The 57671-nt window shown below is 63.9% G+C and carries 51 protein-coding genes, 2 tRNA genes and 1 pseudogene (2 of these 54 running past the window's edge); 23 read left to right on the forward strand and 31 right to left on the reverse strand.

What is annotated here, in order from left to right:
- The 6 genes from MU856_RS06515 to hflX all read left to right on the forward strand — a co-directional run.
- Positions 1-686: the 3' portion of a two-component system sensor histidine kinase NtrB gene (locus MU856_RS06515; protein ID WP_003051703.1), read on the forward strand. 418 nt of this gene lie to the left of the window's left edge; only the last 686 of its 1104 coding nucleotides appear in the window; the start codon falls outside the window, past its left edge; its stop codon occupies positions 684-686.
- On the forward strand, positions 683-2104 hold the full coding sequence (gene ntrC, locus MU856_RS06520) for a nitrogen regulation protein NR(I) (protein WP_263588622.1): 1422 nt from the start codon (positions 683-685) through the stop codon (positions 2102-2104). Before MU856_RS06515 ends, ntrC begins: the two co-directional genes overlap by 4 nt.
- Before the next feature lie 105 nt (positions 2105-2209).
- A complete protein-coding gene (locus MU856_RS06525; RefSeq protein ID WP_082819953.1) occupies positions 2210-4501 on the forward strand; it encodes an ATP-binding protein in 2292 nt (763 codons plus the stop codon).
- A complete protein-coding gene (locus tag MU856_RS06530; RefSeq protein ID WP_003051693.1) occupies positions 4491-5870 on the forward strand; it encodes a sigma-54-dependent transcriptional regulator in 1380 nt (459 codons plus the stop codon). Before MU856_RS06525 ends, MU856_RS06530 begins: the two co-directional genes overlap by 11 nt.
- A gap of 117 nt (positions 5871-5987) precedes the next feature.
- Positions 5988-6482, forward strand: coding sequence for an RNA chaperone Hfq (gene hfq / locus MU856_RS06535; protein ID WP_003051691.1), 495 nt, complete (start codon positions 5988-5990; stop codon positions 6480-6482).
- Positions 6483-6490: 8 nt separating this feature from the next.
- Positions 6491-7831: a GTPase HflX gene (gene hflX, locus MU856_RS06540; protein WP_062902440.1), complete on the forward strand. Its 1341-nt coding sequence runs from the start codon at positions 6491-6493 to the stop codon at positions 7829-7831.
- Here the strand turns inward: hflX and mazG are convergent.
- The 10 genes from mazG to MU856_RS06590 all read right to left on the reverse strand — a co-directional run bounded on the left by mazG (position 7809) and on the right by MU856_RS06590 (position 16812).
- Positions 7809-8582 (reverse strand): nucleoside triphosphate pyrophosphohydrolase, encoded by a 774-nt coding sequence (mazG, locus tag MU856_RS06545; RefSeq protein WP_263588623.1) that lies wholly within the window; start codon positions 8580-8582, stop codon positions 7809-7811. The genes hflX and mazG overlap by 23 nt on opposite strands.
- A 76-nt stretch (positions 8583-8658) precedes the next feature.
- Positions 8659-8835, reverse strand: coding sequence for a hypothetical protein (locus tag MU856_RS06550; RefSeq protein WP_156001432.1), 177 nt, complete (start codon positions 8833-8835; stop codon positions 8659-8661).
- On the reverse strand, positions 8832-9596 hold the full coding sequence (locus tag MU856_RS06555) for an MBL fold metallo-hydrolase (protein WP_062902442.1): 765 nt from the start codon (positions 9594-9596) through the stop codon (positions 8832-8834). Before MU856_RS06555 ends, MU856_RS06550 begins: the two co-directional genes overlap by 4 nt.
- Positions 9597-9609: 13 nt before the next feature.
- The gene (locus MU856_RS06560) at positions 9610-10386 is read right to left on the reverse strand and encodes a TatD family hydrolase (protein ID WP_062902443.1); all 777 of its coding nucleotides are present in this window, start codon (positions 10384-10386) and stop codon (positions 9610-9612) included.
- Positions 10386-11954, reverse strand: coding sequence for a methionine--tRNA ligase (metG, locus tag MU856_RS06565; protein ID WP_263588624.1), 1569 nt, complete (start codon positions 11952-11954; stop codon positions 10386-10388). Before metG ends, MU856_RS06560 begins: the two co-directional genes overlap by 1 nt.
- A gap of 38 nt (positions 11955-11992) precedes the next feature.
- A complete protein-coding gene (locus MU856_RS06570) occupies positions 11993-12985 on the reverse strand; it encodes a DNA polymerase III subunit delta' (protein WP_263588625.1) in 993 nt (330 codons plus the stop codon).
- Positions 12973-13599 carry a dTMP kinase gene (tmk, locus tag MU856_RS06575; protein WP_062902446.1) on the reverse strand — a complete coding sequence of 209 codons (627 nt, stop codon included), beginning with the start codon at positions 13597-13599 and terminating at the stop codon, positions 12973-12975. The genes MU856_RS06570 and tmk overlap by 13 nt, the downstream gene beginning before the upstream one ends.
- Positions 13596-14822, reverse strand: coding sequence for a D-alanyl-D-alanine carboxypeptidase family protein (locus MU856_RS06580; RefSeq protein WP_263588626.1), 1227 nt, complete (start codon positions 14820-14822; stop codon positions 13596-13598). Before MU856_RS06580 ends, tmk begins: the two co-directional genes overlap by 4 nt.
- A gap of 3 nt (positions 14823-14825) precedes the next feature.
- Positions 14826-15836 carry a septal ring lytic transglycosylase RlpA family protein gene (locus MU856_RS06585; protein ID WP_263588627.1) on the reverse strand — a complete coding sequence of 337 codons (1011 nt, stop codon included), beginning with the start codon at positions 15834-15836 and terminating at the stop codon, positions 14826-14828.
- On the reverse strand, positions 15820-16812 hold the full coding sequence (locus tag MU856_RS06590) for a lytic transglycosylase domain-containing protein (RefSeq protein ID WP_263588628.1): 993 nt from the start codon (positions 16810-16812) through the stop codon (positions 15820-15822). The genes MU856_RS06585 and MU856_RS06590 overlap by 17 nt, the downstream gene beginning before the upstream one ends.
- Positions 16813-17038: 226 nt before the next feature.
- Between MU856_RS06590 and MU856_RS06595 the strand changes: the two genes are divergently transcribed.
- Both MU856_RS06595 and MU856_RS06600 read left to right on the forward strand, forming a co-directional pair.
- Positions 17039-17128, forward strand: a tRNA-Ser gene (locus tag MU856_RS06595).
- Positions 17129-17542: 414 nt separating this feature from the next.
- A complete protein-coding gene (locus MU856_RS06600; protein ID WP_263588629.1) occupies positions 17543-18535 on the forward strand; it encodes a hypothetical protein in 993 nt (330 codons plus the stop codon).
- 2 nt (positions 18536-18537) lie between these two features.
- Here MU856_RS06600 and MU856_RS18740 read toward each other — a convergent pair whose 3' ends face one another.
- From MU856_RS18740 to MU856_RS06630, 7 genes are all read right to left on the reverse strand, one after another.
- Positions 18538-18735 (reverse strand): HGGxSTG domain-containing protein, encoded by a 198-nt coding sequence (locus MU856_RS18740; protein WP_412072819.1) that lies wholly within the window; start codon positions 18733-18735, stop codon positions 18538-18540.
- Entirely contained in the window at positions 18644-19558 is a 915-nt protein-coding gene (locus MU856_RS06605; protein WP_263588630.1) for a hypothetical protein, read from the reverse strand. The genes MU856_RS18740 and MU856_RS06605 overlap by 92 nt, the downstream gene beginning before the upstream one ends.
- A gap of 64 nt (positions 19559-19622) precedes the next feature.
- Positions 19623-20906: an AAA family ATPase gene (locus MU856_RS06610; protein WP_263588631.1), complete on the reverse strand. Its 1284-nt coding sequence runs from the start codon at positions 20904-20906 to the stop codon at positions 19623-19625.
- Between the two features lie 2 nt (positions 20907-20908).
- Positions 20909-21829, reverse strand: a complete 921-nt coding sequence (locus MU856_RS06615) for a toprim domain-containing protein (protein ID WP_263588632.1) — start codon at positions 21827-21829, stop codon at positions 20909-20911.
- On the reverse strand, positions 21826-22137 hold the full coding sequence (locus MU856_RS06620) for a MarR family winged helix-turn-helix transcriptional regulator (protein WP_263588633.1): 312 nt from the start codon (positions 22135-22137) through the stop codon (positions 21826-21828). The genes MU856_RS06615 and MU856_RS06620 overlap by 4 nt, the downstream gene beginning before the upstream one ends.
- Positions 22138-22321: 184 nt before the next feature.
- Positions 22322-22579 carry a helix-turn-helix domain-containing protein gene (locus tag MU856_RS06625; RefSeq protein WP_263588634.1) on the reverse strand — a complete coding sequence of 86 codons (258 nt, stop codon included), beginning with the start codon at positions 22577-22579 and terminating at the stop codon, positions 22322-22324.
- A gap of 22 nt (positions 22580-22601) precedes the next feature.
- Entirely contained in the window at positions 22602-24779 is a 2178-nt protein-coding gene (locus tag MU856_RS06630) for a hypothetical protein (protein ID WP_263588635.1), read from the reverse strand.
- 249 nt (positions 24780-25028) lie between these two features.
- On the opposite strand from MU856_RS06630, the gene MU856_RS06635 reads away from it, so the two are divergent.
- Positions 25029-25682, forward strand: a complete 654-nt coding sequence (locus MU856_RS06635; RefSeq protein ID WP_212597060.1) for a hypothetical protein — start codon at positions 25029-25031, stop codon at positions 25680-25682.
- Positions 25683-25727: 45 nt separating this feature from the next.
- Here MU856_RS06635 and MU856_RS06640 read toward each other — a convergent pair whose 3' ends face one another.
- Entirely contained in the window at positions 25728-26975 is a 1248-nt protein-coding gene (locus MU856_RS06640; RefSeq protein WP_263588636.1) for a tyrosine-type recombinase/integrase, read from the reverse strand.
- A 241-nt stretch (positions 26976-27216) separates the two neighbouring features.
- Positions 27217-27915 (reverse strand): 2OG-Fe(II) oxygenase, encoded by a 699-nt coding sequence (locus MU856_RS06645; RefSeq protein WP_062903206.1) that lies wholly within the window; start codon positions 27913-27915, stop codon positions 27217-27219.
- A gap of 183 nt (positions 27916-28098) precedes the next feature.
- Here MU856_RS06645 and MU856_RS06650 point away from each other — a divergent pair, with 183 nt between their 5' ends.
- The 4 genes from MU856_RS06650 to MU856_RS06665 all read left to right on the forward strand — a co-directional run bounded on the left by MU856_RS06650 (position 28099) and on the right by MU856_RS06665 (position 35400).
- Positions 28099-31302 (forward strand): autotransporter domain-containing protein, encoded by a 3204-nt coding sequence (locus MU856_RS06650; RefSeq protein WP_263588637.1) that lies wholly within the window; start codon positions 28099-28101, stop codon positions 31300-31302.
- Positions 31303-31398: 96 nt separating this feature from the next.
- Entirely contained in the window at positions 31399-32082 is a 684-nt protein-coding gene (locus tag MU856_RS06655) for a sigma-70 family RNA polymerase sigma factor (RefSeq protein ID WP_318153201.1), read from the forward strand.
- On the forward strand, positions 32072-33013 hold the full coding sequence (locus MU856_RS06660; RefSeq protein ID WP_062902452.1) for a FecR family protein: 942 nt from the start codon (positions 32072-32074) through the stop codon (positions 33011-33013). Before MU856_RS06655 ends, MU856_RS06660 begins: the two co-directional genes overlap by 11 nt.
- 2 nt (positions 33014-33015) lie before the next feature.
- Positions 33016-35400, forward strand: coding sequence for a TonB-dependent receptor domain-containing protein (locus MU856_RS06665; RefSeq protein ID WP_062902453.1), 2385 nt, complete (start codon positions 33016-33018; stop codon positions 35398-35400).
- 22 nt (positions 35401-35422) lie between these two features.
- Here MU856_RS06665 and MU856_RS06670 read toward each other — a convergent pair whose 3' ends face one another.
- Together MU856_RS06670 and MU856_RS06675 are read right to left on the reverse strand one after the other, a co-directional pair.
- The gene (locus tag MU856_RS06670; RefSeq protein WP_058811631.1) at positions 35423-36562 is read right to left on the reverse strand and encodes an acyl-CoA dehydrogenase family protein; all 1140 of its coding nucleotides are present in this window, start codon (positions 36560-36562) and stop codon (positions 35423-35425) included.
- Between the two features lie 111 nt (positions 36563-36673).
- Positions 36674-37867, reverse strand: coding sequence for an acyl-CoA dehydrogenase family protein (locus MU856_RS06675; RefSeq protein WP_003051642.1), 1194 nt, complete (start codon positions 37865-37867; stop codon positions 36674-36676).
- A gap of 170 nt (positions 37868-38037) precedes the next feature.
- Here MU856_RS06675 and MU856_RS06680 point away from each other — a divergent pair, with 170 nt between their 5' ends.
- The gene (locus tag MU856_RS06680) at positions 38038-39114 is read left to right on the forward strand and encodes an MBL fold metallo-hydrolase (RefSeq protein ID WP_263588638.1); all 1077 of its coding nucleotides are present in this window, start codon (positions 38038-38040) and stop codon (positions 39112-39114) included.
- A gap of 232 nt (positions 39115-39346) precedes the next feature.
- Here the strand turns inward: MU856_RS06680 and MU856_RS06685 are convergent, their stop codons facing one another.
- The 4 genes from MU856_RS06685 to MU856_RS06700 form a co-directional block, all read right to left on the reverse strand.
- Entirely contained in the window at positions 39347-40600 is a 1254-nt protein-coding gene (locus MU856_RS06685; protein WP_263588639.1) for a TadG family pilus assembly protein, read from the reverse strand.
- Positions 40601-40602: 2 nt separating this feature from the next.
- The gene (locus tag MU856_RS06690; protein ID WP_082819954.1) at positions 40603-40962 is read right to left on the reverse strand and encodes a TadE/TadG family type IV pilus assembly protein; all 360 of its coding nucleotides are present in this window, start codon (positions 40960-40962) and stop codon (positions 40603-40605) included.
- Positions 40963-41224: 262 nt separating this feature from the next.
- Positions 41225-42103 (reverse strand): glutathione-dependent disulfide-bond oxidoreductase, encoded by an 879-nt coding sequence (gene yghU / locus MU856_RS06695; protein ID WP_263588640.1) that lies wholly within the window; start codon positions 42101-42103, stop codon positions 41225-41227.
- Between the two features lie 77 nt (positions 42104-42180).
- On the reverse strand, positions 42181-43359 hold the full coding sequence (locus MU856_RS06700; RefSeq protein WP_263588641.1) for a CaiB/BaiF CoA transferase family protein: 1179 nt from the start codon (positions 43357-43359) through the stop codon (positions 42181-42183).
- 142 nt (positions 43360-43501) lie between these two features.
- Between MU856_RS06700 and MU856_RS06705 the strand changes: the two genes are divergently transcribed.
- The 3 genes from MU856_RS06705 to hspQ all read left to right on the forward strand — a co-directional run bounded on the left by MU856_RS06705 (position 43502) and on the right by hspQ (position 47392).
- Positions 43502-46738: an amidohydrolase family protein gene (locus tag MU856_RS06705; protein ID WP_263588642.1), complete on the forward strand. Its 3237-nt coding sequence runs from the start codon at positions 43502-43504 to the stop codon at positions 46736-46738.
- Between the two features lie 91 nt (positions 46739-46829).
- A tRNA-Ser gene (locus tag MU856_RS06710) sits at positions 46830-46919 on the forward strand.
- A gap of 89 nt (positions 46920-47008) precedes the next feature.
- Positions 47009-47392, forward strand: a complete 384-nt coding sequence (gene hspQ, locus MU856_RS06715; RefSeq protein WP_062902462.1) for a heat shock protein HspQ — start codon at positions 47009-47011, stop codon at positions 47390-47392.
- Positions 47393-47425: 33 nt separating this feature from the next.
- On the opposite strand, the gene MU856_RS06720 is transcribed toward hspQ, so the two are convergent.
- Positions 47426-48310, reverse strand: a complete 885-nt coding sequence (locus MU856_RS06720) for an ABC transporter permease (RefSeq protein WP_412072820.1) — start codon at positions 48308-48310, stop codon at positions 47426-47428.
- Positions 48311-48418: 108 nt separating this feature from the next.
- On the opposite strand from MU856_RS06720, the gene MU856_RS06725 reads away from it, so the two are divergent.
- Together MU856_RS06725 and MU856_RS06730 are read left to right on the forward strand one after the other, a co-directional pair.
- The gene (locus MU856_RS06725) at positions 48419-49114 is read left to right on the forward strand and encodes a GcrA family cell cycle regulator (RefSeq protein ID WP_062902463.1); all 696 of its coding nucleotides are present in this window, start codon (positions 48419-48421) and stop codon (positions 49112-49114) included.
- On the forward strand, positions 49111-49509 hold the full coding sequence (locus MU856_RS06730) for a PaaI family thioesterase (protein WP_062902464.1): 399 nt from the start codon (positions 49111-49113) through the stop codon (positions 49507-49509). The genes MU856_RS06725 and MU856_RS06730 overlap by 4 nt, the downstream gene beginning before the upstream one ends.
- Positions 49510-49566: 57 nt before the next feature.
- Here MU856_RS06730 and MU856_RS06735 read toward each other — a convergent pair whose 3' ends face one another.
- Positions 49567-50412, reverse strand: coding sequence for an outer membrane protein (locus tag MU856_RS06735; RefSeq protein ID WP_062902465.1), 846 nt, complete (start codon positions 50410-50412; stop codon positions 49567-49569).
- Positions 50413-50594: 182 nt separating this feature from the next.
- Between MU856_RS06735 and parE the strand changes: the two genes are divergently transcribed.
- From parE to MU856_RS06755, 4 genes and pseudogenes are all read left to right on the forward strand, one after another.
- The gene (parE, locus tag MU856_RS06740; protein ID WP_263588643.1) at positions 50595-52574 is read left to right on the forward strand and encodes a DNA topoisomerase IV subunit B; all 1980 of its coding nucleotides are present in this window, start codon (positions 50595-50597) and stop codon (positions 52572-52574) included.
- An 82-nt stretch (positions 52575-52656) separates the two neighbouring features.
- On the forward strand, positions 52657-53181 hold the full coding sequence (locus MU856_RS06745) for an RNA polymerase sigma factor (protein ID WP_003044063.1): 525 nt from the start codon (positions 52657-52659) through the stop codon (positions 53179-53181).
- Positions 53178-53771: a hypothetical protein gene (locus MU856_RS06750; protein ID WP_263588644.1), complete on the forward strand. Its 594-nt coding sequence runs from the start codon at positions 53178-53180 to the stop codon at positions 53769-53771. The genes MU856_RS06745 and MU856_RS06750 overlap by 4 nt, the downstream gene beginning before the upstream one ends.
- A gap of 1 nt (position 53772) precedes the next feature.
- A pseudogene (locus MU856_RS06755) lies at positions 53773-54570 on the forward strand (serine hydrolase); the annotation flags it as partial.
- Positions 54571-55099: 529 nt separating this feature from the next.
- On the opposite strand, the gene MU856_RS06760 reads toward MU856_RS06755, so the two are convergent.
- The 4 genes in view from MU856_RS06760 to leuB are tightly spaced (at most 17 nt apart) and all read right to left on the reverse strand, a layout consistent with a single transcriptional unit that may run on beyond the window.
- On the reverse strand, positions 55100-55891 hold the full coding sequence (locus MU856_RS06760) for a LysR family transcriptional regulator (RefSeq protein ID WP_062902469.1): 792 nt from the start codon (positions 55889-55891) through the stop codon (positions 55100-55102).
- Positions 55888-56289 carry a Co2+/Mg2+ efflux protein ApaG gene (gene apaG, locus MU856_RS06765; protein ID WP_040590068.1) on the reverse strand — a complete coding sequence of 134 codons (402 nt, stop codon included), beginning with the start codon at positions 56287-56289 and terminating at the stop codon, positions 55888-55890. The genes MU856_RS06760 and apaG overlap by 4 nt, the downstream gene beginning before the upstream one ends.
- Before the next feature lie 17 nt (positions 56290-56306).
- The gene (locus tag MU856_RS06770) at positions 56307-57512 is read right to left on the reverse strand and encodes a trans-sulfuration enzyme family protein (RefSeq protein ID WP_263588645.1); all 1206 of its coding nucleotides are present in this window, start codon (positions 57510-57512) and stop codon (positions 56307-56309) included.
- Positions 57513-57518: 6 nt separating this feature from the next.
- Positions 57519-57671 carry the 3' end of a 3-isopropylmalate dehydrogenase gene (gene leuB, locus MU856_RS06775; protein WP_062902471.1) on the reverse strand. The gene runs 894 nt beyond the window's last position, so the window shows 153 of its 1047 coding nt (coding positions 895-1047); its start codon lies beyond the right edge, outside the window — the gene reads right to left on this strand; it ends in the stop codon at positions 57519-57521.

Below are 57671 nucleotides of genomic sequence, written 5' to 3' on the forward strand. Positions count from 1 at the left end.
TGGCGCACGAAATCAAGAATCCGCTCGCCGGGATCAAGGGCGCCGCGCAGCTTCTCGCGCGCAAGACCGATGCAAGCGGCGAGCGCTTCACGACGCTGATCTGCGCCGAGGTCGACCGGATCACGACGCTGATCGACCAGATGGAGCATTTTTCGCGCGGGCAGCCGATCGCCTGCGCGCCGATCAACCTCTATCAGCCGATCCATCAGGCGCTGGAGGCGGTGCGGGCGCGGCAATTGCCCGGGGTGCGCTTTTCGGAGGATTTCGACCCGTCGCTGCCGATGGTGCAGGGCAACCATGACGCCATGGTCCAGATATTGCTGAACCTCGTCACCAATGCCGGCGAGGCGCTCGGCGGGCGTGACGATGGCGTCATCCGCATCGCCACCGCCTATCGCCACGGGCTGTCGATCGACAATGGTGACGGTCGCGGCCGCATCGCGCTGCCGATCGAGGTCAGCGTCAGCGATAACGGTCCCGGCGTCCCCGCCGACATCCGCGATGACCTCTTCGACCCGTTCGTCACGACAAAGCGCGAGGGCAGGGGGCTCGGTCTCGCGCTCGTCGCGAAGCTCGCGCGCGACATGGGCGGCACCGTCCAGCATGTCCGCGATGGCGAGTGGACGCGCTTTCGCGTCAATCTGCCCGCAGCGCAGCCGTCCGCGCGCAAGGAGCCGCGGCCATGACCATCGACAAGACGATCCTGCTGGTCGAGGACGATCCCGCGATCTCGCTCATCATCCGCGAGACGCTGGGCGACGAATGCGCGCTGTTCGCCGCGGTCGGCAGCATCGCCGAGCGCAACGCCTGGCTCGCCGATCATCGCCCCGACCTCATCATCACCGACGTCGTCCTGCCCGACGGCGACGGCATCGATTCGCTGCCCCGCGCGGGCGTGGCGCCCGAAACGCCGGTCATCGTCCTGTCGGCCCAGAACACGCTCGACACCGCGGTCCGCGCGCAGGGGATCGGTAGCTACGACTATCTGCCCAAGCCCTTCGATCTCGAGGAGTTGACCGCCAGCGTCCGCGCCGCCTTGGCACGGGGCCGGCAACCGCTCGCCAAGGTCGATGCGGCCGAAACCGACAGCCACGGACTGATCGGCCGCGCCCCGGCGATGCAGGCGGTATATCGCACCATCGCGCGGCTCGCCTCGAACGACCTTGCTGTCCTGATCCTCGGCGAATCGGGGACGGGCAAGGAGGTCGTCGCACGCGCGATCCATGCAACGGGCCTGCGCCGCAATGGCCCCTTCGTCGCGATCAACATGGCCGCGATTCCGCGCGAACTGATCGAGGCCGAATTGTTCGGCCACGAAAAGGGCGCCTTCACCGGCGCACACAGCCGAAGCGCCGGGCGGTTCGAACAGGCGTCGGGCGGCACCCTGTTCCTCGACGAAATCGGCGACATGCCGCTCGAGGCACAGACGCGGCTGCTGCGCGTCCTGCAAACCAACGAATATTCGACCGTCGGCGGCAGTCAGGCGCTGAAAGCCGATGTCCGCGTCGTCGCCGCGACCCACCGCGAGATGCGCAGCCTCGTCGCCGAGGGGCGCTTCCGCGAAGATCTTTTCTATCGCCTCAACGTCATTCCGGTCAGCCTGCCGCCGCTGCGCGACCGGCGCAGCGACATCGCCGCGCTCGTCCGCCATTTCGTCGATACCGGGCGCCAGTCGGGGCTGCCCGACCGCGAATTCGCGCCCGAGGCGATGCAGTTACTCGAACGCCACGACTGGCCAGGCAATGTTCGCGAACTCGGCAATGTCGTCCAGCGTCTCGCCATTCTGGCGCGCGACACCGTCGTCACCGCCCGCGATGTCGAGACGGTGCTGCGCGAAAGCGGCGGCATGGCGCCCGCCTTCACCGCGCCGGCGGACCTGATCGCGCACGCGGTCGACGATTGGGTGCGCGAACGGCTGGCGGGTACCGACGGCGACGGCGCCATCCACAGCGACCTCGAAGCCATCGTCGAAGCCGCGTTGTTCCGCCGCGTGCTGCGCGAAGTGCGCGGCAACCAGCTCGAGGCAGCCCGACGGCTCGGGATCAACCGCAACACGCTGCGCAAGCGATTGGGGCAACTCGACATCGATCCCGCGCATCCCTAGGCGCCGCATCGCACGCGCTCCCGTTGACCGGAAAAGCACACTTATCGGCGCGCCGGCGCATATTGTGTGTTTTCTATGCAACAGGATTGTCGTATCGCAGCCACAATGACGCAGCCTTTCCCCTCGGCTCTTGACGGCGAACCCGGTGATACGGACGCGCGGAGCGGCTGGTGGCGGTTCGGCGCGCCCGAATATTATACGCTCGCCCTGATCGCGAGTGTTGCGATCGGCACCTATATCTTCGTCACCGGCGACGCGCAGAGCGAGCGTTTGCTGACCCCGGCACTCGTCGCGGCGATCATGGTCGCCAATCTCGTTCCCGCGATGGCGCTGATCGTGCTGATCGGCAGCCGCGTGGCCCGTGCGCGCGCCGAACGCACGATGGACGGCGGCAACGGGCGGCTGCATGTGCGTCTCGTGGCGCTGTTTTCCTTGATCGCTGCAACGCCGACGCTGCTCGTGGTGATCTTCGCCTCGCTGCTGTTCCAGTTCGGGGTCGATTTCTGGTTCTCGGACCGCTCGCGCGGCATGTTCGAAAATGCCGCCAGTCTGGCGCAGGGATATTATCAGGAAAATCAGCGCGAAGTCAGCGCCAACACCTTCGCAATGGCTAAGGATTTGAGCGACCAACTCGGCCGCGTTGCGATCGATAGTCCCGAATTTTCCGACTATTATTTCCAGCAGGTTGTGGTGCGCAGCCTGAACGAATCCGCGATCATCGAGATCGGAACCGACGGCATTCCGCGCACGGCCGCGATGATCGACCCCGACAAACGCGCAGTCGAAAGCCGCCTGACGCCTGCGACGGTCAAACGCCTCGACGCCGGCGAACAGGTCGTCGTGAATGTTCAGCCCGACCGCATCGAAGCCGTGACAAAACTTCCGCGCCAGCCGCGGGCTTATGTCTATGCGTCGCGCGACGCCAATGTGCCGGGGTTCCAACAGTCGATGCGCGCCAGCACCGTGCTCGCCGACTATAACGATCTGTTCCAGCGATCGCAGCAGCTCCAGCTCCAGTTCAACGGCGCGCTCTATCTCGGCTCGCTTCTGTTGCTCGCGCTTGCAGTTGTCGCTGCGATCGTTGTCGCCGACCGCATCACGCGGCCGCTCGGCACATTGATCGTCGCGACGCGCACCGCGGCGAGGGGCGATCTGTCGGTGCGCGTCACGCCGCCGGCCCGCGACGACGAGATTGCCGTGCTGACGCGCGCCTTCAACCGCATGACCGAGCAGCTTGAGGGGCAGACGAGCGCGCTCGTCAACGTCAATGAGCAGCTCGAAACGCGGCGCAGCTTTATCGAGGCAGTGCTGAGCGGCGTCTCCTCGGCGGTCGTCTCGGTCGATGCGCAGCATCACATTCTTCTCGCCAATGCCGCCGCCGAAAGCCTGATCGGGCAAAGCGCCGAGACCTTGACCGGGCGACCCCTCGGCGATGTCGCGCCCGAACTGGCCGCGCTCCTGAGCGGCGGGGAGCAGGAAGGGATCGTTCAGCTGGCCCGCCGCGATGCCGAACCCGCGACGCTCGCGGCCAAGGCGGTCGCGCAAGGCGACGGCTTCGTGCTGAGCTTCGAGGACATCACTCAGCAGCTGCTCGATCAGCGCCGCGCCGCCTGGTCCGACGTCGCGCGCCGCATTGCGCATGAAATCAAGAATCCACTGACCCCGATCCAGCTCGCCGCCGAACGCTTGCAGCGCCGCTTCGGTGAAAAGGTCGAGGGCGATGCCGCAACCTTCCGCAAGCTGACCGACACCATCGTGCGGCAGGTCCACGATATGCGCCGCATGGTCGACGAATTTTCCAGCTTTGCGCGAATGCCGAAGCCCACCTTCGGGGTCGAGGATATCCGCGACATCCTGCGTCAGGCGGTGTTCCTGTTCGAGGTCGCGAAGCCCGACATCATATTCAGCGTCAAGACGCCGAACGAGATCGAGCCGCTCGTCTGCGACCGCCGCCTGCTATCGCAAGCGCTTACGAACATCGTCAAAAATGCGGTTGAGGCCATCGAGGAAAATACGAAAAAATCGGATGGCCCGGTTTCGGGCCATATCCGCGCCGAACTCGACATCGGCCCGCAGGATGCGGTGGTCATCCGCGTCACCGATGATGGCATCGGGCTGCCCGAGGCGCGCGACGCGATCGCTGAACCCTATATGACCACGCGGCAGGGCGGGACGGGGCTCGGCCTTGCGATCGTCAAGAAGATCGTCGAGCAACATTATGGCGAGCTTGAATTTTCGGATAATCCGGAAGGGCGGGGGACGCAGGTCACGCTGACGCTGCACGCCGATCGCCTGCGGCCATTGGCGGGCAAGGGCGGGGGAGTTCCAACAGGGCAGATTGAATCGGTGCCGGGGCGCATCAGAAACCGGCAGGACAGAGAAGAACATGGCGCTTGATATTTTGATCGTCGACGACGAACGCGACATTTGCGAACTGGTCGCCGGCGTCATGGAAGACGAAGGCTATGAAGCGCGCACCGCTTCCGACAGCGATGCCGCGCTCGAAGCGATCCGCCAGCGGCGCCCGTCGCTCGCGCTGGTCGACGTGTGGCTGCAGGGGTCGCGGCTCGACGGATTGGGGCTGGTCGAGGCGATCAAGGAATTCGACCCGACGCTGCCGATCATCGTCATTTCGGGCCATGGCGGTCTCGACACCGCCGTCGCGGCGATCCGCCGCGGCGCCTACGACTTCATCGAAAAGCCGTTCGAGGCCGAGCGTCTGTTGCACCTCGTCGCGCGCGCGACCGAAAGCGAACGGCTGAAGTTCGAATATGAACAGCTTCGCGAAAAGGCCGGTCCCGCCGACGAACTCACGGGCAGCAGCACCGCAATCAACAATGTCCGCGCGACGCTGAAACGCGTGGCGGGAACCGGCAGCCGGGTGCTCGTCACCGGCGCTCCCGGCGTCGGCAAGGAGGTTGCGGCGCGCGTCCTCCATGGCTGGAGCGGGCGACAGAATGCGCCGTTCCGCGTCATCTCGTCGGCCCGGATGGACCCCGAAACGGTCGAGATCGAATTGTTCGGGTCGGAAAGCGACGACGGGGCGATCCGCGTCGGTCTGCTCGAACAGGCGCATGGCGGGACGCTCTTCCTCGACGAAGTCGCCGACATGCCGCTGACGACGCAGGGCAAGATCTTGCGCGTCCTGACCGACCAGAGCTTCACGCGTGTCGGTGGGCGAACGATGATCCGCGTCGATGTGCGCATCATTTCGGGCACCGCGCGCGACTTGATGAGCGAAATCGCCGAAGGGCGCTTTCGCGAAGATCTCTATTACCGCCTCAACGTCGTGCCCGTGCATATTCCGCCGCTGCGCGAGCGGCGCGACGATATTGCGAGCCTCTGCGACCATTTCGTCGGCCGTTATGCCGCCGAACGGCGCGTGCCACCGCCCGAGATCAGTTCGGAGGCGATGGCGGCGCTCCAGGCGCATGAATGGCCCGGCAACGTGCGCGAATTGCGCAACGTGATCGAGCGGGTGATGATCCTCGCGCCGAGCGATCGGCTCGGCCGGATCGATGCCGATATGCTGCCCTCCGAACTGGTCCGCGGCGGCACCGATATTCTGCCCAACAGCGAATCGATCACCGCGATTCCGCTCAAGGAGGCGCGCGAGAATTTCGAACGCGAATATCTGCGCATCCAGATCAATCGCTTCTCGGGAAATATCTCGCGCACCGCAGCCTTTATCGGGATGGAGCGTTCGGCTCTCCATAGAAAGCTGAAGCTGTTGGGATTGACCGAGAATCAGGACGGCGAAGGGTAGTGGCTTTACCCTAGACCTGATCCGCTCTTTGCCGCATATTGCGGCTGCGAAGACGACAAGGGGCTCATCGTCGGCGCATCGAACCCGCGGCTCGGCCGCCAAAAACAGGAGGCAAATGTGTCCGATAAAAACCAGAATCTTCAGGATCTTTTTCTCAACGCTCTGCGTCGCAGCAAGACCCCGGTAACGATGTTTCTCGTCAAGGGCGTGAAGCTGCAGGGAATAATCACCTGGTTCGACAATTTCTCGCTCTTGCTCCGCCGCGACGGCCAGTCGCAGCTCGTGTACAAGCACGCGATCTCGACGATCATGCCGTCGCATGATTTCGACCTGGCCTCGCTCGGCGCCGATGTGCGCGAAGTTCCCACCGCCAAGGGCAAGGCGCTTCAGGACGTTTTCCTGAATGCGGTGCGCCGTTCCGAAGAGTCGGTGACGATGTTCCTTGTCAACGGCGTCATGCTGCAGGGCGATATCGTCGCCTTCGATCTGTTCTGCATGCTGCTCGAACGCGAACGCCAGGTGCAGCTTGTCTACAAGCACGCCATTTCGACGGTTCAGCCCAACGGCCCGATCAATCTGACCGACAATGGCGAAGCCGACGGCGACGCCTGATCGACCCGATGTCCGATAGCGCCGAAGAGGTAACGCGCGGTGCGCCCGCGCTGCTTGTCGTGCCCGAATGGCACGGCCAGCGCCTGTCGCGCGATCTCGACGCGCGTGTCGCGGAAGCAAAGGGGCTCGCGGTCGCGATCGGTCTGAAGGTGGTGGCAGCGCATCCGCTGCGCCTCCGCCAGACGCGCGCGGCGACGCTGATCGGCGTCGGTCAGATCGAGGCTATCAAGCCCGCGATTGCGGCGCACGACGTGCAACTTGTCATCGTCGATGCCGCGCTGACCGCGATCCAGCAGCGCAATCTGGAAACCGCCTTCGGAACGAAGGTGATCGATCGCACCGGCCTGATCCTCGAGATATTTGGTGAGCGCGCCGCGACCGCCGAGGGGCGGTTGCAGGTCGAACTAGCACATCTCGACTATCAGGCGGGACGGCTGGTGCGAAGCTGGACCCACCTCGAGCGCCAGCGCGGCGGCTTCGGCTTCCTCGGCGGCCCAGGCGAGACGCAGATCGAGGCCGACCGCCGGATGATCCGCAATCGTATGGCGCGCATCCGCCGCCAGCTCGACGATGCGCGGCGCACGCGCCAACTCCAACGCGCCAAGCGGCAGCGGGCACCTTGGCCCGTCGTCGCGCTCGTCGGCTATACCAACGCCGGAAAATCGACGCTTTTCAACCGCCTGACGGGAAGTGACGTCATGGCGGAAGATATGCTGTTCGCGACGCTTGATCCGACGATGCGCGAAATCCGTCTGCCGGGGATCGACAAGGCAATTCTCTCCGACACGGTCGGCTTCGTCTCCGACCTTCCGACCGAACTCGTCGCCGCCTTCCGCGCAACGCTAGAGGAAGTGACGACGGCCGATCTGATCGTCCATGTCCGCGACATCGTCCATCCCGACAGCGACGCGCAATATGACGACGTCAAGGCGATCCTCGACTCGCTCGGGGTCAATGGGCCGCAGGACGGGGAAGGGGAGGACGCCGTCGACCCGATTCCGCAGATCGAAATCTGGAACAAGATCGACACCGCGGCTCCCGATCGGCGCGCCGAGATCGTCGAGATCGCCGCACGGCGCAGCGACGTCGCGGTCATTTCGGCCTTCACGGGTGAGGGCGTCGAGGCGGCGCGGACGCTGATGGCGGCGCGGTTAACCGAAGGCCACGAAATACAGCAGATTTTTCTCGGCTTTGACGAAGGGGAGGCGCTTGCCTGGCTCCACGCCCGCGGCGAAGTGCTCGACAACAAAGCAGAGGGTGAGGGGCATGTGCTCACCGTTCGGCTCGATCCCGCCGACCAGGCCCGCTTCCATCGCCTCTGGCCGGCTAAGGTTTTTCCGAAGCCTTGACCGCCTGCCAATGCGCTTCGAGCGCATCGAGCGGCATATCCGCCATGTCGGCGCCGGCGCGTGCTTCGACGGCCATGAAGCGGCGCGCGAACTTGGCGTTGGCGTCACGGAGTGCGCTTTCGGCATCGACGCCGAGGTGCCGCGCATAGTTCACGACCGCGAAGAGCAGGTCGCCGACTTCCTCCGCACGCGCTGCGTCGTCGGGGGCCGTTTCGACTTCTTCCAGTTCTTCGGCGATCTTGGCGCGCGGTCCGCCGGCATCGGGCCAGTCGAATCCCGCCCGCGCAGCGCGGCCTTGCAGCTTTTGCGCGCGCAGCAGCGCCGGCAGTGACAACGCCACGCCGTCGAGCACGCTTTTGGCGCCGTCGACGCTGCGCTCGGCCGCCTTGATCTGTTCCCATTGCTGGCGAACGTCATGCGTCGTTGCATCGCCGAAGATATGCGGGTGGCGCCGTTCCATCTTGTCGCTGATCGCATTGGCGACGTCGTCGAACCCGAACAGGCCTTTGTCGGTAGCGATCTGGGCATGAAAAACGACCTGGAGCAGCAAATCTCCAAGCTCGTCGCAAATCGCATCGGGCGATCCGGAGGCTATGGCGTCGGCAACCTCATAGGCTTCCTCGATCGTGTAAGGTGAGATCGTTGTGAAGTCCTGCGCCAAATCCCACTCACACCCACCATCGGGATTGCGCAACTGACGCATGATCGCGAGCAGTCGATCGATGGGGGACAGCGAAGGCGTATTCGACATAAGATTATCCGATAATATATATTATGTTAAATTCAATATAACGGGGAGGCCCGTTTGCCCCCCTCTCGTTGAATTGTCAGGCAAAAAGCTGCCACGTCCGGACGACGAGAAATACGAGCGCAAAGATCGCCACCCACGCGAGCGCCATCTTCAGCCCGTCGGCCAGATTGAGCCGTCTGGCCGCGAGCGAGCTCAAGACCAGCGCAAAGGCCCCGACGAACCAGATCATCTGCACCGTGGTATCGCCGTTCACAATTCCACCTCCAGCCCGTCGTACCCAGGCTCGACGCCGTCAGGCAGCTCGCCGGCCAGATCGTCATAATCCATCGTATTGTCCATATGCGTGATAATGGCCCGCGGCTGGCCGACCTTGGCGAGCCCTTCGAGCGTCATCGCGAGATGCGGATGCGTGGGGTGCGGATAGCGGCGGAGCGCGTCGATCACGAACAAGTCGACCCCCTGGAAGAAATCGACCATTTCCTCCGTAAATCGTGAAAAATCCGTCGCATATCCGATCTTGTGCGCACCGTCGCTGAAGATCAGGCCGCTGGCCTTTATCGGGCCGTGCGGCATTTCGAGTGCCGAAACTTCGATCGGTCCGATCCACTGATGATCGGCCAGTTCGATCGGATCGACCGATGCCGGATAGCCTGCGTTGCCGGCAAAGGCATAGGTGAAGCGCCATTTCAGAATATCCAGAACATGCGCGCGGGCGTAGGCCGGCACGGCCGAACCGCGCAGATGCATGATCTGACGCAAATCGTCGAGGCCGTGCGTATGATCGGCATGTTCGTGGGTCCATATCACCCCATCGACCTCGCCGATCCCGGCGTCGAGCAGTTGCAGGCGCATGTCGGGGCTGGTATCGACGATCAGCCGGTATCCGCCGAGCGAAATCATGATCGAGGCCCGGCTGCGCAGGTTCCGCGGATTGTCGGGGTCGCATTGCCCCCAGTCGTTACCGATCCGCGGTACCCCGGAAGAGGTACCGCACCCTAGAATGCGAACCTTCATGGCGCGTGTGACGTCATGGCGCCGCCTTGTTGAAAAGCGCGTAGAAATTCGCGCTTGTCGCCGCTGCCAGCGCTTCGCGATCATCGCCGCGCAGGTCGGCCAGAAAAGCCAGCGTATCGGCCACAAAGGCCGGCTCGCCGGTCTTGCCGCGATGCGGGACGGGGGCAAGGAAGGGGGAATCGGTTTCGATCAGCAGCCTGTCCTGCGGCAGCCATTTTGCCGTGGCCTGAAGATCGGCGGCATTTTTGAACGTCACGATCCCCGAGATCGAGATGAACAGCCCAAGGTCGAGCGCCGCTTTGGCGAAGTCGTCGCTCGCGGTGAAGCAATGAATCACACCGGTGTAAGACGCCCTTTCCATCTCTTCGCCGAGCAGCGCCAGCGTGTCGGCTTCGGCATCGCGGGTGTGGACTATGATCGGCAGGCCGGTCTGCTGCGATGCGTGGATATGGCGGCGAAAACTTTCCTGTTGCCGCACGCGATCGCTCTTGTCGTAATAATAGTCGAGCCCCGTCTCGCCGATCCCGATCACGCGCGGATGCGCGGCGCGCTCGACCAGCTTGGCGGTGTCGACATCGGGATGATGATCGGCATCGTGCGGATGGATGCCGACGCTAGCCCATACATCGGTATTGGCTTCGGCAGCAGCCAGGACGTCGTCCCACTCGCTCTCGCGCGTTGCGATGTTGAGCATCGCGGTGACGCCGCGCGCCCGCGCGCGCTCCAGCACTTCACCCTGCTGCTCGGCAAGCCCCTTGTAATTGAGGTGGCAGTGCGAATCGACGAGCATCAGGCCTCCCCTTCCCCTTCGGGCAGTTCAAGGCGTGGAAAGATAGGAACCGGCTGGCCGACCGCAAAACCGCTGGCAGCAAGCTTCGCAAACCATTCGGTGTCGGCAAGCGCGGCGAAGTCGCGCGCATCGTCGGCGATTCCCATCTGGTTGAGCAGCGCGTCAGCCGCGGACGGCACCACCGGACGGATCGCAATCGCGAGTGTGCGAATAGCCCGAAAGAGAGTCATCAGCACAGCACGCATCCGTTCTGGATTGGTCTTGCGCAGCGCCCACGGGGCCTGCGTATCAACATACTGGTTGCAGGCAAAAACTGCGCGGAGCCATTCCTCAATGCCGACAGAAAATGACAGCTCTTCAAACTCACGAGGAAGCAAATTTACTGCGGCGTCGCGAACGGCGCTCCTAAGAGCCAAATCCTCCTCACTCGGAGAGTAATCGTTCGAAATCTCGCCGTCCAAATTCTTGAAAATCATCGACAAGCTGCGCTGCGCAAGATTGCCGAAGCTGTTGGCGAGGTCGGCATTCGCGGTGCGCACGATCGCTTCGGCCGAATAGCTGCCGTCCTGCCCAAAGCTGACTTCGCGGAGCAGATAATAGCGCAGCGCATCGACGCCGAACTGTTCGGCGAGCGTCATCGGATCGACAACGTTGCCGAGCGATTTCGACATCTTCTCGCCGCGGTTGAGCAGAAAGCCGTGACCGAACACCTGGCGCGGAAGCGGCAGACCGGCACTCATCAGGAAGGCCGGCCAGTAAACAGTATGAAAACGAACGATATCCTTGCCGATCATATGAATGTTCGCCGGCCAGAATCGTACAAAATCGCCGTCCATGTCAGGATAGCCAATGCCCGACAAATAGGTCGTGAGCGCGTCGACCCAGACATACATCACATGCCCGGGGCTGCCCGGCACCGGGACGCCCCAATCGAAACTCGTGCGCGATACCGACAGATCCTTTAATCCGCCCTCGACGAAGCGCAGCACCTCGTTGCGGCGGCTTTCGGGGCGGATGAAGTCGGGATTGTCTTTATAGAGCGCGAGCAAACGGTCCTGATAGGCCGACAGGCGGAAGAACCAGCTTTCCTCGACGGTCCATTCGACCGGCGTCCCCTGCGGCGACAGGCGAACGCCCCCCTCCCCGTCGGTCAGTTCACTTTCATCATAGAAAGCTTCGTCGCGAACCGAATACCAGCCTTCATAGCGGTCGAGGTAGAGGTCGCCATTGGCTTCCATCGCCCGCCAGATCGCCTGCGATGCGCGATGGTGCGCCGGGTCCGACGTGCGCATGAAATTGTCATAGCTGATATTCAGTTTTCCATACATCTCACGGAAATATCCCGACATTTCGTCGGCAAGATCGATCGTCGCACGGCCTTGGTCGCGCGCGGTCTGATACATTTTCAGCCCATGTTCGTCGGTACCGGTGATCAGGCGCACGTCGCGGCCGCGCATCCGCTGGAAGCGCGCCATCACGTCGGTCGCGATGGCCTCGTAGGCGTGACCGATATGCGGACGGCCGTTGGGATAGCTGATGGCGGTGGTGATATAAAATGGTTCGGACATGCGCGCGCCTTAGCCGCTGGCGCGGCCAAGGGAAAGCGTCAGCGTGCCGCCTGCCCGCCGCGCGGCGCGAGTTCGGCGAGGCAGTTGCCGATCTCGAACCCCACCATCGCCCCGTCATATGACCCGCGCACCGCATCGCGCACCGTCCGCTGGATGCGGTCCCATTGACCGAGCACCGGTGCGATCTCTCCCAGCGGGCGTTCGCGCGCCAGCCGTGCCAGCAGGCCCGGCACGATGTCGATCACCAATTCGAGCCGCGCCCGGTTGCTGGTGCCGCCGACTTCGCGCGCCAACGCTTCGCGTAGCCGGTTGTCGCGATCACCGCCGGTCGCGATCGCCAGCAGTTTCTTTTCCATGACCGCGACGTCGCTGTCGATGAGCGCCAGCGCCTTGCCGGGAACCCCGCCCGACGCCACGACGATCGCGCGCACCTCGGCCATGTCAAGCATCGGGCGCAGGTCGTGCAGCCACGCCGTCATGACGTCACGCTCAACGGGTTGAAAACGCAGGATTCGGCAGCGTGACCGGATCGTGGGCAGCAGGCGTCCCGGCGAGTGACTGACGAGCAGGAACAAGGTTTGCGTCGGCGGCTCTTCGAGCGTCTTGAGCAGCGCATTGGCGCCGTCGGTTTCCAGATCGTCCACCGCATCGATGACAACGACGCGCCACGCGCCGAGCGATAGCGACAGATGCAGGCGGCGGATCATGCCGCGCACTTGATCGATCGTGATGTTGCGCGCGAGATCCTTGCTCTTGTCCTTCACCTGCCGCGTCAGATGGATGATCTCGGGGTGATTCCCCGCCGAAACGAGCCTGCCCGCCTGCTCATCACCGGGATCGTCGAGCGACAGCGGCGTCCCTCCCTCGCCCGCCCGGCCGTGCGTGACCAGAAAGCGGGTGACCCGTGCGGCAAAGGCGCCCTTCCCCATCCCCTGCGGCCCGGCGAGCAGCCAAGCGTGGTGGAGGCGGCCGCTTGTCCAGGGCTCAAGAAAGGCCTTCTCGGCGTCGTGATGGCCGATCATGGCAGCCATTCGGCAAGCTCCGACAACAGGGCCGCGGTAACGGCGGTTGCTGGCGCATCGGCGTCGACAAGGCGCCAGCGTAGCGGCTCCGCCGCTGCGATCTCCGCAAAGCGCGCGGCGAGCCGGGCCTGATAATCGGCGGGCTTGCTGCCCATGCGATCGGCGCCGCCGGCATCGCGCGCCGTCAGTCGCCGGCGCGCCTCTGCCGCGGAAACGGTCAGGAGGAAGGTCCGGTCGGGCAACAGGCCAAGCGAGCCGAAGCCGTGCAGCATCATGATGTCGGCATCGGTGATCCCGCCTCCCGCCCCCTGATAGGCGCGGGTTGAATCGACAAAGCGATCGCATAGCACCCAGGCGCCACGTTCGAGCGCGGGCCGGATCGTGCGCGCGACATGATCGGCGCGCGCGGCGGCGAAGAGCAGCGCTTCGCTACGCGCGTCCCACCGATCGTCGTCCCCCTCCATCAACAGCGCGCGGATCGCCTCGGCACCAGTGCTACCGCCCGGTTCGCGCGTCGCGACGACGTCGATCCCGCGTTCGTCAAGCGCCGCGGCCAGCGCGCGGATCTGCGTCGATTTGCCAACCCCTTCGCCGCCCTCGAGCGTGATGAAACGCCCCCTCATCGCCCGGCGAGCCGATAAAATCCGCTGCGCAGACGTGTCCAGACGCCATCGACCGGCGCCACGTCCTTCGCCGCCAGCAATGGCGTGGTTTGCGGCGGCAGGCCGTCGGGCGTCACGATCAGACGCGCGATCGGAGTGCCGCGTTCGATCGGGGCGTTTTGCGGGCTGCGGCTCTGCATCGCGGCGCGATAGTCGCCGGCATAGCTCTTGGGAACCGTCATTCGGACCGCAATACCGGCTTCGGCCATCACGCTCGGCCGTGCGCCGCGTTGCACCTCGACCGCCCCGATCTTGGTGCCCGCGGGCACCAGTTCGCGGCCTTCCCAAGCGTCGAAGCCCCAGCGCATCAGCCGTTCGGCCTCGTCGCGCCGCGCCTTTTCACTCTTCATGCCCGCGACCACCATAATCAGGCGCCGGCCATCGCGCTTTGCCGAACCGAGAAAGCAATAGCCCGCTTCAGCGGTGTGGCCGGTCTTGAGGCCGTCGGCCCCGGCAAAGCGCCCCAGAATGGGGTTGCGGTTCGGCTGGACGATCGGCTTGCCTTCTGGCGACACGCCATGCTGCAAGCGCGGGATCGAAAAATAGCGTGCATAACCATCGGGATGGTCGCGGATCAGCCGGTCCGCCAGCGTGATAAGATCGGCAGCGCTTACCTTGGTCACGCCGCCATCGGGCCAGCCGTTCGGCGTTCCGAACTTGCTCGACGTCATGCCGATTTTGGCCGCCATCGCATTCATTCGCTTGACGAAATCGGCTTCGCTGCCATCGATCCCGACCGCCAGCGCCGCGGCTGCGTCGTTCCCCGACACGGTGATCAGGCCCTTGAGCAATTCATCGACCGAAATCTTCTCGCCGGCGCGCAGGAACATCGTCGACCCGCCGTTGCTGCCGTTCCATTTGCGCCAGGTCGCTTCGCTGATCGTGAAGACCTTGTCGCGCGACAACTCGCCGCGCTTGATCAGGTCGAGCACGACATAGGCGGTCATCACCTTGGCCATCGAGGCCGGCGCGAAGCGTTTGCCCGCGCCGCGGGAAAAAAGGATCGCGCCCGAATCGAGATCCTTCAACATCACGATCGGCGCTTCGGTTACGTAGAGCGGCCTGCTCACTGCGCCCGGCTTCGGCTTGTCATTCCCCGCCGAAGCCGCCGGAAAGGTGCTTGCAAGCGCCGTTACCGCCAGTCCGGCGCCTATAGCACGCGCGATTCCGTTGCGACGCTGCACGGCTTAGCGGTCGCGCAGGACGGTCGCGTCGCGGAAGCCTTTGGCTTTCGCCTTGTCCTGTGCGGCTTTTGCTTCGCCGTCACTGGCAAAGGGCCCCATGCGGACGCGCCACAATTTGCCGGCTTTGTCGACATGGCCGCCGACCGATTTCGCTGCGACATTGGCCCGCGCTTCGCTGCTAAACGCGCCGACCTGAACGACGAAGCTTCCCGCAACCGCTTTGGGTGCCGGTTCCGCTTTCTTTTCGGGTGTAGCCGGCTTGGCCGCCGGGGCCGGCTTGGAAGGTTCGGGCTCTTTGCTGCTGGTTACCGCCATCCGGTCGTCGCCAGGTTTGGCCTGAGCCGATGCCGTCGGCGGCGCCGGTTGATCGGGAACCGTGGCGGCCGCCGCTTTGGGCACGGGCACCTGCTTGATCTTGGTCCGCAGGATCGACAGCAGCGATTCGGGCGTTGCCAGCCGCTCGGGTACCGGCCTGCCAGCGCGAAGCTGCGCGCGCTCGGCGGCGGGCGGATTGGTCCGGCGCACGCGAACCGCGCTCACCGCATCGGTCAGCCCGAGCTGTGCGGCGGCGCCGCGCGAAAGGTCGATCAGCCGGTCGTTGCTCATGGGTCCGCGATCGTTGACACGAACCAATATCGTTCGCCCGGTATCGAGCGCCGTTACCTCGACATAGCTGGGCAACGGCAGCGTCTTGTGCGCCGCGCTGATACCGTCGGGGTTGTATATCTCGCCATTGGCGGTCGGCTTGCCCGCCGCTTCTTCACCATACCAGCTTGCATAGCCGACATCGTCATAATCGGCGACATCCGCGGGCGTGTAGGTCGTGCCCGCGATGGTATAGGGATCGCCGAGTTTCACCGGCACGTCCGATACGCCATTGTCGGCAGGTGCCGTCGCGGGCGCAGCGGCGACCGCCGTATTGCTCTTGCCGTCAAAGCTGCCGCATGCCGCCAGCGCCAATGCCGTTCCTGCGACCAGCGTGGCCGCGCCCCCGCCCCTAACGATCGATTTCATCCGCCAGCAACCCCACAGAAAGTGCGTAAAAGTTCGAACAATTATAGTCGAGTATCGCACGATAATTACCGGTCAGCAAATAGGCGGTCTTTCCAGGGCCGTCGGGTTCGAGCAAGGTCGCCTGAATATGGTCCGCCGGCCAGCGTCCGCTCACTGGCTGGAACCCGGCGGCGCGCCATTCAGCCATCGACCGCCAGCGGCTGTAGCGGGCGAAAACGCGCGGGCAGCGTGTCGGCTCGAGCCGGGTTTCCATTGCCGAACGGTCGAAGCCGTCGGGAACGCGTACGGCAACGCCCCATGGTTCGCCCGCATGCCAGCCTGCCCGGCGCAGGTAGGAACCGATCGACTCGACCGCGTCGGCCTCGCTCGACCAGATGCGGGCAACGCCGTCGCCGTCGCCGTCCTCGGCAACCTTGAGATAGACCGAGGGGAGGAATTGGGGATAGCCGAACGCGCCCGCCCAACTGCCCTTCAGGACGTCGCGCGGAACGCCCTTTTCGACCATTTCGAGCGTCGCAATGAATTCGGGTTCGAACAGGCTGCGGCGGCGTCCCTCATAGGCAAGCGTCGCCAGCGCTTCGGGCAGGTCGAAATTGCCGGTTACCGCCCCATAAGCGGTTTCGTGTCCGAAGATCGCGATCATGATGCTCGTTGGGACGCCCGTCCGCTCCTCGATCCGCGACAGTAGCGGCAACAGGCGGTCGTGGACGCGGCGCCCGCCATTGATGCGCGCGGCATCGACATGCTTCGCCTTGTAAGGCGCAAAGGCCGGGATCGGCGTATCGGGACGCGGCGGCGCGCCCAGATTGTCGCGATCAAGCGCCACGACGCGCGCATTGAAGCGAAGCCCGCTCGTAACCCGGTCGAAGGTCGCGCGCGAAACGCCGCGCGCCTGCGCCTTGGGCCATAGCGACTGGACATAGGTATCGAAGCCGGGATCGGCCGCCTGCGCGTGCAGCGGTGCCGAAGCCGCCATGGTCCATGCGGATAGGAGGACACCGATCCGGGCGAGGAGGCGTCCGATTCTGAATGGTTTAGCGTGCATATGTCCCACCCTATAGGGCGTGTCTGCCACGGATACAGCCCCCTTGGCCAGCCGCCGGCGGGACAGGACGAGTCATTCGCGCGCCGGACCGTTCGCACCGCGCGCGCCAAAGGTTTCGCTTGCCGCGCGCCGCCGCCGCGCTATGTCGGCGCCGCAAGGACAGGTGGCCGAGTGGTTTAAGGCAGCGGTCTTGAAAACCGCCGTGGGTGCAAGCTCACCGTGGGTTCGAATCCCACCCTGTCCGCCAATCATTATTGATTTAATTGATAAAGTTTTAAGATCACGCGTCAGTTCCCATAACCGTTCCCTGATGGGCCCGACGCTAGAGGTGAATGCAACCGACTGTATTCACCCAACCGGCGCGCTCCTCATCGATTCTCAATCAGCGCGGGACAATCTTCCGCAATGCCACTGGGGCAGCCATGCCGGTGCCAGCCGTGAAACCTAGAAAAGACTGCACGCCGTAGGCCACAAATCGCGGCTTGAAATGGCGGAATTGTGAGGGTTTCGGGAGGTAGCAGCTTCTCAACCAAACGTGATTGGCCATTCGGATTCGATTAAATGCGCGGTTTTCTGAGAATTATCTGCCAACCGTTTCCGGATCACAGCTTGCCTATTGGCTGGGGCATGAATTACGCTTGGCTAGTGTAGGGGGCGACAGATGGCGGCAGAGAAAAATGGAATAATGCGGGCAATCTGGAACGGCCCATTCTACATCGGTCCATTGTCCCGCCCCGTTTCAGTTGGCGACGTTCTGCTAAAGGCGCTCGAAACACTCTGGCGGGCGATCCTTTCAATGGTCATACTGCTTGTCGCTGGCGGGCTGGGCATTGCCGCGTGGTTGCAGATCATCGAGCCGACGTTCTTCCCACCAATGAAAACCCAAATTAGCGCGACTGCGAAATATGACGATGGCACCGCAAAGTTACCCCCCGCAATTGGCGAAAAGCCCTTCAGATGCTCGCCAGACTACCCGATCAGAGTAGCTTTCACCAACAACTCTAAAACCACCATTGGGCATTTGGACTTTGCGATTGAGGGGCGGCCGCCCAACCGATCCGACAATGTCGTGCAAAGCGCGTCGTGGCGGCAAGCCGACACCATTATTCCGGCCGGTTACACTTGGCAGTCTTGCTGGGCAGTTTCGGTAGAGGAGGGATTTGCCCCCGAAACGCTGGACTATAAGATAAATATTTGGGATGCGACAGAAGCGGATGCGGATGCGCAGTTCAAGCCCAGCCCTCCTTCTGCCAGCGCCCGTCCGGAGCCGGTCGCGTCGAATGCTCCACCTAGCCCAAGCCCTTCCCCGTCAATCACGCTAGCGACTATTAAGGAAACCGACTGGCAAAAGATTGGCATGGGTTGTTCATGCTCATTTTCAGTCGGAACGCCGCGGAAAGAAAAGCTGATAGCAGGCGGTGACGGGCTAACCTTTTTTCGTCTCAACGGCAAAGATCACCTCTGCCCCGCCCCAGACACTCAGGCTATGTTCGATGGCCCGGTGTCAATGTCGTGCGGCTCCGCAGCCGTGCAGATAACGCCTTACGGCCAGATTCGGCCGGGCGAGGACGGCCACAGTTCCAATGCTCGCCTGCACATCGCAGATACCTCGGGCACGCTCAGCTTAACAGGAAGGTGGGGGTGCGGCTGCTAGCCTCAACACCCCCCGTCCCGCACCAGTCGCTCAATCACCTTCACATATCGCACCGCTTCCAGCGTCTTGGCCGAATAGCCGCCATGCTTGCGGGCATTCTGATTGCCCCTAGGCGCGCCGGGATTCGTCCCGCCGTGCATGCGGCACCGCTTCCGCCCTTTCACGGCTGGGGATTGGCAAGCCGTTCCCTTGCGCGTCATGGCCAAGCAACGCGGGGCCGCTGCCAGTATTTCCGGCTCCATGGGATTGATCCTCATTTTTCGCTGTTCCTCCCCCCTGATTGACGTTCTCGGCAATGACGGCCTGCCCGCCCCGGTTATCGACGTGAATATGCTTCACGACCTGTTCCCCGCCCCGGCGCATCCGGGCCAGCGTTTCCATTTGCCGCTGAGAGGTTCCCAGCAGCTTCGTGGCGAGGTTTCCGAATGTCTGCGCGGTCGGCACCCATTCCGCCGATCCAAGGTGGCTCAGTGCCCGGATTGCCGCGTCATGGGTGCAATACATCTGCACCAGCAACAGCGCCTCGGCCTGATCCTGGGGCTTCATGCTTTCGATGAATGACAGGGCCGCATTGTAGCGCGCTTCATTGTCTGCCCCGACTGAGCCGAGATATTTGAGCAGTTCGTTTGCCCGCGCGTTCACCGGATCAATCGAATTGGCCGAAAAGGTTTCGTGCAGCTTGAGCAGCGCCAGCATTTCGCTCTTGCCGGTCGGTTCGATGCTCCACCCGCCATTGGGTTTGCGGGTCATCTTCACCTTGGCCGGTGCCCCGCGCTTGCGATAATCGCGGATCAGACGCGCTAGTTCGGCCCGCTCGTCCTTGTCGAGCTTGTCCCAGCCGGGAACGTCCCTCGCCAAAATGCGATTGGCTTCCTCCTCGCTGTCCGTATCGGGAAACGGGATCGTCACAGTCCGCTCTTGCGGCTGGGTACCAGCCTTGCTCTTGCGCGCCGTTTGCTTGCTCTTCGCCTTGTTCGTTTCTGTCATATTTCCCGCACCTTCAAAATTGATCATCGCCAGCATTCACCCGCACCACACCACCACCTCACCCCCTATAAAGGGGGGTGGTGTTGTGTGGGCAGGTTCGTCACGGGTCCGCTCCCGCACCTTCCGCACTTTCCGCACCACACGTTGCAAGGTGCGGACGGGAGCCTATTTCGCTGGCGTCCACCGGGTTTCCGACAATTACGAAAGGCACTTCACGGCCATTGATCGCGCGATGCTCCACGGCCAGCGCACCGTTGCGCTTCCACGTCCGAATGATTGCCTTGATGCGCCCCCTGTCGGTTTCGGCGGACAGGGCCGCCACAGTGGCGACAAGGTGGCCAACCCAATTCTTGGCCTGCACGCTATCTCGCCAGTCACCAGCCGCAAGGCGTTGCTGGACGGTGAAGAGGTGCCACGTTGTCAAGCCATGGAACACGTCCGGCTTTTCCCAGAGCGTGGCCACACCAACAAAATCGGACGGCTCCAGCCCGTCGCCATTGTCGAGGCTCTGGCTCTCCAGCTTGATCCATGTGGCAGCATCGGGTGGCGCGCGATTGGCCTTGCCGGTGTCGATACGCACCAGCGAGCGGCGCAATGCCGGGTCCGCAATGCCCAATTCCTCGGCTTCCTTGTCGCCCATCGGATTGAGCGGGAGCACGACGCGGGCAGCATCGCGCAAGGCCACCGCGCCGCGCCCGTCCTCTGCCGTAACCTCCCGCCCGCCCAGCTTGCGGGTATGGTGCACGAGCACGACCGCGCAGCCGGTTTCTTGGGCCAGCCGCTTCCACCGCTTGGCGATGGCGTCTATTGCCTCGTTTGAGCTTTCGCGCACGGCATGGCTCGAAACGAACGGATCGACAATCACCGTTGCGACGCGCCGTTCGCGGATCGTGGCTGCAAGCTGGGCAAACACGTCCTCTGCCAGCGTGAAGCCGTCCCGGTCCTCGCTTGCCGTGCAGAGCGGCTGGACTAGCCCAGAATCAAGGTGGAGCCGGTCCCCGCAATCCATGGGGCCAATGCCATGATAGGCACAAGCAGCGGACAATTGCCGCTCCAGTTCGTCGGTCCCGTCCTCAAGGTTGAAGATCCACACCGCTTGCGGCCCGCGATGCAATGGCTTGCCCAAAAGCGGTTGCCCGCTGGCGAGACAAAGCGCAATTGTGTTGCCGATTGTGCTCTTGCCGGTGCCGCCCGGTGCAATGATCGCGGTCACTTCGCCGCGCAGCAGCCAATGGCCCATGAGCCATTGCCGCCGTGGCAGCGACGCGGGATCGGGCCAGCGGTAAGGCGTGGCGCGCAAGGCGGAATGGCTGTTGATACGCGCCGCCGCATCATCCGGCGGCAGCGCGGCATAGTCCATCGGCTGGGTTGCGGTTGCTGCCATTGTCAGTCCCCCTGCCGCGCTGCTTCGATACGCCCGGCAACATCGCCGCGCGGGATGTCCGCAAAATCGGCGCTGGAGTCCGCTTGGCACGTTTGGGGCCTTGGGGTTGCCACCACACCGCCAATCGCCTGAGCGGCCTTTCTGGCGATTCCCAGCCCGATATTCTCCGTTAGGTGACGGTCATCGTCCGCCGCGATCACAAGTTCGCGCGTCGGGAACAGCTTGCGCATGGCCCGCGCCACGGTTTCGAGGTTGCGCGCCGACATGGCGGCGGCAACGCCAAAGCCGGTTGCCGAATGGACAGCCGCCATTGTGGCGAAGCCTTCCCCGATCACCAGCGGGCCAGCCGATGGCCTCCCGTCCTGCATGTGCACGCCATGGGGCCAGAACAGGCCAGCCGTGCGAGCGTCCTTGCCGAACAGCTTGAAGCCATCGGGCCGGATGCGCTGGACGTTCCACAGGCGAAAGCCGGGATCGACCATCGGCAGCAGCAAATCGCGCCCCGCCTGTCGGATGCCGAACGGCTCCAGCGCCTTGGCGACAAGGTAGGGGTGCTCGGGATCAGCGCGGCTGGCATTCGCCCATAGGTCCGCCGCACACCGTGCCGCCGCTTGCTCAGCCTCCAGCCGCTCGCGCTTGCGCGCAAATTCGGCCTGCCGGATCGAGCGCCATTCCGTCGCTGTCAGTTCGCGCCCGCTATCCGCCGCTAGAAAGCCGTCCGCGCGCAGCATTTCCTTGACCGCCAGCGCATCGGCCCGAGTGCCGTTGTAGCAAGCCACAAGGCAACCATCCGGAGCGTGCTCGCTGGCCTTGATCGCCGTCCCCCGGTCGCGCCCTGAATGGCCCGGCGTCGGGATCAGCGCATTGCCCTTGCAGACCTTGCCACCATAGTGGCGCGCTATCGCATCAATATCGACTATCACAGCGCGGCCCTCCCTTTATCGGTGAGCCTGAGCACGGATGCGCTCTTGCCGCTGGGATTGCGCCGCCGCGCCCCTGTCGGTTCGATCAGGCCCATGGCTCGCAGTTCCGAAAAGCGCGGCTGGAGCGATTCCCGCGTGACGCCGGATATTGCCACGACCTCCAGTGGGGTTGCCTCGCCCAGCCGTGCCAGCGTGCACATGGCAAGGCGGCGAAGGTGCGAGACGGTCGGGGCGATAGCCTCGGCAGCGTCCTGGCTTGTGCCGTCCGGTCCCTTTGCTCCGGGAATGTCGGGATAACGATCAGCCATGCGCGCCTCCCCCGAATGCGAGCGCCGCGATCATCGCGGCCATTTCCGGCCGGACGTGATGCGCTGCGATCAGGAATTGCGATTGCAGGGTGCAGGGGCTAAGAGGATCACGGAACCAGCCGCCACAGCTATTCCGCGATGCCCGCGCCTCAACCGCGCGGGTTTCGCTTTTCTGGGGCATGGCTCATATCTCCCCCGCGATAAGCGCGTGCAGGCTCTCTGCCGGAATCACCGTGCGCCCGCCGATGCGCCGTGCGAGTAAGCGCCCCGCCGCAATGTGTGAATAAATGGTGGTGCGCCCCAAGCTGGACGCCTTGCACGCTTCCTTGATGGAATACGCGATCTTGGGGGGATCGTGCTTTTCGGTTTGCATTGAAAGACCTCGTTCGTGGTTGAACAAGGCGAGCAAACACGGTTGAAAAATGCGCAGCAAAACCCGCATGTGCGGGGGATATGCGGCCTTTTTAAGCGCCTTTCTGCTTAGGCCGCCCTGACGGCCTCCACCGCCCTTTAATCAGTTCACGAACCTCGGTGGTTGCGACATTTTCGAAACCCGGTTCATGCCTCATTTGACCGGCAATTGTTCGACCATCCAACCCGCGAGCCTTCATTTCGTCGGCCTTGGCCAGTATCTCTTCGTCTCTTGGTGGGCGTCCCGCCTTGACGGCTGGCGCTCTTCCTTTTTTGTCGCTCCATGCCACCGACGCAGACTGGCGTCCGTTTCGCCATTCATCGAATGCCAGCCGAGACAACAGAATAGGGCATCCCCGCCCGTCATCTGTGTCGGACATTCCACGATAGACATGATCGAGATGCGCCGGATCGACTTGGTTCCAATAATGCCGTGGAACCGCCAATACTCGGCTAGGAGACTGCTCGACATATGCTGTCAGATTGCCGCCTTGGAGAGGACTCCAAAGGACACGGTTTGCTTCCCGGTAACGCAAATGGTGTTCCGGCATTTCAGAGTCCTCACCTACATTGAACGTCTCGCCGTTGCTAAATCTGAATTGCATCCATCCAAGCGCATTTTGCCATAGCTGAACGTCATCGGAGGGCTTCCCATGTGCCAGCCATGATAGGGCTTCCTCCATTCCTAGCATTGGCCCAACCCCCGGCAATGCGGCAGGGAGCGGCGAAAGCAGTGCTTTGGTATTGTCAAATCTGGCCGGAGACGCATTCAGCAGTTCGGCACGGCAAACTTCAACGTCGCGCCAGCCGTCGCCGCGTCCGTTCAATGCGCGATCTAGCACATCGCCCTCCCTCACCAGCCCAGCCCCGCGCTCAAGCCCGCCGTAGAGGCTGTCAAAGCTGGCAAAGTCGCGCAATTGCGTGTCGGTAAGATAATCAGTGTTCGCCTGTGCAGCCGCAGTATGATCGGAGTAATTCGCAACATAGCGCCCGCGCACCCGGATATTCCCGGCGCTGGCCTGATCGGCAAAGCTGGCCATCGCAGTGCGCAACGCATCGGGCCAGCTGCCCTCTGCGAACGGGCCAAACCCGCATGACTCCATGAAGTTGAACTCATCGCGGCTCAGCGAGACGGCAAAGGCTATCCACGTCAACGCCTGCGTAAGCTCGACAAACGGCCTGTCAGGCGGCTCCCGATAGGTTAGCTGATTGGGCCGCGCATCGTGGTCAAATGGGACGGGGAGCGCCGGTAGATCACCAATTTCGGCGAACTCTGATCGGGCAATCCATGCCCTGAACTCGGCACGCGAAACGAAACAGCGCCAATCGCCAAATTCTCCCAAGCCGTGCTCCAGCAGCGGATTGAGGGGAAGCCAATTGAAGTTGAAGGCGTTCTCTGCCGCACTCGCATTCTCCCAAGCCCAGCCGGGAAGCGGATGGGAGCGGCCATCTTTCACCAGATGCGCGGTCAAATCACCCGACAGCAAGGCGCGGCGCATGGTGAGAGACGTGCGGGCAGTGCGCCTGTGCCGATGCGTTGCGTTCTCGCACTCAGCATCAAACGGGTCGGCTGGGGGATCAATCCATGGGGCCGGTTCCTGCCCTGCCAGCCGCGTTCTCAGGATGCGATGCAGGATGCGAACGGCCTTCGATATTCGCAGCCATTGCCTTTCGTCGCCGTCATGGGAGCGTGACTGCGAATTGCCGTTTTTCCGCGCGGGCTTTTTCGCGGTATCAATCCTCGCGGCGAATTTTGCCCAGTCGTCACGCTTTACAAACAGCGGCCTGCCGTAGAGCCAGCCGCGATCATTCGGGGGACGATAAACGCCGGAAACAACCGTAGCGTGGTCAACTTCGACAATCGCGCCGGGAGCTACCAACCGTTCCGGTTCTCCAATTGGAGCAACCCATATCGGCAGTTCCCCGGAACGCATGGCATTGGAAATATGCCTGTCCGCTTGTTCGATATTGGCTTGCCGCCTGAGCCAGTCCGCCCGCTGATCCTCTGGAACGGATTGCGCAAAATCCACCATCCGAGGAGGCAGATTTGCGGGAGTAGGCCAGCCTTCCGAACGCTCCGCAAGATCAATCCTGCAATGCGATAGCTCATAGGAATCGGTGACGGCTGGGCCGCGATGCTCGTCATCATAGCGCGGCTGGCTCGCAGACGCCGGATTATTGAATTGAAGGGGCGCGGGGATCACTACGCCCCGCTCGTCTTTTCGCGCCATACCGCCTCCCTAGCGGCTCCCAAATTGAGGTGGGGAAGCGCGTGGGATGCGCGCTTGTCGGCTGGCCAGCCTATCCCCGCCTGTAATCTGTGGCCTCATGTGACAGCTTGCCAGCCGCACTCAAAAACCATCCTCATATTCCCCCGGACCGCTGATCGGACAGCCCTAGCGCAGCATAGTCCGGTTTCAGCTTGTCAATTCCGGTGCCCCTTCCATACTGCTTGGGCAACGAATTGGGGAGCAATCACCTTGAAGAAATTTGAGAGGCTAGTGTTTGTTTTGGTGATTGGAGTGGTGGCGCTTTTGGCACTGCCATTTGCAATCTCTCGGCTCATTCCTGACTTCTTTGCGTCCAAGGATGTGCCCGAGGAAGGGCAATCGAGCGACGTTGATTTTCCAGTTGTTATCCGCATCAAAGGGGGCATGCTTGAGGTTGCTTCGGTAACTGGCACTCGGCATTTTCCAAAATCGACCGATCCTGAAATATTAGGACAGGCAATGCCATATTGCCGCGAAAAGGCGAGTTGGGCTGCTCCTTACAAAATTACATATCGCTTGAAGTTGGGGGAACGTTGGCCCCTTCGCTATCACAACGGCACATTGATTGCGCGCGTCCCCGATCTTGATCCTTCGCTTCCAGTCGCATTCGACTCTGCGAAGCTGCGGAAAGGAGCCGAGGAAAGCTGTTGGTTCATCCCCAATCAAGGCACCGGCGATCGGGCGCTGAAGTCGATCAGCCCTGAATTGGAAAAGCTGGCCAAAAGTCAGAAAACGAAGAGCTTCGCTCGCGAAAGCGCGCGAAAGACCGTCACGGAATTTTTGCGCACCTGGGCGTTCAATCAGAACGCATACGGCGACCTTCCTCCCGATACGAAGATCAAGGTGATTTTCCCCGGAGAATAGGCGGCAGGCAGGATCACTCGCTGGGCAAACCAGTGCGGTGAAACTCTATCCGGCCTCCGCCTTTCTGATCGGCGTCACCTTGGCACCAGCCGCGCCGTCGCTGGCGCAATAGGTGGCCCAATCGTCCATCAGCCGCCGTCGCTTGTCGAACAGGTCGCCGCGCCGATAGGCCCGCTCAACCTTGTTTTCGATAGTGTGAGCCAGCGCCATTTCGGCAACCTCATGGGCATAGCCGGTGCATTCGGCTGCCCAATCGCGGAAACCGGAACGGAAGCCATGCACGGTTGCGTCAACCTTCATGCGGCGCATGAGCATCCCCATAGCCATGCCGGACAGCTTGCCGCCCTTCGCACCGGGGAACAGATATTCGCTGCCAAGCGGCTGGAGGTTTTCGAGGATGGCAACCGCGCGCGTGGACAGCGGCACGCGATGCTCTTTCGCGGCTTTCATGCGGTCGGCTGGGATCGTCCAGATTGCCTTGGTCAAATCGACCTCTGCCCAAGTCGCGCCAATCACTTCGCCAGAGCGCGCAGCCGTGAGGATCGTAAATTCCAGCGCCAGCGCCGCCACCGCCTCCCGCTTGTGCAGCGCGCGGACGAATGCCGGGATTTGCTCATAGGCAATGGCCTTGTGATGGCCGCGCGATAGTCGGGTGCGAGCGGGCAGGATTTGCGCAAGGTGTCCGCGCCAGCGCGCCGGATTTTCCCCTTGCCGATAGCCGCGCGCCTTGGCGCTATCGAGCACGGTTTCAATGCGCCCGCGAAGCCGCGCCGCCGTCTCAGCCTTGGCGCGCCAGATCGGTTCGATGATTTTGAGCACATGTGCGGTTTCAATCTCGGCAACCGGCAAATCCCCGATCACCGGATAGACATAGCTGTCGAGCGTGTTGCGCCATTGCTGGCGATGCTTGGGGTTGCGCCAGCTTTCCTCGTTCGCGGCGATATAGGCGGTTGCCACGTCCCTGAATGTGGTTGAGGCCACCTTGGCAGCTTGAGCCGCTGCAAGTGCCTGAGCGGCCTCCCTGTCCCGTTCCTCCAGCGGATCAATGCCCGCCTTCACCTTGAGGCGAAGCGCCGCCGCTTCGTCGCGCGCATCGGCAAGCGACATTCCGCCCTGTCCAGCCGCGCCAAGTCCAACGTCGCGTGACTTGCCGCTGAGCATGAAGCGATAGACCCATGAGCGCGCGCCGGTCGGCTTCACCAGCAAATGCAGCCCGCCACCATCGGCATGGCGTCCCGGCTTGGCATTCTTCACCGCAAGAGGAGTTAGCACGTTGTGCAGCTTCTTTGGCATTTCGGCTCCCTGTGAAGAATCGAACCTGCCAGTGCCCTGCCACCTTGGCGGAAATAGCAGCCGTTCCCATAATGGTTCCCCGATAATAGCGCGGTTTTATGGGAACGCAACGGGACACATACGGACGACTAATCTGCCAACGTTTGGGCGAAACCTCGATGTTATGTGGTTTTCTGGAACACGTCTGAACGAATCCGGTATATAGTTCGGGGGACACCCTGTCCGCCATCGCCGCACACGGCTAACGCGCGTCGTGAAATATGATGCCGATTGTGAAGCGCTCGCCCCCGCGAATTTCGCTGACGCCGTGGCGCATTTTGACGCGGTAGGTGCCGCGTGTTCCGGTTCGCGGTGCTTCGTTGACCGCGAACACGACCGCGTCACCCATCCGCAGCGGCACGACATGTGCGCGCGACTGCATTCTCGGGCGCTGTTCGGTCAGGACGAATTCGCCGCCGTCGAAATCGACTTCCGGCTCGGACAGCAGGACCGCCACCTGAAACGGAAAATGGAGGTCGCCGTAAAGATCCTGATGGAGGCAATTATAGTCGCCGGCGCGGTACCGTAGCAGCAGCGGCGTCGGCCGAACCTGACCCGACGCGTGGCAAAGGCGTGTGAAGGCGGACAGATCGGCTGGAAAGGAAGCGCTCGCTCCCAAACGCGCCGCCCATCGGTTCGCAAGCGGCGCCAGGCTTTCATACAGGCGCTGCCGCAACCGTTCGACGACAGCGGGCAAGGGATAAGCAAAGTAGCGATATTCGCCGCGGCCAAAACCATGACGCTGCATCGTCACCGTGCTGCGAAAGCGCTCGTCGGCGTCGAACATCGCGCAAAGATCGGCGCAATCGGAGGGGGTGAGCAGCTTCGGAAGCCGGTGCCACCCCTGCCCCTCCAGGTCGGCATCAAACTGCGGCGTCCGTATTTCCGGCTCGGCGGTCATTGGCATTCTTCCCCTTCGTCGTGCGGCGAGACGCGGCGAATAGCGGGACCGTGCGTCCGATCCGTTCCGTTTCTTGCGGCCAAAAGCCGGCGCGCGACTTTTTTCCAAGGTCGCGCGCGGCGCGCTCCGTCTTGTGTTCGGTTCCGGGCCATCGACCCGGGGGGACATCAAAAGAGGAACTTCATGCGCAAGACCCTGCTGGCATCGACCTGCCTGGCGACGATCATCGCCATGCCCGCATACGCCGAAACGAGCATCACCACCGCGACGACAACGCCGGTCAGCACCTCGACCGTCAAATCGGGCGCAGCCGACGATATCAAGATCGGCTCTGCAGGCTCGATCAAGCCGACGAGCAGCACGGCGGTCACGATCGACAGCAACAACAAGGTCACGAACGACGGCACGATCCAGATCACCAATTCGGACAGCGCGCGCGGCATTTTTGCCAATGCGGGCGTGACCGGCACGATCACCAATTCGGCGACCGGCAAGATCATCATCGACGAAAGCTATACCCCCACCGACATCGACAATGACGGCGATCTCGACGGGCCCTTTGCGGTCGGATCGAACCGCGTCGGCATCGCAACCGGCGGCGCCTTTACCGGCAATATCGTCAACAGCGGCGAAGTGACGGTCGAGGGCAATGATTCGGCGGGCATCCGGCTTGGCGGACCGCTCACCGGCAATTTCACGACCGACGGCAAGGTATCGGTCATCGGCGACCGCGCACTCGGCGTCGGACTGCAGGATGTCACCGGCAATGTCCGCCTCGCCGGCACGATTGCCGCGCAGGGCGTGGATGCAGTCGCCGCGCGGCTTTCGGGCAACATCAACGGCGCGCTTGTCGTGCAGGGCACGCTCACCGCCACCGGCTATCGCTACACGGCGGCGCCATCCGACCCGGCGAAGCTCGACGCCGACGATCTGCTGATCGGCGGCCCGGCGCTGTCGATCGAAGGCGATGTCAGCGGCGGCATCGTCCTGGCTGTCCCGCCCAAGGACACGAACGCTGCCGACAAGGATGAGGACAAGGACGGCATCGACGACGACAAGGAAGGATCGGCGGTCGTCCGCTCCTTCGGTTCGGCCCCCGCGATGCGGATCGGCTCGGCGGACCGCGACATCGCGATCGGTGCCGTTGCCGGAACGGGAACCGGCTTCGGCCTGATCATCGACGGTTCGGTGCAGGGAAACGGCCTTTATGCGGGCAAGGACGCGACGGCGATCCAACTCGGCGGCATGGGGCATAATGTTACCATCGCCGGCGGCGTGGGTATCAGCGGCAGCGTTCAAGCCACGTCGAAGGATGCGTCGGCAACCGCGATCCGCGCCGGTGCGGGAACGATCACGCCGGAAATCCGCAACGCGGGCAAGATCGAGGCGACGGGCGGCAGCAGCGCGACCTCGTCGATCACCGGCATCCTGGTGGAAGCGGGCGCCGACGTGGCGCTGATCCGTAACAGCGGGTCGATCTCGGCCAAGGCCGGCGGCGATGCCGCGACCGCGCGCGCGATCGTCGATCTGTCGGGCAATGTCGACATGGTCGAGAACAGCGGCGCGATCAGCGCCAGCGGCGCGCTCGCGTCGTCGGATCGCAATGTCGCGATCGACCTGTCGGCCAACGGCGGCGGTGCGACCGTCAAGCAGACGGCGGTTGCATCGGGTGTCACCGCGCCGTCGATTACGGGCGACGTCCGCTTCGGTACCGGCAACGATATCTTCGACATCGCCGACGGTTCGGTGAAGGGGAACAGCTATTTCGGCGCCGGCGACAACCGCCTCGCGCTGTCTGGCGACGCCACCTATGCCGGCAATGCGCGCTTCGGCAGCGGCAATGACACGATGGCGCTGACGGGAACGTCGGTGTTTACCGGCAATGCCGACTTCGGCGGCGGCACGGACATCTTGTCGATCGGCGGCACCGCCCGCTTTGCGGGGCAACTCGCCAATGCGCAGGGTCTTGCGGTGTCGGTCGACGGCGGCACCTTCGACATTGCCAGCGCGGCCACCATCTCGTCGCTCGCGGTGACCAACAAGGGCATCGTCGCGGTCACGCTCGACAGCGGCAGCACCGGCACGGCGTTGCAGGTGACCGGCACGGCCAGCTTTGCCGCCGATTCCAAGCTGGCGCTGAAGCTGTCGAGCATCGAGGATGCCGAGGGTGACCACGTCGTCCTGACGGCAGGAACGCTGACCGGCGCGGACAATCTGACGGCCACATCGACGCTCGTGCCCTTCCTCTACAAGGGCACGCTGACCTCGACGGCGAACGAGCTGCGCGTCAACATCGCGCGAAAGAGCACGAGCGAGCTTGGCCTCAACCGGTCGCAGGCGTCGGCGTTCAACGCGGTCGTCGATGCGCTTTCGGCCGACCAGGTGGTCGAAGGCGTCTTCCTCGACATCGTCGATGGCGACCAGTTCCGCAATCAGCTCAACCAGATGCTGCCCGAACATGAAGGCGGCGTCTTCGAAACCGTCACCTCGGGCTCGCGCGCGCTCGCACGCTATCTGCAAGACCCCAACGCGCCGTTCCAGGACGAGGGCAAATGGGGCTATTGGGTCAACCAGGCCGTATGGGGCACGTCGAAGAGCATCGGCGATACCGCGGGTTATGATGTCAGCGGCTGGGGCATTTCGCTCGGCGCCGAGATCAAGAGCGGCATCGGCAATTTCGGTGCGTCGGCGGCCTTCCTCAGCGGTAAGGACGGCAACAGCAGCAACGACAGCGAGGTCACCTCGACCCAGTGGGAAGGCGCGCTCTACTGGCGCCTGAATTCGAACGACTGGCTGGCCCATGCGCGCGTTTCCGGCGCTCCGATCCGGCTCAAGGGCACACGCGTGTTCAGCGCCGAAGCCGGTGCCGAGGATATTCGCGAAACGATGCGCGGCAAATGGGATGCGACGCTGTGGTCGGCATCGGGCTCGATCGCGCGCGACGCGCAGCTTGGCGGGATCAGCTTCCGGCCCACGCTCGCGGTGGATTATTTCAAGCTCAAGGAAGACGGCTATGCCGAAACCGGCGGCGGTGACGCGCTCGATCTGACCGTCGCCGGCCGCAGCAGCGACGAATTGTCGGTCAGCGGCACCGTCGCGCTTGGGCTCGAGTTCGGGGGCGCCGACGAATATGACGGCTGGACACGCTTCGAAATCGAAGGTGGCCGCCGCCAGATCGTCAGCGGGTCGCTGGGTGCGACGGTCGCGTCGTTCAAGGACGGCACGCCGTTTACCCTGGTCCCCGATGATCGCACGAGCGGCTGGGTCGGCCGCATCCGCGGCATCGTCGGCAATTCGGCCTTTCAGGCCGGCGCCGAAGTGTCCGCGGAAGAACAGCAAAGCCATATCGGCTGGGCGTTCCGTGCAAGCCTGCGCGTCGGCCTCTAAGCCCCCCATCGGGGCCGGTCGCAGCCGCAAGGGGGAGGCACTCCCTACCCCCGCCTCCCCCTTGCAAAGGCCGACAGAATGACAACCCCCGGAACCATGCCGATGCGCGCGTTCGCACTGGTACCGGTGCGTGGCCGCGCTCGACCGCGGTTGCAAGCCTCCTCGCTGCCGCTATATGGCGGCATCAGCGGGGGGGCGTATGGTGCCGGTCGGGCGGGCCGGGATCGAAAAGGAATGGCGTTCCGAAACAAGTTCAGAATGACCGAGGCAAATGACCGATCCGACGCGGCCCACGGCATCGAGGGCGTCCTGCTCGCCAACCGCGACCGGATCATCCGGTTTCTGACGGTTCGCGGCGCGGGCGATGCTGCCGAAGATCTGTTTCAGGATTTGTGGATGCGCCTGACCGAACGCCACAGCGGCCCTGTAGCCGACCCGCTCTCTTATGTCATGCGCGCGGCCAATAATCTGATGCTTGACCGCTATCGTTCGGTGCGTCAGAGCCAGTTGCGTGACAAGGCGTGGGGCGAAGCGAGCGCGGCGCAGAAACCCGGCGCCGAGGCGGTGCTTATCTCGCGCGAGCAATTGGCAATGACCGAGCGCGCCATCGCTGGGACCGGCGATCGCCCGGCACAGGTCTTTCGTCGATTCCGCTTCGACGGGGTATTGCAACGCGATATCGCCGCCGAAATGGGCATCAGCATAAGTACGGTGGAGGCCGATCTCCGCAAGGTCTACGCCGCGCTCGCTGCCGTCAGGAGGCAATTCGATGCCGGCTGACCATGTGACCGCGAGCGAAGCCCAGGCGATCGACTGGATCGTCCGCCAACGTGCGCCCGACTTTGCCGATTGGGACGGCTTTGCCGACTGGCTTGCCGAGGACCCAGGACATGCCGAAATCTACGACGCGTTGGCGAGCCTCGACCTCGATCTCGATGCGTTGCCCCCCGCTGCGCCGTCGGTATCCCCGGCGAATGATCCGGCTGAACTCGATCGGGGCATGCCGCGTCGCTGGTGGCTTGGCGGAGCGGTCGCCGCGGCGATCGTCGGGGTCGTCGCCCTCCCCTCGCTCGACCTGTCGGGCGGCCGGAACGTGATCCAGACCGCCGCGGGTGAGCATCGCACGATCACCCTTGCCGACGGCTCGCGGATCGAGATCAACGGCGGCTCGACCCTGCGGCTCGACAAGGACCATCCGCGCTTTGCCCGGCTGGAAAGCGGCGAAGCGATGTTCCATGTCGTGCACCGCACCGACAGCCCTTTCGTCGTCGAAACGGGCGGAACGCAGATCATCGATCTCGGGACGGCCTTCAATGTGGTGCGCGCCGGCAATCGGACCGCGGTCGCGGTTTCGGAGGGCGTCGTGCTCTATTCCCCCGATCGCAGCAAGCTGCGCCTGGTGGCTGGGCAAGCGATCGACGCGCGCGACGGCGATACGCAGCCGCCACGCATACGGCGCGTCGGTACGGCCACGGTCGGTGGATGGCGGAGCGGCCTGCTGGTCTATGACGGCGCGGCGCTTCAGACCGTCGCCGACGATCTGAAGCGGACGGCTGGGATATCCGTGCAGATCGATCCCTCGGCGTCGCGCTTGTCGTTCCGCGGTACCCTCGTCGTCGACAAGGCGAGCGATCGCACCGTGGCCGACCTTGCGGCGCTGTCGGGCGCCAAAGCCGAGCGGCGCGGCGATGGCTGGGTGGTCAGCCGCTGACGATGCACGCGCGCCTGTCTCTTGCGCTGGGACTCGCGACTATCATCCTGCCCGCGCAGGCGATGGCGGCTGAAGAACGCGCGTTCGACGTGCCGCGCGCCAGTCTTTCGACCTCGCTTCCGTTGCTCAGCCGTCAGGGCGGTGTCAGCATCAGCGTCAGCGACCCGGCGCTGTGGCGGACGCGGATGCGCCCGGTGCGCGGGCGGATGTCGGTCGACGAAGCGATCCGGCAGATGCTCGACGGCACCGGCGTGCGCGCAGTGCGGGTCAGCGCCACAAGCTGGCGAATCGAGAAGCAGGTCGCCCCGCGCTCCGTACGTCGCCCGCCCCCGCCTGCGGTGCCTGCGGCAGCGCCGCCGCCCGAAGCGCCGCCGTATGAATTCATCGTGACCGCGACAAAGGCCGACCTGCCCTATTCCAGTTTTGCGGGCGTCGTCACCCGGATGGATGGCGACGATCTGGCATTCGGCGGCGAGCGCGGTACGGAATCCATCCTGTCGCGAATGGCCACCGTGTCGTCGACCCATTTGGGCTCGGGCCGCAACAAGCTGTTCATCCGCGGAATCGCCGATTCCAGCTTCACGGGGCCGACACAGGCAACCGTCGGGCAATATTTCGGCGACATTCGGCTGAGCTACAACGCCCCCGACCCCGACCTGCGCCTCTATGACATCGACAGCGTCGAGGTGCTCGAAGGGCCGCAAGGCACCCTCTACGGCGCGGGATCGCTTGGCGGCATCATCCGCGTCGTGCCGCGCGCACCCGACGCGCGAGAGGCGAGCGTACAGGCGATCGCCGGTCTGACCGCAACCCAGCATGGCGAACCGGGCGGCGACATCGGCGCCATCGCCAATGTCCCGATCGGCGACAGCGGCAGCGCACTGCGCCTTGTCGGCTATATGATCACCGATGGCGGCTATATCGACAATTCGCTGCTCGGCCAGAATGACGTCAATCGCGTCACGGTGCGCGGCGGCCGCGGGACATTGCGCCTTGTCCCGGCGGCCGACTGGACCGTCGATATCGGCGGCGTCTATCAATCGACGACCGCCGACGATGCCCAGTATGCCGACAAGGATGCACCGCCGCTGACGCGCAATTCGCTCGTCGAGCAGAATGCGCGCGGCCGTTACGGGATGGGCACGCTCGTCGTTACGCGCGACTGGGACAATCTGCGCCTGCAATCCTCGAACGCCTATATCGATCACCGGCTTTACGAGCGCTTCGACGCCACCCCCGCGGGCGGCGACCCGCGCGTTCTGGACCAGTTCAACGATACGCGCATGTGGGCGAGCGAGACGCGATTGTCGCGCCCCTATAGCGATGGTTGGGGTTGGGTGGTCGGCGCGAGCATCGTCGACAATGAAACGCAGCAGCGCCGCGAATTCGGCGGCATCCAGATGCGGTCGGCACTGACCGGCGTCACCAACCGCGTTACCGAATATACCGGCTATGGCGAGCTGACGGCCGAACTTTTGCCCGATGTGATTGCTACGGCGGGGCTGCGTTACTCGCACGCACGCTTGGGCGGAAGCGGCGAAGACGTCGCCCTCGCTCTGGCGCTCGCAGCGTCGGGCAAGGCGATCACCGCGCATCGCAACGAAAGCGACCTTCTTCCTTCCTTCGCCATTCTCGCGCGGCCGCTATCGAACCTGACGCTTTATGCGCGGTATCAGGAGGGGTTTCGGCCCGGCGGCCTTGCCGTCGACGGCAATTTCGTCCGCCGTTATCGCAACGACCGGGTTCATACGTGGGAAGGCGGCATAAGGCTCGGCGAGCGCGGCCGCACCCCGTTCGATGCCAATATTTCGGTATCGCACACGCGCTGGTTCAACATTCAGGCCGACTTCATCGACGGCAACGGCTTTCCGACGACCGCCAACATCGGCGATGGGCGTATCACCAGCATCTCGGGTTCGCTCGCCGTCCGCGTGACGCCCACTCTCTCCTTCGATCTGGGCGCGGTCTATAACCATAGCCGCGTCGATGATCTGGCTCCCCAAATCGCGCTGGTTGCCGATTTTGCGCCGGGCCGGCTGGGGCGGATCCCCAATGTCGCAAGCCATGCGGTGCGCGGAGCGATCACCTATGCGGCGCCCGTCGGCGACGACGAGGAAATCCGGATCAACGGCTGGGCCAACTATATCGGACCGTCGCGGCTCGGGATCGGGCCGGTGCTTGGCGAGGGCCAGGGCGATTATGTCGATACCGGCCTTGCGATGCGGCTCGGCAACGGGCGGCGCGGCCTGTCGGTGACGCTGACCAATCTGCTCGATTTAAAAGGGAATCGGTTCGCGCTCGGAACGCCCTTCGTCGAGGGGAGCCCCGGCTATCTGACGCCGCTGCGGCCGCGGACGCTGCGGGTCGCCGTCGACATCGCTTATTGAGCGCGATGCCGACGGCACACCCTCATTCGGCGAGGGTCAGTTGCTCGAACCTGTCGAGGTGATAGTCAGCGCTGCCGAACTGCCCCTCGATCATCGTCGCACGCTTGAAATAATGGCCGATCGCCAGTTCCTGCGTGATGCCGATGCCGCCGTGCGTCTGGATCGCATTCTGGCCGACGAATTTCGCGCCGCGGCTCACCTTCGACTTGCACGCAGAAACAGCCGCCTTGCGCGCATCGGCCGCGAGGTCGAGCTTCAGCGTGCCCATGATCGTCATCGACCGCGCCTGTTCGACTTCCATGAACATGTCTACCATGCGGTGCTGCAGCACCTGGAACTTGGCGATCGGAACGCCGAACTGCTTGCGTTGCTGGGTATATTCCAGCGTGCCTTCGTGCAGCTTCTGCATCACGCCGGTCGCCTCGGCACAGACCGCGACGGTCGCTTCATCGACGATCTGTTCGATCAGCGGCAGCGCGGCGCCTTCGCCGCCGAGCAGCGCATCGCCCGGGACCGCGACATTTTCGAAATAGATTTCCGATGCGCGGTTGCCATCGACGGTGGGATAATCGCGGCGCACGATGCCGGGAAGATTGGCGTCGATCAGGAACAGCGACACGCCATCCTGGTCGCGCTGGCCGCCGCCGGTCCGCGCCGTGACGAGCAGATGGGTCGCCCAAGGTGCGGCATAGACGACGCCCTTGTGACCGTTCAGGACATAGCCCGCTCCATCCTTCTTCGCAGTCGTGCGTAGATTGGCGAGATCATAGCGCCCCTGCGGTTCGGCGTATGCAAAGGCAACGATGGCGTTGCCGCCGATGATTTCGGGGATCATCGCATCGGCCTGCGCGCCGCCAACGGCCTTCAACGCGCCGCCCGCGATCACGACGGTCGGCAGATAGGGCTCGATCCCGATGACCTTGCCCAGTTCCTCCATGACGATCGCATTTTCCAGCGCCCCGCCGCCAAGGCCGCCCTGTTCTTCCGAAAAGGCAGCGCCAAGCATTCCGAGTTCCTGCGCCAGCGCCGTCCAGATCGCCGGATCGCGCCCGCTGTCCGAATTGATGAACTTCTGACGCGTCTCGAAATCATAGGTGTCCGAGAGGAAGCGCGACAGCGTGTCGCGGATCATGTCCTGCGTTTCGGTATAGGTGAAATCCATTGTCGTTATCCTCGATTTCATCGTCATCCCGGCGAAAGCCGGAATCTCACCGCCGCATCATGGCAACAGGTCGAGATCCCGGCCTCCACCGGGATGACGTTGATTATGTGATCAGAGTCCCAGAACCATCTTCGCGATGATGTTGCGCTGGATCTCGTTCGACCCGCCATAGATCGTGGTCTTGCGCATGTTGAAATAGGTCGGCGCGGCGCGGTGTGCATAGTCGGGACCGATCGGGTGCTCGTTATCGCCTTCCCCGAAGCCGCGGAAATAGGGCGCCCCGTAATGGCCGACCGCTTCCAGCGTCAGTTCGGTGAGCCGCTGCTGGATTTCGGACCCCTTGATCTTGAGCAGGCTCGATTCCGGTCCCGGTCCCTTGCCGGCATTGGCGCCGGCCAGACTGCGCAGTTCGGTGAATTCAAGCGCGGTCAGGTCGATCTCCAGTTCCGCGACCTTGCGCTTGAAGAAGGGGTTCTGAAGCAGCGCCTTGTCGCCGTCGAGTTCGGTGCGCGCGATCGCCTTGACGCGTTCGACGCCGCGCTTCGACGAGGCGACACCGGCGATGCCCGTGCGTTCGTGCGCGAGGAGGAATTTGGCGCAGGTCCAGCCTTTGTTCTCCTCATAGACGCGCTGCTCGACCGGCACGCGCACGTCTTCGAGGAAGACTTCGTTGACCTCATGCTCGCCGCCGAGCGTGATGATCGGACGCACGGTGATGCCGGGCGACTTCATGTCGATCAGCAGGAAGGAAATGCCCTCCTGCTGCTTGGCGTCCTTGTCGGTGCGAACTAGGAAAAAGCCCCAGTCGGCATGCTGCGCCATCGTCGTCCAGGTCTTCTGGCCGTTGACGACATATTCATCGCCGTCCCGCACCGCGACGGTACGCAGCGAGGCAAGGTCCGATCCCGAACCGGGCTCCGAATAGCCCTGGCACCACCAATCCTCGCCCGACAGGATGCGCGGCAGGAAGCGCGCTTTCTGTTCGGGGGTTCCGAAGGTGTAGATGACCGGGCCGACCATCGACAGGCCGAATGGCATCAGGCGGATACAATCGGCGCGCGCGGTTTCTTCCGAAAAGATGAAACGCTGCGTCGGGGTCCAGCCGGTGCCGCCATATTCGACCGGCCAGGCCGGCGCGACCCAGCCCTTTTTGTAGAGAATCTTGTGCCACGCAAGGAAGTCTTCCTTGGTCAGTTCATCCCCTTCGTCCTGCTTGCCGCGCAGCTCGGCGGGGTAATTTTCGGCGATGAAGTCGCGCACTTCCTTCTGGAAAGCGAGATCTTCGGGGCTGAACTCCATGTCCATTTTCTGATTCTCCCTTGGGCTATGGCGCCCTTATAGAAAGCGCTCACGTTTACGTAAAGGTAAGTTGCGCGACGAAACGCAGTCGTCCGGAGACTGCGCCGAACATCGGCCCTTGTCCAGACGCCCGCGTCGTCGCATGAAAGGAGCGGACCAAGGGGCGGGAGAGGAAAATGCGGAAATCTTTGCGGCTGCTCGTCGCGCTTGCGGTGCTGATCGCGCTGTGCGGCGGCGCGGCAATGCTGTTCCAGCAACAGATCGGCATGTGGGTGTTCAAGCGCGGCGTCGAGCGCGGCGTCGGCCGCGACCATCTCGCCGGTCTGCCCGACGGTCTGCATGTGGCGCTGTGCGGCACCGGATCGCCGCTCCCCAACCGCGATCGTGCTGGCGCCTGTACGGTGGTGATTGCCGGCAAGGCGATGTTCGTTGTCGATGCCGGCGAAGGCGGCGCGCGCAACATCTCGCTGATGGGGCTGCCCAATGGCCAGATCAAGGCGCTGTTCCTGACCCATTATCATTCGGATCATATCGACGGCATGGGTCCGATGATGCTGCTGCGCTGGACGGGCAGCGGCAACAAGGCGCCCCTGCCCGTCTACGGCCCGACGGGACTCGATCAGGTGATCGGCGGCTTCGACGCGGCCTATGCGCTCGACAATGGCTATCGCACAGCGCACCACGGGCCGGTCGTGACCCCGCCCGCCGCGGCGGGTGCGACGGCCCTCCCCTTCGCGACGCCCACCGAACCGGTCGTCGTTTATGAAGCGGACGGCCTCCGCGTGACCGCCTTCCCGGTCGATCATCGCCCGGTGCAACCCGCGGTCGGCTATCGCTTCGATTACAAGGGGCGCAGCGTCGTGCTGAGCGGCGATACGGCGCCATCGAAAATGGTAGAACGGGTTGCCAAGGGCGTCGATCTTCTGGTGCACGAAGCGCTGCAACCCGAAATGGTCAAACTGATCGCTGCGCAGCTCAAGGCGTCGGGCCGACCGCAGACCGGGCAGATCATGGACGACATCCTCGATTATCACGCCAGCCCCGCGCAAGCGGCGGACAGTGCGAAGGTCGCCGGGGTGCGAATGCTCGTCCTCAGCCACATCGTCCCGCCCTATCCGTCGCGCTACCTTGACGCCGCGTTTCTAGGTGATGCGAAGCGGCGCTATCCGGGGCCGATCGTCGTCGGCGAAGATGGCGACTTTTACTCGCTTCCCGCGGGCAGCACCGCGATCACGCGGGGGAACTGGTTCTAGCAAATCGGGGACGGGAGTCGGAATGGCGGAGAGCGACCGGTTGCGGACGATGCCAGATGGCCGCGCCTATCGCCTCCGCTGGTGATACATCACGATAACCAATTGTAGCTTGCCGTCATCTGTCCAGCCGTATCGATCTACCATGTTCTGCGGCTGCGGGAGCTCGTTAAGAAAGTGGGCCACAACTTCAAAAGAGCATTCCGGCGCGGCGATGTAATAGTCGCACCGCACATTATTCACAGACACTAAAACGGGCTTCTGCGACGGGAAAATCGATCGCATTGACCTTGCCGATCGACAAGGTTGCGGGGGCCGTCTTGATCCCCAGTGTTACCGCGTCGCTGCCGTGGTGGCAGTCGATGTCCGAAATGCGCGCTTCGGCCGATCCCAATTCGGTATAGACCGGGATATCGATTGCGGCGAGCGGCGTGTTGACGCTCGCCGCCAGCTTGAGCCTGACCTGCGCAGTGCGCACGATGACGTCCTGCTTTTCGGTCACCGCGATCAGCGGCGAGTTGGCCGGCGGCTCGCCGATCATCAACGCCACATCGATCCCCGAACCCCCGGGAATGGTGACGCCGGTCGCAAGATCGAGCTGGCGATTGGCGTTGGCGAGCAACAGCATCGTTCGCACCATGCTGAGCGCGTTGACCTTCACCGGATTGGCTGGGTCGATCCGGATGCTCGATGCGCGCGGGCCGAGGTCGATTGCGCGCGACGGCAGGAGGCTACGCGGCAGTGCCGCATCGGCGAGCGTGCCGATCGCTTTTGCCGCCTGCCCGTCGCTTGCCTTGGCGAGCGCGCCCAGCACTTGTGGTAAGGTCGCCTGGGTATCGAGCGTCTGGCCAAAGGTCAGCACGTCGGCATCGAGTTCGGTGCGCAGCGCGTCGGAAAAAGCGAGCAGATCGATGTCGGCATCGGCCAGCGCCTTATAGTCCATTAGGTTCAGATTGACCTGACTCCCCGTGAGCGCCGACAGCAGCGCATTGCGCAGACCGCCGTGCACCGCGGCGACGCGCGAGCCGAGCGAGAACGCGGCATAGCCCTGCCGCGCGGCGGTGGCGCTGGCATATATGACGCTATGGTCGCGTCCGGTCAGAAAGCGCCCGAAGAACAGCGGACGCTCGCGGGTGAGCACGACATGGATTGCGTTGGGAGTGTAGCCGCCGCGGGCGAAGCGCTGTTCGGCGGCTATGCCGGGATCGGCGGTATAGGTTCCGGCTTGGAAGGCCGATATGGTGATCGCGCAATTGCAGTTGGCGGCGATGATCCGGTCGGCCGCCGCCCGTTCGTTGCCGGGGCGTCCCGCCGCCGCCAGCGCGGCGGCATCGGCGATGCCCTGAAGCTTGCGGCGGTCGAGATAGAGCGATCCGAAGTCGACCGCCAGCGCCGCCGAGCCGATCAGCATCGTCATCGCCAGCGCCGATGCGATGCTGATCCCGCCGCGCGTATCGCGCGCCAGCTTTGCGAGGATGCGCCGGCGCATCGTCAATCAGCCGGCAGTTCGAAGGTCGCGCGGGCGCTGATCACATGGCCGGGCGCCGGAACGAAGGAGGAGCGGAGGAAATGGTCGGCGGGAACGGTGTAGGTCAACGCGACGGTCACCGCCTCGCTTGTCTCACTGACCGCTATCGTGCGGTTGGCGGGGCTGTAATCGCCGATGCTCGCCATGCTGCGATCAACCGCGCGGATCGCCACCGCCCGGCGATCGGCGGCGTCGAGGCCGACAATCGCGGCGCGCGCGCCATCGTTCGCAGCTTGCTGCACATTATGTGCGAGGAGGAAATATTGCCCGTAGATCAGGATGCCGATGAGCAGCGTCAGAAACAGCGGCAGCACCAGCGCCATTTCGACGATCGCCGCCGCCCGCTCGTTGCGGGCCAGACGCAGAACCTCGCGAATGACCGTCGGGCGGCGGGCGATGTTTTGGGGGGGTATGGACCTGTCATGCGGCCAACATGACCGCTGCGCGTCAAGCATCGCTCAAAGGCGGCGTGTGGGAATTTTGCGCAATTTACCGAATATGGGCGCAGCGGTCGGCGGCGAAATGCACGGCACGCGGGCAGAAGTTAACGATCCCCCGCGCGCCCCGCATGCAAAATGCGCAAAATTATCCGTTCGCTGCCTGCAGCTTGTCCTCAGTGCGGAGGTTGAAATCCGACGCATCGTGGCGTTCGCGCAGCTGGGACGCGGGGTCGCCCATCACCCGATTGACCATGCGCCCGCGCTTGACGGCAGGGCGCGCCGCAAGCTGATCGGTCCAGCGCTGGACATTCTTGTAGTCCTGCACCTGCAGGAACTCGCCGGCGTCATAGATCAACCCCTTGGCAAGCGCGCCGTACCAGGGCCAGATCGCCATATCGGCAATGCTGTAATCGCTGCCGGCGATATATTCATTGTCGGCCAGACGGCGGTCGAGCACATCCATCTGGCGCTTCACTTCCATCGCATAGCGGTTGATCGGATATTCCTGCTTGAAGGGCGCATAGGCATAGAAGTGGCCGAAGCCGCCGCCGAGAAAGGGCGCGCTTCCCATCTGCCACATCAGCCAGGACAGCGTTTCGGCGCGCTGCGCGGGATCGGTCGGCAGGAAAGCTCCGAACTTTTCGGCGAGATGGATCAGGATCGCGCCCGATTCGAACACCCGGATCGGCGTGTCGCCGCTGCGATCGACGAGCGCCGGGATCTTGCTGTTCGGATTGGCGTCGACGAAACCGCTCGAAAACTGGTCGCCCTCGCCGATGTTGATCAGCCACGCATCATATTCGGCGCCCGAATGACCCGCCGCAAGCAATTCCTCCAGCATGACGGTCACCTTCACCCCATTGGGCGTACCCAGCGAATAGAGCTGGAGCGGATGCTTGCCGACTGGCAAATCCTTGTCGTGGGTTGGGCCAGCGATCGGGCGGTTGATGTTGGCGAAACGTCCGCCGCTTTCCTTGTCCCAGCTCCACACTTTCGGCGGCACATAGTCATTCTGGTCGGCCATCGGACACTCCTGCGCTAGATTTCGGTTGTGGTTCGCAACTTAGGAAGGCGATGTTACCCCGTCCACCGCAAGGCGGATCAAATAATCCTTTGCGCGCGCAAAGCGGAAATGCTGGCGGCATCATAACCAAGCTCCGCAAGGATCGCGTCGCTATGTTCGCCCGCCTGCGGTGCGCGCTGCGCTGTGACCTTTGCCGCATCCGACAACCCGATCGGCGCGCGAATTACCGGCGCCGGCGCGGGAGAGCCGGGATAGGCAAGCGGCTCGATCAGGCCCATCGCGGCCACCTGCGGGTGCGCCAGCGCTTCGCCGGGCTTCAGGATCGGCGCGGCAGGAACGCGCGCGGCGCCAAGCTCGGCAATCGCCGCGTCGGTGCTGCGTTCGATGCACCAGCTCTGCATGATCGCGCTTAGTTCGGCACCATTATCGCCGCGGTCGATGTCGCTTGCGTATCGCGGATCGTCGACCAGTTCGGGGCGCCCGACCAGCGCCGCCCAGCGCGCGAAGATCGCGCCGCCGACGATCTGGGTAACAATCCAGCCGTCGCGGGTGCGAAACAGATCGGTGGGCGCCGAGCTGAAACTGCGATTTCCCATCGGCTGACGTTCGATCCCGTTGATCGCATGATCGATCGTCAACGCGTTCGAAAAGGCCAGCGCGGTGCCGAGAAGCGAACCCGAAACGCACTGCCCCCGCCCCGTCCGCTCGCGTTCACGCAGCGCCACCATGACCCCGAAGGCGCAGTGGAGCGCAGTGCCGAAATCGACGTAATTGACCTGCGCGCGATAGGGCTGGTCGGGCGTGCCGTTCAGGTGAATCGTCCCCGACATTGCCTGACCCACCGCGTCGAAGCCCACGCTCCCCGAAAGCGGCCCCTCGCTGCCGAAGGCCGACGCGGTTGCAAGAATGATGCGGGGATTGATCGCCGACAGGCTTTCATAATCCAGTCCAAGCTTGCTCAGCACATCGTGCGGCAGGTTGGCGATCACGACATCGGCGCCGGCGACCAATTTGCGTACGATCTCGCGGCCCTCGGGCGTTCCGGGCTTCAGGCTCAGGCTCCGCTTGCCGCGCGCCATCTGCATGAACATCGCGCCCGATCCATCCTCGGCGACGGGCACGGTAAAACGGTCATCATTGCCGCCGGGCGCCTCGATCCGGATGACATCGGCGCCATAATCGGCGAGCAAGGCGGCACAATAGGGGCCCGCAATATAGCGCCCGAAATCGAGCACGCGTATTCCCGTCAGCGGCACAAATCTCTCCCAGTCCTTTATTGCTACCTATCGCGCTAGCAGCCGTCCGTCGACGCCGCCAGCGGCTTCGTCGAAAGCGGCGGCTTGCGCTTTGCGGGGAGCGCCATATGCTCACAGCATAATTACAACAGGGGATAATTTCATGGCGCGCATTGCACTCGCCCTGGCCGCGACTCTGGCCTGTTCGACATCGGTTTTCGCTCAACAAGCAGCCACGCCTGCGGCCGACGCAAAGCCCGAAAAATGGGACGTCAACGCGCCGCCCGGAATGGTAACGCACAAAGTGCCGATCGCGGTCGACGAAGGCAGCTGGATGAACATCGATGTCGCGCCGGATGGCAAGACGATCGCCTTTGACCTCCTCGGCGATATCTACACCATGCCCATCGCGGGCGGCACGCCCACCCGTATCGCCGAAGGGCTCGCTTATGAGCATCAGCCGCGGTTCTCGCCCGATGGCAAGCGCATCGCCTTCGTCTCCGACCGCGGCGGCGGCGACAATATCTGGATCATGAACCGTGACGGCAGCGACAAGCGCCAGCTGTCGAAGGAAGAATTCCGCCTGCTCAACCAGCCGAGCTGGAGTCCCGACGGTGAGTTCATCGTCGCCAAGAAGCATTTCACCACCGGGCGCTCGCTCGGCACCGGCGAAGTCTGGCTCTATCATGTGTCGGGCGGGGCAGGCGTTCCGCTGGTCAAGCGCCCGAACGAGCGGCATCAGAAAGAGCTGGGCGAACCGATTTTTGCGCCCGACGGCAAGCATGTCTATTACACGCGCAACGTCACGCCGGGGCCGATTTTCGAATATGCGCAGGACAGCAACACCGACCTGTTCCATATCGAACGCTATAATCTCGACACGGGAGAGGTCGACACCGCCGCATCGGGCGATGGCGGCGCGGTGCGCCCCACCCCCTCGCCCGACGGAAAGAAGCTCGCCTTCGTCCGCCGCGAGGGCGCGCAGTCGAAACTCTACGTCAAGGATCTGACCTCGGGCGCCGAGAAGAAGGTCTATGACGCGCTCGATCAGGATGTGCAGGAAACCTGGGCGGTCACCGGCGTCTACCCGAATATGGCGTGGACGCCCGATAGCGGAGAAATTCTGTTCTGGGCCGGCGGAAAGCTGCGCCGCGTGGCCCCCGGAGGTGGCGATGCGCGGATCATTCCCTTCCAGATCGACGATGACCGCGTGATCATCGATGCGACGCATCCCGTGGTCAAGGTCGCACCCGACAGCTTCCAGACCCAGATGCCGCGCTGGGCCGAAGTCTCGCCCGACGGCAAGCAGGTGGTTTTCGAGACGCTCGGCAAGCTTTGGGTCAAGCCCGCGACGGGCGGCACCGCGCGCCGGTTGACCGCGGACAAAAGCGCCGCGTTCGAACTCTGGCCGAGTTGGTCGTCCGACGGCAAGCAGATCGTCTTCGTGCGCTGGACCGACGCCGGTCTTGGCGAAATCCATACCATCGCTGCAGGCGGCGGCGCGTCGCGCAAGGTGACGAGCGTCCCCGGCCACTATGCCGCACCGCGCTATTCCCCGGATGGTAAGCTGATCGCATTCGAGCGCCGTTCGGGCGGCGGCTTGACGTCACAGCGCTGGGGCGACGACCCCGGCATCTACAGCGTCGCAGCGACCGGGGGCGCCCCCGTCCGGATCACCGACAGTGGCGCCAAGCCGCAGTTCGGCACCGATAGCGACCGGATCTTCATGGTCGCGTCGGGCGACGGCAAGAACCAGCTGGTCAGCACTGACCTCAACGGTCAGGACAAGCGCGTTCATGCCAGCGGCGACCTGGTCAGCGATTATGAAATTTCGCCCGACGGCCGCACCCTCGCCTTCCGCGAGAATCATGATGCCTATGTCACCCCGCTGATGCCCGGCGGTCAGGACGTATCGCTTTCGACCAAGAGCGGCGCCCTGCCCGTCACGCGGATCAGCGGCAGCGGCGCCGACTATATGCATTGGTCGGACGGCGGCCGGCGTCTCCACTGGACGCGCGGTGCAACGCTGTTCAGCGCCGACCTGGGCGCAATGTTCGCTGACGCTCCCGGCGACGACCGCGCGGTGAAATTCACGCCGCCCACCGAAGGCGTTTCGCTTTCGATGACCCAGGCTGCAGCGAAGCACAAAGGCGTCGTGGTGATCACCGGCGCCAAAATCGTGACGATGGCGACCAAGGACGGCGGCATCATCGACAATGGCGCGATCGTCATCGACGGCGACCGCATCGTTTCCGTAGGGCCCGCGGGCGCCGTGACCGTTCCGGCAGGCGCGGTGACGGTCGATGCGACGAGCAAAACGATCGTTCCGGGCTTTGTCGATGCCCATGCCCACGGCCCGCATGGCGATGACGAGCTGGTGCCGCAGCAGAATTGGTCGGAGATGGTCAACCTCGCGATGGGAACGACGACCAGTCACAACCCGTCGTCGCGCGCGTCCGAAATCTTCGTGTCGTCGGAAATGCAGCGTGCCGGCCTGATCCTCGCGCCGCGCATCTTCTCGACCGGCGAGATCATCTACGGCGCCAAGGCGGCAGGCATCTATGCCGAAATCGACGGCTATGAAGACGCTCTGGCGCATGTCCGCCGCCTGAAGGCACAGGGCGCGCATAGCGTCAAAAACTATAACCAGCCCCGCCGCGAACAGCGACAGATGGTGGTCAAGGCCGCGCAGGCCGAAAATATGGCGGTCGTGCCCGAGGGCGGCTCGCTCTACACGATGGACCTGACGCTCATCCAGGACGGCAACACGACCGTCGAGCATAATATTCCGCTGCACACCTTCTACAAGGATCTGGTGCAGCTGTGGGGCCAGACGAAGACCGACTATACCCCGACGCTGGTGGTGACGTACGGCGGCCCTGCTGGCGATCCCTATTGGCGCGCGCATACCAATGTGTGGGAACAGCCGATCCTCGCGCGCCACATCCCGCCTGCCATTCTGGCGGCGGACAACAAGCGCCGCGTGATTGCGCCCGAAAGCGACTATGTCGACGATGATTCGGCGCGCGAGGCGGGCAAGATCGCCGCGGTCGGCCGCAACGTGTCGATCGGCGCGCACGGCCAGCAGGCCGGCGTCGGCGCGCATTGGGAGATATGGTCCTTCGTACGCGGCGGTTGGAGCAATATCGATGCATTGCGCGCCGCAACGATCATGCCGGCCACGGCGCTCGGCTATGCAAAGGACGTCGGCTCGCTCGAGGCCGGCAAGCTCGCCGACCTGCTGATTCTCGATGCCGATCCGACCGAAAATATCCGCAACACCGAACAGATCCACCGCGTGATGCTCGGCGGACGGCTCTACGACCCGATGACGCTCAACGAAGCCGAAACCGGCAATCGCAAGCGCGATCCCTATTGGTGGGAGGCCGACCGGCCCTGATGCACCGGTGAAAAATGGCGGCGGGACGCAATTTTGTGACGAAGGGGTTGCAACATATGCGGACCGCCGCTAGGGGCAACCGCCTCAGCGAGGAGAGTTGGCTGAGTGGTCGAAAGCGTCGCACTCGAAATGCGAAGTGCCGGCAACGGTACCGAGGGTTCGAATCCCTCACTCTCCTCCATTTTTCCCCATGTTTCGACCCGTGGCGCGGGCCGTCGCGGGACTGGGGAATGGACTTGAATCCCCCGCGGATCGTCATAAGTTAACGACATGACGATCAAGAATACTTCCCTGCCCGATACGCCCGCCGCCGCTATATCCGCGCCGCTGATCGAACGCGCGCGCTTTGCGCCGGGCGATATCGTGCGGCACCGGATGTTCGATTTTCGCGGCGTCGTGTTCGACGTCGATCCGGTCTTCGCGAACAGTGAGGAATGGTATCAGGCGATCCCCGAGGCGATCCGCCCGGCCAAGGAACAGCCCTATTACCACCTACTCGCCGAAAGCGAGGACAGCGCCTATATCGCCTATGTCAGCCAGCAGAATCTGGTGGCCGACGGCGACGAAGGGCCGGTCGATCACCCGCAGGTCGAGGCGATGTTCGACGGGCTCGATCGCGGTCGCTACCGCGTCCGCTCGATCCACCGCCACTGACCTGACCGGCCCTCGCGGGTCGGTGCGGACTCTTCAGGCCTTGAGCTTCCAGCCTGACGCCAGAAGACGATAGGTGATGACGCCCAGCAGCGCATTTACGCCGATAAGGAACAGCGCTGCGGTCGCGACCGGATTGGCAATCGTCGAATCGACCGTGCCGATGAAGCCGTACCGGAACCCCATGATCGCATAATAGACGGGGTTGCCGTGCGCGACCGACTGGAACCAGGGGGCGAGCTTGTCGACCGAGTAGAACGTCCCGGACAGCAGCGCGAGGGGCGTGACGACGAAGTTGGTGACCGCGGCGGCATGATCGAATTTTTCGGCCCACACCGAGGTCAGCAGCCCGAGGAAGCCCAGCATCATCGCCCCGAGGACGCCGAACAGCGCGACCGCCCATGGATGCTGCGGGGCGACGTGGACGCCGGGCCAGAACAGCATGGCGGCCCAGAGCGCGATACCGACAAGGATCGCGCGCGTCACCGCGGCGCCGACAAGCGCGATAATCAGCTCGCCCACGGCGAGTGGCGGCATCAGATAATCGATGATTGTGCCCTGAATCTTGCCGACGAGGAGCGAGAAGCTCGAGTTGGCGAAGCTGTTCTGCAGCATCGCCATCATGATCAGGCCGGGGGCAATGAAGTCGGCAAAGGGAACGCCGATGACGCGGCGACCCGCACCGCCCAGCGCGACGGTGAAAATGACGAGGAAAAGGAGTGTCGTGACCGCCGGAGCCCAGATAGTTTGGAGCTGGACCTTGAAAAAGCGCCGCACCTCCTTGACATATAGCGCCTGCATCCCCGGAACATTGAGCGTCCGGATATGCGGGACACCGGGTTCCGCGAAATGCGGCGCGGCACGGAAATCGCCTGAGCCTGTGCCCGACTCCGGGCGCGAAATTTGGGGCTGGTCGTTCATGGCGTTCTCGCCTATCGCCTCCCCGATCTTACCGCAAGCTGGGCTGTGACTGCGCGCGTCCTTTCGGGAATGCGATCCGCCCGCGGCGTGGAATGATGAGGAATAAAGATGTCATGGACTGATGAGCGCATCGAACAGTTGCGCAACATGTGGGAAAAGGGCCTGACCGCCAGCCAGATCGCCGACGAGCTCGGCGGGGTCAGCCGCAATGCCGTCATCGGCAAGGCGCACCGTCTGGGGCTGAAATCGCGCCCGTCGCCGGTCAAGGCCACCGACAAGCCGGTAAAGGCGCCCGCGCCCAAGGCGGCGGCGCCCGCTGCACCCAAGCCGGCGGCCGCGCCTGCTGCACCCCGTGCTGCCGCACCGGCGGCTCCGCGTCCGGCAGCTGCACCGCCCAAGGCCGAACCGAAGCCGGTTGCCTCCGATGCCTCGGCCCCGGAAACCGACGCGCCATCCAAGCCTGATGCGCCGCGCATCGTCTCGATCGGCCCGGGAGGCTTCATTCGTCAGGGACCCGGCGACCAGCAGGCTCCGATTCCGCCGGCGCCGCCGCGCCGCCTTGTGCCCGCAAAGCCGAGCCCCGAGATCGCCGACAAGACCAGCCTGCTCGATCTCAACGATCGTATCTGCCGCTGGCCGATGGGCCATCCGGGCGAGCCCGATTTCCATTTCTGCGGTGAGGCGGTGAACCCCGGCTTCCCCTATTGCGTCGAACATTGCGGACGCGCCTATCAGGCACAACTGCCGCGCGGGACGCGCCGCCCGCCGCCGCCGCCGCCCTTCGGGGGGCCGCGCGTCCGGTGAGGCCGTTCGGACAGGATTTCGAATTCGCGCGCTTCATGGGGTTCGAAATGGTCGAACGCGGCGATGGTCGATGCCGGATGGCGATCGACATCGACCGCGCGCGGCACTTCAATCCGCAGGGCGTTGCGCATGGCGGCGTCGCCTATTCGCTCGCCGATACGGCAATGGGCGGGGCGCTGACGAGCCAGATGCCCGACAGCAAATGGTGCGCGACGCTGGAAATCAAGTTCAACTATCATGTCGGCGTGCGCGAAGGCCGGCTGATCTGCGATGCGAGCGTGCTGCATCAGGGCAAACGCATCGCCAATATCGATGCGCGTCTCTATCAGGACGACCGGCTCGTCGCGAGTGCCAACGGTAATTTCGCAATCTTCGACGCCCCGCTCGACCGATAGACTGACCTACGAAAAGGCGCCGGATCGCTCCGGCGCCTTTCCTTCATTTCCAGCCTGTTAAAAACGGAAGCTCAACGTTCCGCGAACGCTGTGCGTCCGGAAATGCGGATCGCTGCGCTGGATATTGGTGCCACCGCCGTTGAGGAGGAACGGGTTGGTTGCGGGCGCGCTGCCCGCGCCGACGTTCACCACATAATCATCGTCCTTCACGTCGGTGTAGAGATATTCGAGCCCGACCGCGATGTTGTTCGTGACCATCACCTCGGCGCCGCCGCCGGCGGCATAGCCCCAGGCGTTGGTCTTGCCATTGTCGGCAAAGCTGTTGGCGGTGTTGGTCGTCGTAAAGCGGTTGTCGAGCCGCGCATAGGCCGGACCGCCAGTGACATAGAAGAGCGCGCCGCCGCCGGGCGTATAACCCGCGCGCAGGCGGGCGCTGGCCTGCCAATCGGCTTCGCGGCTCATCGTATAGCTCGCGGGGGTGGTCGAAAAGCCGGTGACGCTATCGCGGGCGACGCTGTGACCACCCTCGATCAATGCGCCGACGACGAAATTGCCCATACGCTTGTCGAGCCCGAGCCGACCGAAGAATTCGGGGCCGTCCTTGTCGTTGCGGCAGCCGACGTTCGCGGTGCCTGTCGCGGCGCCATTGCAGAAACCGGGGGAGAAAGCGTCGGCGCCGGTCGAAGTCGTGACCTGATCGCCGTAGGTGCCGTCGCGATCGGTATCGAAGACGAGCGTTTCACCGCGATCGCTGCCCTGCAGCGTCGCGCCGCCGCCGACCGAGACATAGGGGCCGTTGAAATCCTGCGACCTGTCGCGCACGGTGGATCCGCTGTCCTGAGCCATGGCCGGGACAGCCAGCATCGTCGCCGCCGAAGCGACGAGGAGAGAGGCGAGTTTCATATATTTTCTCCACTTTTTGAGTGACTTTGCAGTCACCCGATCAACCCGCCGGCTTTCGGCGAAGTTCCTGCCTGTGCTGAAAACGGGATGAGCCGAGCGGCAGGAAATCGGTCCGCGCCGCGCCCTGGATCGCCCGAAAACCGCGCTTGCCAGCGCCCTTCCCAGCCCCCTATAGCAAGGCCATGAGTCACGATTTGTTCGACAGCTCCGCCCCCGCTACCGAAAGCTACAACGCCTCCCAGATCGAGGTGCTGGAAGGGCTCGAACCCGTCCGTCGCCGTCCCGGCATGTACATTGGCGGCACCGACGAGCGTGCGCTGCATCACCTTGCCGCCGAAGTTATCGACAACAGTATGGACGAAGCCGTCGCGGGCCATGCGACGCGGATCGAGATCACGCTCGACGTCGGCAACCGGTTGACCGTAGTCGACAACGGCCGCGGTATGCCGGTCGATCCGCATCCGAAGTTTCCGGGGAAATCGGCGCTGGAAGTCATATTGACCATGCTCCATTCGGGCGGGAAGTTCGAGGGCAAGGCCTATGCGACGTCGGGCGGCCTGCACGGGGTTGGGGTCAGCGTCGTCAACGCGCTTTCGATCGAAACCATCATCGAAGTTGCACGCTCCAAACAATTGTATCGTCAGTCTTTTTCGCAAGGCCTGCCCTTGGGCCCGATCGAGGAACTGGGGCCCACGCCGAACCGCCGCGGTACCAGCGTGACCTTCGTGCCCGATCCCGCGATCTTCGGCGAACATGGCCGGTTCAAGCCGCAGCGGCTCTATCGCATGGCGCGATCGAAGGCCTATCTTTTCGCGGGGGTCGAAATCCGCTGGAAATGCGCGCCCGAACTGATCGGCGACGACACGCCCGCAGAGGCGGTGTTCCAGTTTCCGGGCGGACTCGCCGACCATCTGAAGGAACAGATCGGCACACGCGAATGCGCCACCGCCGAACCTTTCGTCGGGCGGCAGGAGTTCCCCGATGAACAGGGACGCGCCGAATGGGCGATCGCCTGGCCGCTGTGGTCGGATGGCAGCTATAGCTGGTATTGCAACACCATTCCCACCCCCGCAGGCGGCACGCACGAAGCCGGGCTGCGCGCTGCACTGACCAAGGGGCTGCGCGCCTTTGGCGAGTTGATCGGGCAGAAAAAGGCGGCACAGATCACCGCCGAAGATGTCTTCAACGGCGGCGAGATGATGCTGTCGGTCTTCATTCGCGACCCCCAGTTCCAGAGCCAGACCAAGGATCGGCTGTCGAGCCCGGAGGCCGCGCGCCTCACCGAATATGCCGTGCGCGACCATTTCGACCATTTCCTCTCGGACAATATGGATCGGGGCCGCGCGCTCCTCGGGCTGATCCTCGAACGGATGGACGAGCGGCTCAAGCGCAAGGCGGAACGCGAGGTCAAGCGCAAGACCGCGACCAGCGCGCGCAAGCTGCGCCTGCCCGGCAAGCTGACAGATTGTTCGAACAACGGCCCGGAAGGCACGGAATTATTTATCGTTGAGGGCGACAGCGCCGGCGGTAGTGCCAAACAGGCGCGTGATCGCAAGACGCAGGCGATCCTGCCCATTCGCGGCAAGATTTTGAATGTCGCCAGCGCCAGCGCGGACAAGATCCGCGCCAATCAGGAAATCGCCGATCTTGCGCTCGCGCTCGGCTGCGGGATGCGCAAGGATTGCGATGCCGACCGCCTGCGCTACGACAAGATCATCATCATGACTGATGCCGACGTCGACGGCGCGCATATCGCGACGCTGCTGATGACCTTTTTCTTCCAGGAAATGCCCGACATCGTCCGCACCGGCCATGTCTATCTGGCGCAGCCCCCGCTTTACCGCATCACCGCGGGAGCAACGTCGGCCTATGCGCGCGACGACGCCCACCGTGCCGAACTCGAAGCGACCCTGTTCAAGGGCAAACGCGTGGAGGTCGGACGCTTCAAGGGGCTGGGCGAGATGAATCCCAACCAGCTCAAGGAAACGACGATGGACCCGGCGACGCGGTCGTTGCTCAAGGTCACGCTGCCGCAGGAGTATGAGGAGCGGCAGATCGTCAAGGATCTGGTCGACCGGCTGATGGGCAAGCATCCCGAGCATCGATTCCAGTTCATTCAGGCCAATGCCGCGACACTGGACGAGACGGCGATCGACGCCTGAAGCGAATTTTTCGCCTCCCCTGTCAGAAACACGCGCCGCCGGCGACTAACCGGATATTGGCACGGGCTTTTGGGAGATCGGGGTGACCGGAAAGGCGCAAGACAGGCTGTTCGAAGAGGCGATCGACCGCTTCGGCGGCGCTATCGCCCGCATGGCGCGCGGCTATGAAGCCGATCCCGAACTGCAACGCGACCTTCTCCAGGAGTTGCAGGTCGCGCTTTGGCAGAGCTTCGCCCGCTTCGATGCCCGCTGCGCGATGAGCACTTGGGTCTGGCGCGTGGTGCATAATCGCGCCGCCTCGCACGTCGCCGCCCAAGCCCGCAAGCGTCGGCGGCCGTGGGTCGATATCGAGGATCTGGCGCTTGCCGATGAAGCCCCCTCGCCCGCCGAGCGCGCCGAGACCCATCAGGCGCTCGCCTTGATGCTGGCTATCATCGACCGGCTCGGACCGCCCGACCGGCAGATATTGCTCCTTTATCTCGAAGGGATGCCAGCGGCCGAAATCGCCGACGTCACGGGCGTGTCGTCCGAGGCCGTCGCAACCAAGGTCCATCGCTTCAAATCCATGCTCACGCGCCGTTTCGTCGGCCTGGGAGATGCAACATGACCGATTTTTCCGACGACATGACCCTTCACACCCTGTGGCAAAGCGATACGGCCGCGTTCGACCCGATGCCGGTCGAGGAAGTCAGGCGCCGCGCGTCGCGGCTCGGCGACATCGTCGCCCGGCGAAATCGCCGCGAATATATGGCCGCCGCCATCGTGATTGCGGGTTTTGCCGTCTATGCCGTGCTCCTTCCCGGCCTGCTGTTCAAGCTGGGCAGTCTGCTCGTGATTGCCGGGACACTGTTCGTCAGCTGGCAGCTAACCCGCCGAACCTCGCGTCCCGATCCGGCGGCAGAAGCCGCGGACATCCGGTCCTATTACCGCGCGCGCCTCGTTCGTGAAGAGCATATGCTGTCGCGCGTCGGGCGCTGGTATCTTGCACCTTTGCTGCCCGGTCTGCTGCTGTTCATGACCGCACAGACGCTGGATGACCGTTATGGCATGGTTGGTAGCACGGTGCTGATCGGCGGGCCGTTGCTGCTTTTCGGGGCCATCTGGCTCCTCAACCGGCGCGGCGCCGCGCTGCTGCGACGTCAGATTGCGCGGATCGATGGCGATCCGCCCGCCCCTGTTCCCGAACAAGGAGAATGATATGAACCGCCTGCACCGCCTTGCTGCAGCTGCCCTGCTCGCCGTCCCCTTGGTCGCGCTGCCTGTCGGCACCGTCCATGCTCAGCCGGGCACAGCCGCACGCGCCGAACAGAGCGCCTTCGACCGCCGCGCCGGTCAGCTCGTCGCCCTGTTCGAAGGGCGGGTGCCCTATGCCGAATATTTTGCGCCTTCCTTTCGCGCGGCGATCCCAGAAGCGCGATTTCGGGAGATCAGCGAAAATCTGGTCGGCCAATATGGCAAGCCGGTCGCGGTCAAGCGAGCGACATCAGACGACGGTCAATCGGGCACGATACTGCTCCGCTTCGAACGCGGGACCGCGACGATCCGCCTGGACGTCGGCCCGGCCCCCGAAGGGCTGGTGCTGGGACTTCGAGTAACCGGATTTGTGGCTGCCAACGATAGCATCGCCGCAGTTGCAGCGGAAATCGCTGCTTTACCGGGCGATACCGGGTTTCTTGTCGCCGAAGTTGACGGCGACAACATTCGTCAGATTGCGGGTTCGGGCACCGATCGGCAGTTTGCTGTCGGATCGATATTCAAACTCTATGTGCTCGACGAGCTCGCTGCGCAGGTGGCGGCGGGTAAGCGGCATTGGGACGATGTCGTCCCGCTTGCCTATCCCAGTTTCTCGTCGGCGGCGACCGCCAACTGGCCGCTCAACACGCCGGTTACGCTGCAAACGCTGGCGAACTGGATGATCTCGGTCAGCGACAATGGCGCCGCCGACACGCTGATTCATCTGCTCGGCCGCAAGGCGATCGAAGAACGGATGCGCGCCGCGGGCAATAGCGCCCCCGCACGCAACACGCCCTTTCTGACGACGGTCGAGGCCTTCGCGCTCAAGGGCAACAATTTCGCTGATCTCCGTTCAGCCTTTCTCTCCGGCAGCGAAGCGGAGCAACGCAAGATCGTCGATGACAATGCCGATCGCTTCACCCTCGCCAATGTTGACGGCGTCAGCTTCGAAGGAAAACCGCGCTTTATCGACAGCCTCGAATGGTTCGCCTCGCCGATGGATGTGGCGCGGGCCTTTGCCGATCTGCGGGCGCGCGGTTCGGCGCCGACGATGGCGGCGCTGGCGATCAACAATGGCGTCGGCCCCGCAGCGGCGGCGGACTGGTCCTACCTTGGCTACAAGGGCGGGTCGGAGCTTGGCGTGGTGTCGATGAGCCTGCTCGGCCAGCGCAAGGCCGACGGCAAATGGTTCGTCGTCACGGCAAGCTGGAACAATGCGGCCTTGGACCTCGACGGCAACAAGTTCGCCGGTCTCGTCACCCGGCTGCTCGCGCTCGCAGCCAAGGAGGGCGTTACGCCGTCAGCGCCGCCACCAGCGCCTTCACCTTCGCCTGCCGCCATTGCGGGGTCGGCGCGACGAGCCAATAGCCGCGTTTCGTATCCATCGCCTCACCCACTTGGCGCACCCGCCCGGCGGCAATATCGGCCTCGGCGAGCATGGCCGGGACGCAGGCTTGCCCCAGACCGTTGGCTGCGGCGTCGATCGCAAGCCCGGCATCGCCCAGCCGCAACGCGGGCTCACCCTCGGCGACGGGGCATCCCGGCCACGCGATCCGCGTGTCGTTGCCGCCGCCAGGCCCCGCAACGGTGACCATCGATGCCGCCGACAGCGCGACGCCTTCATGGTCGCCGGCCCCATCGGTCCAGAAAATCGCGAGATCGAGATTGGCCTCGGTAAAATCAATGCCGCTATCGGCTGACACAAGCGTGAACCGCACGTCGGGCGCCTGCTGGCTGTACCGCGCGAGACGCGGCGCCAGCCATTTGGCGGTCAGGTCGCGCGGCGCGGCGATGGTCAGCGATTGCGACGACTGCCCCGCCTGCATTGCGCGGACCGATTCCTCGAACTGCAAAAAGCCCTGCCGCAGCGCGTCGAGCCCGGCATGTGCTTCCCCCGTCAGTTCAAGACCCTTAGGGGTGCGGCGGAACAGGACGACGCCCAGCATGTCCTCCAGCGCGCGGATCTGTTGACCGACCGCCGCCGGGGTCACCGCCAGCTCGTCGGCGGCACGGGTAAAGCTGAGATGGCGGGCAGCGGCGTCGAAGACGCGCAGCGCGTTGAGAGGCAGATGGGTGCGCTTCATGACGCGGTCGCGGGGGCCACGAGCGGAAAGGCCGGAATTGCCGCCAGCATCTGCGACCCGTCGGTCATTTCCATCACATAGGTGCCGACCATCCCGCCTTCGGGCGTCGGCAGCGGGCATCCCGAAACATAGTCGAACGACCCGCCGGGCGCGATGAGCGGCTGTTCGCCGACAACGCCTTCGCCCTCAACCTCGCTCACCTGCTCGCGGCCGTCGGTGATCCGCCAATGCCGCGTCAACAGCTGCACCGCCGCCTCACCGTGATTTTCGATGCGGACATGATAGGCCCAGAACCAGCGCCCCAGCGCCGGATGCGACTGTTCGGGCAGGTAGCTGACCGACACGCGCACCGTGATCGGCCCGGTTGTCGCGGCAAAGGGGAAGAGGGAGTCGATCATCGCGCCGCCAGCGTCGCTCAAAGCCCGACCTTGGTCAATGCCTGGTCCAGATCGGCGATCAGATCGCGCGGATCCTCCAGCCCGATATTGATGCGCAGCATCCCCTCCTCGATGCCCATGTCGGCGCGCGCCTCGGCGCTGACGCCATAATGGGTGGTCGACGCAGGATGGCAGCACAGGCTGCGCGCATCGCCGATATTGTTCGAAATATCGACGAGTTCGAGCGCGTTCAGAAACGCCATCGCTTGCGCCCGATCCTCGAGGAAGAAGGAGAAGATCGGCCCGCAGCCATCCATCTGGCGCATCGCCAGATTATGCTGGGGGTGGCTGGCCAGGCCGGGATGCAGAATGCGCCGCACGCGCCCCTCGATCGCCTTGCCGACCGCCAGCGCATTCTCCGACTGGCGGCGGGCACGCAGGTCGAGCGTTTCCAGCCCCTTCAGAACAACCCATGCGTTGAACGGCGACAGGTTCGGGCCGGTATTGCGCTGGAACGGCAGCAGCACCTCGTTGATGAATTTTTCCGTTCCGCACACCGCTCCGGCGAGGACGCGGCCCTGCCCCTCCATCAGCTTGGTCGCTGAATAGGCTACGACGTCGGCGCCGAATTCCAGCGGGCGCTGAAGCGCGGCGGTCGCGAAGGCATTGTCGACGACGGTCGTGATGCCATGCGCCTCGGCGAGATCGCACACCGCCTGCAGGTCGACGATATCCATCGTCGGATTGGCGGGGGTTTCGAAAAAGAAAAGCTTGGTGTTCGGCTTGATCGCTGCCTTCCACGCGTCAAGGTCACGGCCATCGACGACGCTCGTCTCGATCGCGAAGCGCGGCAGCAACGTATCGACGAGCCAGCGGCACGACCCGAAGGCCGCTTTCGCAGCAACAACATGGTCGCCAGCGGACAATTGACACAGGAGCGCCGTCGTCATCGCCGCCATGCCGGTGGCTTGCGTCCGGCACGCCTCGGCACCTTCCATCAACGCGATGCGTTCTTCGAGCATCGCAGCGGTGGGATTTTGCAGGCGCGAATAGGTCATGCCCTGCGCCTCGCCGGCAAAGCGGGCCGCGACTTCCTCGGCGCTGTCATAGGTATAGCCGGAGGTCAGGAACAGGGCCTCAGACGTTTCGCCATGTTCGCTGCGCCACGTCCCGCCGCGCACCGCCTGCGTGGCCGGACGCCAGTTCCTCGTCTTGCTGCGATCGAATCCCGTCGTCTTTTTCATCTCGCTCTATCCGTTCAAAGCCGCGACAACCGCATCGCCAAGCGCTGCGGTGCCCATCGATCCGCCCAAATCGGCGCCGCGGCATCCGTCGGCAAGGATTTTCGCTACCGCACTCTCGATGCGCGCCGCGCTCGCCTCGTCGCCGCCCGAATGGCGAAG

It is taken from the genome of Sphingopyxis sp. GC21 (assembly GCF_025727575.1).
Classification (GTDB): Bacteria; Pseudomonadota; Alphaproteobacteria; order Sphingomonadales; family Sphingomonadaceae; genus Sphingopyxis; species Sphingopyxis terrae_A.

Excerpts from the sequence above, each read along its gene's own strand:
- ntrC (WP_263588622.1), top strand. The coding sequence starts at position 683 with ATGACCATCGACAAGACGATCCTGCTGGTCGAGGACGATCCCGCGATC.
- MU856_RS06525 (WP_082819953.1), top strand. The coding sequence starts at position 2,210 with ATGACGCAGCCTTTCCCCTCGGCTCTTGACGGCGAACCCGGTGATACG.
- MU856_RS06530 (WP_003051693.1), top strand. The coding sequence starts at position 4,491 with ATGGCGCTTGATATTTTGATCGTCGACGACGAACGCGACATTTGCGAA.
- hflX (WP_062902440.1), top strand. The coding sequence starts at position 6,491 with ATGTCCGATAGCGCCGAAGAGGTAACGCGCGGTGCGCCCGCGCTGCTT.
- mazG (WP_263588623.1), bottom strand. The coding sequence starts at position 8,582 with ATGTCGAATACGCCTTCGCTGTCCCCCATCGATCGACTGCTCGCGATC.
- MU856_RS06555 (WP_062902442.1), bottom strand. The coding sequence starts at position 9,596 with ATGAAGGTTCGCATTCTAGGGTGCGGTACCTCTTCCGGGGTACCGCGG.
- MU856_RS06560 (WP_062902443.1), bottom strand. The coding sequence starts at position 10,386 with ATGCTCGTCGATTCGCACTGCCACCTCAATTACAAGGGGCTTGCCGAG.
- metG (WP_263588624.1), bottom strand. The coding sequence starts at position 11,954 with ATGTCCGAACCATTTTATATCACCACCGCCATCAGCTATCCCAACGGC.
- MU856_RS06570 (WP_263588625.1), bottom strand. The coding sequence starts at position 12,985 with ATGGCTGCCATGATCGGCCATCACGACGCCGAGAAGGCCTTTCTTGAG.
- tmk (WP_062902446.1), bottom strand. The coding sequence starts at position 13,599 with ATGAGGGGGCGTTTCATCACGCTCGAGGGCGGCGAAGGGGTTGGCAAA.
- MU856_RS06585 (WP_263588627.1), bottom strand. The coding sequence starts at position 15,836 with ATGAAATCGATCGTTAGGGGCGGGGGCGCGGCCACGCTGGTCGCAGGA.
- MU856_RS06590 (WP_263588628.1), bottom strand. The coding sequence starts at position 16,812 with ATGGCGGCTTCGGCACCGCTGCACGCGCAGGCGGCCGATCCCGGCTTC.
- MU856_RS06600 (WP_263588629.1), top strand. The coding sequence starts at position 17,543 with ATGGCGGCAGAGAAAAATGGAATAATGCGGGCAATCTGGAACGGCCCA.
- MU856_RS18740 (WP_412072819.1), bottom strand. The coding sequence starts at position 18,735 with ATGACGCGCAAGGGAACGGCTTGCCAATCCCCAGCCGTGAAAGGGCGG.
- MU856_RS06605 (WP_263588630.1), bottom strand. The coding sequence starts at position 19,558 with ATGCTGGCGATGATCAATTTTGAAGGTGCGGGAAATATGACAGAAACG.
- MU856_RS06610 (WP_263588631.1), bottom strand. The coding sequence starts at position 20,906 with ATGGCAGCAACCGCAACCCAGCCGATGGACTATGCCGCGCTGCCGCCG.
- MU856_RS06620 (WP_263588633.1), bottom strand. The coding sequence starts at position 22,137 with ATGGCTGATCGTTATCCCGACATTCCCGGAGCAAAGGGACCGGACGGC.
- MU856_RS06625 (WP_263588634.1), bottom strand. The coding sequence starts at position 22,579 with ATGCGGGTTTTGCTGCGCATTTTTCAACCGTGTTTGCTCGCCTTGTTC.
- MU856_RS06630 (WP_263588635.1), bottom strand. The coding sequence starts at position 24,779 with ATGGCGCGAAAAGACGAGCGGGGCGTAGTGATCCCCGCGCCCCTTCAA.
- MU856_RS06640 (WP_263588636.1), bottom strand. The coding sequence starts at position 26,975 with ATGCCAAAGAAGCTGCACAACGTGCTAACTCCTCTTGCGGTGAAGAAT.
- MU856_RS06645 (WP_062903206.1), bottom strand. The coding sequence starts at position 27,915 with ATGACCGCCGAGCCGGAAATACGGACGCCGCAGTTTGATGCCGACCTG.
- MU856_RS06650 (WP_263588637.1), top strand. The coding sequence starts at position 28,099 with ATGCGCAAGACCCTGCTGGCATCGACCTGCCTGGCGACGATCATCGCC.
- MU856_RS06655 (WP_318153201.1), top strand. The coding sequence starts at position 31,399 with ATGCCGATGCGCGCGTTCGCACTGGTACCGGTGCGTGGCCGCGCTCGA.
- MU856_RS06660 (WP_062902452.1), top strand. The coding sequence starts at position 32,072 with ATGCCGGCTGACCATGTGACCGCGAGCGAAGCCCAGGCGATCGACTGG.
- MU856_RS06665 (WP_062902453.1), top strand. The coding sequence starts at position 33,016 with ATGCACGCGCGCCTGTCTCTTGCGCTGGGACTCGCGACTATCATCCTG.
- MU856_RS06670 (WP_058811631.1), bottom strand. The coding sequence starts at position 36,562 with ATGGATTTCACCTATACCGAAACGCAGGACATGATCCGCGACACGCTG.
- MU856_RS06675 (WP_003051642.1), bottom strand. The coding sequence starts at position 37,867 with ATGGACATGGAGTTCAGCCCCGAAGATCTCGCTTTCCAGAAGGAAGTG.
- MU856_RS06680 (WP_263588638.1), top strand. The coding sequence starts at position 38,038 with ATGCGGAAATCTTTGCGGCTGCTCGTCGCGCTTGCGGTGCTGATCGCG.
- MU856_RS06685 (WP_263588639.1), bottom strand. The coding sequence starts at position 40,600 with ATGCGCCGGCGCATCCTCGCAAAGCTGGCGCGCGATACGCGCGGCGGG.
- MU856_RS06690 (WP_082819954.1), bottom strand. The coding sequence starts at position 40,962 with ATGGCGCTGGTGCTGCCGCTGTTTCTGACGCTGCTCATCGGCATCCTG.
- yghU (WP_263588640.1), bottom strand. The coding sequence starts at position 42,103 with ATGGCCGACCAGAATGACTATGTGCCGCCGAAAGTGTGGAGCTGGGAC.
- MU856_RS06705 (WP_263588642.1), top strand. The coding sequence starts at position 43,502 with ATGGCGCGCATTGCACTCGCCCTGGCCGCGACTCTGGCCTGTTCGACA.
- hspQ (WP_062902462.1), top strand. The coding sequence starts at position 47,009 with ATGACGATCAAGAATACTTCCCTGCCCGATACGCCCGCCGCCGCTATA.
- MU856_RS06720 (WP_412072820.1), bottom strand. The coding sequence starts at position 48,310 with ATGAACGACCAGCCCCAAATTTCGCGCCCGGAGTCGGGCACAGGCTCA.
- MU856_RS06725 (WP_062902463.1), top strand. The coding sequence starts at position 48,419 with ATGTCATGGACTGATGAGCGCATCGAACAGTTGCGCAACATGTGGGAA.
- MU856_RS06735 (WP_062902465.1), bottom strand. The coding sequence starts at position 50,412 with ATGAAACTCGCCTCTCTCCTCGTCGCTTCGGCGGCGACGATGCTGGCT.
- parE (WP_263588643.1), top strand. The coding sequence starts at position 50,595 with ATGAGTCACGATTTGTTCGACAGCTCCGCCCCCGCTACCGAAAGCTAC.
- MU856_RS06750 (WP_263588644.1), top strand. The coding sequence starts at position 53,178 with ATGACCGATTTTTCCGACGACATGACCCTTCACACCCTGTGGCAAAGC.
- MU856_RS06760 (WP_062902469.1), bottom strand. The coding sequence starts at position 55,891 with ATGAAGCGCACCCATCTGCCTCTCAACGCGCTGCGCGTCTTCGACGCC.
- apaG (WP_040590068.1), bottom strand. The coding sequence starts at position 56,289 with ATGATCGACTCCCTCTTCCCCTTTGCCGCGACAACCGGGCCGATCACG.
- MU856_RS06770 (WP_263588645.1), bottom strand. The coding sequence starts at position 57,512 with ATGAAAAAGACGACGGGATTCGATCGCAGCAAGACGAGGAACTGGCGT.